Genomic DNA, 57,671 nt, shown 5'->3' on the forward strand with positions numbered 1-57,671 from the left:
ATCTGGCTGACCCGCCCGTCCTTGACGAACACCCGCTGACCACACCCCACAGCGCAGTACGGGCAGACAGACCGGGCCATCGAATCGGCGTCATCCGTGCGGGCGGTCAGCGCGCGGGACCCGTCGGACTTCGCCGCGGCACCCCGGCCCAGCGGGTCCGTGCCGGCGAGCTGGCGATAGACCGGCCAGCCCTCGAACCAGCTGCGCACCCCCATCGCCGCACCTTCCCGACCAATCCCGCCAAATATGAACACTCTGACGTTAGTTGAGGTGCCGGCCCGGCCGCAGCGAGATCACCAACAGACATGCCTCCCCCAGCCCTTCGGTACGGGCCGGGAGAGGCATGGGGTACGGCGTTGGTCAGTGCGGCTGTAGCTGGCCGACGTGTTGATCGCTGAAGGTCCGGTAGCGGCGCAGCTCCCAGAACAACCAGCCGATGCTGATGATCGCCAACACGACGAAGACCAGCGAACCGGAGAACGTGTCCCAGAGGGTGTGCAGGACGACGACACCCAGGAACGTGCCGATGAACCCGAAGAGCCGGGCGACGCTCGGGCTCGCCAGCAACGCCCAGAGCGCGCCTGCGGTCAGCCCGGTCCAGGCGGTGTGACCGGCGGGCGCCGTCAGACCCCGGATGAAGAGCGTCTGCTCCACCGCGCCGATGTTGCCCTGCGAACTCAGCAGCGCGCTGAACGCGTAGCCCATCGTCTCCAGCGCGGCGAACCCCATGCCGGCGGCGATGCCGATGATCAGCCCGTCGGAGGGCACTCGGCGACGACGCTGGGCCACCACCGTGAACAGCAGCACCACCGGGACGATCAGCTTCGCCGACTCCTCGATCAACGCGACGAACAGCATCGGCAGGGTGCCGAGGCCGCGCAGGGTGTCGTACTCCAGGGTGCCGGCGACCACAGTGCCGATCACACCGCCGAAGAACGCCGACGTCACCAACACCGAAGCCGGCACCTGCCAGCGCCCGGTCCGGGCCTGCGCGAACGTCAGGAACGTCAACGGCACCAACGTCGCCCCGAGCAGGATCAACGCCGGTACGAAGTTCGGATTCTTGGTGCTGACCAGGGTCCGCAGCACCGCCAGATAAAGGATCAGCCCGATGACGAGCACCCCGACCCACGCCCACCGGCGCCAACGATCACCCATACCGCGCAGTCTGGCGGACCAAGGTTACGAAGACCAGCTCCGGCCCCGAGATCCTGACGACTCCCCAGCGGCGGCGAAGTCCGCTGTTCAGGGGCGGCGATGCGCGCGAGTGATCGTTACGACGGCATACCCCTGGCCCCTCTGGCGATGCTGTAGCGCGCCGCTGTAGAGCTGTGGATCAGGGGCTGCCCGGTTGCGGTCGGCGATCCCACAGCACCAGGCCGGTGAGCAGCATCGCGACGCCCAGACCGACCATCGCCAACCCGACCGCCGTGTGCGCGCTGCCGCTCAGGTGACCGGCCACGATCCACCCGCTGTCGATTCCGAACGCCAGCGGCATCAGCCCCTGCGGGATCACCGGGATCCACCCGACCGTCAGCAACCCCAGCGCCCACGCTGTCGACGTGTTCTCCCGATACCACTGCACGTCCCAGGTCAGCGGGAGCGCCGCCTCCGGGGGCCGGCTCCGCTGACCTGCCGCGGCGAGCACCGTCGTGCCGCGCTGGGCGAGCCGCTCGTCGGCCAACCACAAGCCACCCCACCAGGTCGCCACGCCGGACAGCAGCCCGACCACCGGTAGCAGCGGTGCCGCCTCCGGCGGACCCCAGATCATCAGGGCGAGCACCGGCGCGGCGGCGAGCAGCCCGGCAGCGGTGGCGACCAGCACGCTGACGATGTCGGTCGGGTTGTCAGCCGCAGTGGGGTGCCGCGGGTCGGCCACCGGGCGTACGCGCAGCAGCGACACCCACACCGGCACCGACGCGCCCGCGCCGAGCAGGGCCGGCAGGGTGGAGAGCGCGGCCAGCGGGTCGACGTCGGGGGCGAGGATGATGCCGACGACGGTGAGCAGCACGCCGATCGGAGTGACCAGCACCAGCCAGGCCAGGGCACGTCCCCGGACCTCGGCCCGTTCACCGCCCGGTGTGGTGAACGGCAGCCACAACGCGGTGCCGTCCAGCCCGACCAGCCCGGCCGACATCGCCGCCGCGCCGAGCACGGCGAGCGTTCCGGCCCACGGCAACAGCAGGTCCACGTCCGACAGCAGCGGCAGCCCGGCGAGCAACGCCCCGTACACCACAGCGAACGCCAGATACTGCAACCGCAGCGGGTGCCGCATCCAGGACCGCAACTCGCGGCCGACGACCGCCCGCGTCGCGGCCGGCACCCACCCCGACCACTCCCGCTCTGCCGTGGCCGGTGACGCCGCCGTGGTCCGGCGCGGCCGGAACGGCACGCCGGTGGCGATCACCCTTCGGACGAGCATGATGTACGCGGCGGCGCAGAGCGCGACGATGCCCATCAGGGCCGCCATCAGGCGCACCCCTTGCCCGGTTGGTCCGGTCACGGCGGTGACCGGCCAGCCGCTCGGCACGTACGCCATGGCCCTGACCACGTTCTGCGGCGCTGCCACGAGCAGTACCGACACCCATGGGAAGACGGCCCAGAGCGACCCGGCGACACCCATCGCCGTACCGGTGAAGACGCCGGTGAGCAGCGCCCCGGCGGGACCACCGGCGTGGCCGACGACCTCCAGCGCGATGGCCGAGCCGATCAGCCCGAGCAGCCAGAGCAGCACAGCGCCGACGGCGGTGACGAGGACCGCGACGGTGCCGTACCGGGCGGCGTGCACCGGCAGCGCGGCGAGTGCGATCAGCGAGACGGCCGGGCCGACCCCGATCGCCGACGCGGCGAGCAGGCCGATCGCGGCCGGGACACCGCCGATCGGCTCCAACCGCAGGTGGGCCGGGCGGACCCGGCCACGCCCGCCGCCGAGCAGCAGCGGCAGGACGATCCAGCCGAGAACCCACGCCCCGGCGAGCAGGCCGAGAGTGTGCTGGTCACCGTTGAGCGCGTACCGGATCAACCAGGCGGCGGCGAGCAGACCGACCAGGCCGGCCACCGCGGGGCCAGGGTGTTCGCGCAGCGAGCGACGGAACATCGTCGCGCGCATCCGGGCCGGTACCGTGATCGCGCCGAGGGTGCCGCCCCGCCCTGCGGGGACGGTGGATTGCGCGCTCATCGTGCCCCGGTCAGCCAGTCCAGACCGGCGCTGCCGGAGGCTTCGGCGCCGACCAACTCGACGAACCGGTCCTCCAGGCTGCTGCCGGCGGCGACCTCAGCGACCGACCCGGCGGCGACCACCCGGCCCTGGTGGATCACGGTGACCTCGTCGCACATCTGCTCGACGAGCAGCATCGAGTGGGTGGACAGCACGCAGGTGCCGCCACCGGCCACGAACCGGCGCAGCACCCGGCGAATGGTGGCCGCGGAGACCGGGTCGACCGCCTCGAACGGTTCGTCGAGCACGAGCAGTCGCGGCGCGTGCAGCAGCGCCTGGGCGAGGCCGAGCTTCTTGCGGGTGCCGGTTGAGCAGTCGGCCAACGGGGTGCCGGCGCCCTTGACCAGGCCGAGCACGTCGATCAGTTCGGCTGCCCGCTCGGCGGCCTCCGCCCGGGGCAGCCCTCGCAGCCCGGCGCTGTAGCGCAGCAGTTCGGCGCCGGTGAGGCGCTCCGGGAAGTCGAGGCCGTCGGGCAGCACGCCGGTCAGCGCGCGGGTCAGGCCGCGCTCGCGCAGCGCGTCGTGGCCGAGGATCCGGATCTCCCCGGAGTCCGGGGTGACCAGGCCGACGGCCATTCCGATGGTGGTGGACTTGCCGGCGCCGTTGGGCCCGACGATGCCGTGGAAGGTGCCGGAACGCACGGTCAGATCGATGCCGTCCACCGCGCGATGCGCCGCGAAGGTCTTGACCAGGCCACGGATCTCGAGTGCCGGGGGGATCACGCGCCGAGCATAGGTGACCGTCGACGATCGCGCCGTCCGCTGATCAACAGTGCACAGTGGGCGTTGCAGGTCAGGCGATGTGCACCAGCCGGAAGCGCTCGGTCACCACCAGGGTGTCGTCGTCCACCGTGAAGTCGGGTTCGCCCAACTCGGCGCGTACCTCGGCGCTGTGCCAGAACGTCTCGTGCCCCGCACGCCACTGCGCCACCGACTCGTCGCCCTCCCCCTCGGCCAGGGCGTGTGGCAGGTCGACGTCGGCGAGCCGGACCACCCGTACGTCGGTCAGCTCGATGGCCGCGACCCGGCGGCCGGCGGAGTCCACCACGGCCGACAGTTGACCCACCTCGGGCAGTGGCTCGTTCGCACACTCGTACCCGATCAGCAGGCCCGTCGTCGAGGTCTTGGCCCCGGACAGGATCGCGCCCACGAGCTTGTCCCGCAGTGGCCCCGGAAACGCGAACTCGGCAAGCGGAAGATCATCGAGGTCCATCCGCGGAGCGTACGCGACCCGACGCGCCGGGCCGGACCGTCAACCTGCCCTGCCTCGACGATCATGCAGTTGTGGTGGGTGCCAAAGTAGCTTCTACAGGGCGAAGTTCGGCACCACAACTCCATGATCGACGGGACCGGACCGCGCCGACGAGGCGGCCCTCGGTCAGGTGTGGTGGATCGGGGTCGCCAGGTCGCTGAGCGGGCGTCCCGTGCCGCCCCAGGTCTGGGCCGTGATCTCGGCGGCGATCGCCACGGCCGTCTCCTCTGGTGTCCGCGCGCCCAGGTCCAGCCCGATCGGTGAGCGGAGTCGGGCCAGCGCGCTCTCCGGGACACCCGCCTCGCGCAACCGGCGTATCCGATCGTCGTGGGCACGTCGGCTGCCCATCGCGCCGATGTAACGGGCCGGTGTGGCGAAGGCGACCTGGAGCAGCGGCACGTCGAACTTGGGGTCGTGGGTCAGCACGCAGAGCACCGTGCGGTCGTCGACGGTCGTCGACTCCAGGTACGCGTGCGGCCAGCGGACGACGAGGTCGTCGACGTCCGGGAAGCGCGCACGGGTGGCGAACACCGGGCGGGCGTCGCAGACCGTCACGTGGTAGCCGAGGAACTTGCCGATCCGGGCCATCGCGGCGGCGAAGTCGATCGCGCCGAAGATGATCATCCGGGGTGGCGGCACGTACGACTGGACGAACACGGCCACCTCGTCGCCGCGCTGCTGCCCCTGTTGGCCCAGGTGGATCGTGCCGGTCACGCCGAGCGCGAGCATCCCGGTCGCCTGCCGGGCCGCCGCGTCGTCCAGATCGGGTGCGCCGAGGCTGCCCGCGACCCGATCCGGCCAGATCACCAGCTGGCCGTTCTCGACCGATGCGGTGGCGACCGGACGGCCGTCGCGGATCGCGGCGAGGACCTCGTCGAACTCGGCCATCGCCACGCTCGGTTGCACCAGGACCTGGATGGTGCCGCCGCAGGTCAGCCCGACGTCCAACGCGTCGTCGTCGCTGACGCCGAAGGTCTGGGTGTGCGCCGTGCCGGTCTGGATCGCGGCCCGGCAGAGTTCGTAGACGGCACCCTCGACGCAGCCGCCCGAGATGCTGCCCACCACGTCGCCGTTCGCCGAGACGGCCATCGCCGCGCCAGGTTGCCGGGGCGCGGACTGCCAGGTCCGCGCGACGGTCGCGACGGCGAACGCGACGCCCTCCGCACGCCAGCCGGCCAGCCCGTCGACGATGTCCCGCATGGCCGCACGATCCGCGAGCCCCGGCGGCACCGTCAACGGTGACCTAAGCAACTGCTTAGGTCACCGTTGACTTTGACCCCCGCCGGGCAGAGATTCTGCCGGACTACGGAGGTGCGACATGCAGGTGCCGGCACCGTTCGAGTACGAGCGAGCCACCAGTGTGGACCATGCGATCAGCCTGCTGGAGCGGTTGGGCGGGACGGCCCGCCTGATCGCCGGCGGGCACAGCCTGTTGCCGATGATGAAGCTCCGGCTGGCCAACTTCGACTATCTGATCGACATCAACGACCTGCACGGCGAGTTGGGCTACGTCGAGGCGGGCCCCGACGAGGTCCGCATCGGTGCGCTGACCCGGCATCGGGAGCTCCTCGAATCCCCCGTGCTGGCGACGGCGTTCCCGATCTTCGCCGACGCCGAACGGGTGATCGCCGACCCGGTGGTGCGCAACCGGGGCACGCTGGGCGGCTCGCTGTGCCAGGCCGACCCGTCCGAGGACCTGTCGGCGGTCTGCACGACGCTGGACGCGCGGTGCGTGATCCGTGGCCCGGGCGGCACGGAGCGGGTCGTGTCGATGGAGGAGTTCCACGTCGGGCCGTACGAGACGGCCGTCGCCGATGACGAGATCCTGGTCGAGATCCGGCTACCGGTACGGCCCGGCTGTGGCAGCGCGTACGCCAAGGTCGAGCGCCGGGCCGGCGACTGGGCCGTGGTGTCGGCCGGCGCGGCGGTGTGGCTCGACGGCGGCGCGATCGTCGACGCCCGGGTCGGGCTCGCGGCGGTCGGCCCCAACACCACCGGCATCCCGGCGATCTCGGCGTCGCTGCGCGGGCAGGAACCCTCGGAGAGCCTCTACGAGCAGGCCGGGGCGATCGCCGCGGACAGTTGCGACCCGGTGACCGACCAGCGCGGCAGCGCGGACTACAAGCGGCATCTGGCCGCCGAGCTGACCCGGCGGACCCTGCGCCGGGCCGTCGAACGGGCGAGGAGCTGAGCATGCAGGTCACCATGACCGTCAACGACGTCGAGGTCACCCGGGAGATCGAGGGCCGACTGCTGCTGGTGCACTTCCTGCGCGACGTGCTGGGTCTGACCGGCACGCACTGGGGCTGCGACACCAGCAACTGCGGCACCTGCGTGGTCTGGCTCGACGGCGAGCCGGTGAAGTCGTGCACGGTGCTCGCGGCGATGGCCGGCGGCCACCAGGTGCGTACCGTCGAGGGCCTCGCCAAGGGCGCCGAGCTGGACCCGATCCAGCAGGGGTTCATGCAGTGCCACGGTCTGCAGTGCGGTTTCTGCACCCCGGGGATGATGATGACCGCGCGGGCGCTGCTCGACCGCAACCCCGACCCGAGCGAGACGGAGATCCGGGAGGCGATCTCGGGTCAGATCTGTCGGTGCACCGGTTACGCCACCATCGTGCGCTCGGTCCGCTGGGCCGCCGTGGCCGAGGCGCAGGCCGCGGCCCAGGTCACCGAGACCACCGAATCGACCGAGGCTGGCGAGATCGACAACGCCGGCCAGCCCGCGGAGGCCGTCGCATGACCACTGTGCACGAGCGCGTGGACACGTTCCACGACAACGACCAGAAGCCCGTCGGGTACGGCCGGATGCTGCGCAAGGAGGACCCGCGCTTCCTGCGTGGTCGTGGTCGGTACGTCGACGACGTCCAACTGCCCGGCATGCTGCACCTCGCGATCCTCCGGTCGCCGGTGGCGCACGCCCGGATCGTCAGCATCGACACCAGTGCCGCCGAGGCGTCGCCCGGGGTGCGGGCGGTGGTGACCGGTGCGATGCTGGCGCAGCAGAACCTGGCCTGGATGCCGACGCTCTCCAACGACGTGCAGGCCGTGCTCGCCACCGACAAGGTGCGGTTCCAGGGCCAGGAGGTGGCGTTCGTCGTCGCCGACGACCGCTACGCGGCACGTGACGCACTGGAGCTGATCGACGTCGAGTACGACGTCCTCGACCCGGTGATCGATGCGCGCCGGGCGTTGGAGTCGGACGCACCGCTGATCCGCGACGATCTGGACGGCAAGACGAACAACCACTGCTTCGACTGGGAGACCGGCGACGAGGCGGCCACTGAGGCGGTCTTCGCCCGCGCGGACGTCGTGGTCAGCCAGGATCTCGTCTACCCCCGGGTGCACCCGGCGCCGATGGAGACGTGTGGGGCGGTCGCCGACTACGACGCGGTCGACGGCAAACTGCGACTCTGGTCGACCACCCAGGCCCCGCACGCGCACCGCACCCTCTACGCCATCGTGGCGGGCCTGCCCGAGCACAAGATCCAGGTGATCTCGCCGGACATCGGCGGCGGGTTCGGCAACAAGGTGCCGATCTACCCCGGGTACGTCTGCGCGATCGTCGCCTCGATCGTGACCGGCAAGCCGGTGAAGTGGATGGAGGACCGCTCGGAGAACCTGATCAGCACCGGTTTCGCCCGCGACTACATCATGCGCGGGGAGATCGCCGCTACCCGCGACGGCCGGATCCTCGGCATCCGCACCAACGTGCTGGCCGACCACGGCGCGTTCAACGGCACCGCCGCCCCGGTGAAGTACCCGGCGGGTTTCTTCGGGGTCTTCACCGGCAGCTACGACATCGAGGCCGCGTACTGCAAGATGACGGCGGTCTACACCAACAAGGCACCCGGTGGCGTCGCGTACGCCTGCTCGTTCCGCATCACCGAGGCGGTCTACCTGGTCGAGCGGATCGTCGACTGCCTCGCCGACGAACTCGGCATGGACCCGGCCGAGCTGCGGTTGAAGAACTTCATCCAGCCGGAGCAGTTCCCGTACACGACGAAGACCGGCTGGGTGTACGACTCGGGCAACTACGAGCCGACGATGCGGCTGGCGATGGAGATGGCCGGCTACGACGAGCTGCGCCGCGAGCAGGCCGAGAAACGGGCCCGGGGCGAGCTGATGGGCATCGGCATCGCGTTCTTCACCGAGGCCGTCGGCGCCGGGCCGCGCAAGGACATGGACATCCTCGGGCTGGGCATGGCCGACGGTTGCGAGCTGCGCGTCCACCCGACCGGGAAGGCAGTGGTACGCCTCAGCGTGCAGTCGCAGGGTCAGGGCCACGAGACGACGTTCGCGCAGATCGTCGCCGAGGAGATCGGGATCCCACCGGCGGACATCGAGGTGCTGCACGGCGACACCGACAACACGCCGTTCGGCCTCGGCACGTACGGCAGCCGTTCGACGCCCGTCTCGGGCGCGGCGGCGGCTCTGGTGGCCCGGAAGGTTCGCGACAAGGCCCGGATCATCGCCTCGGGGATGCTCGAGGTGTCGGTCGCCGACCTGGAGTGGGAGAAGGGCGCGTTCCACGTCGCCGGTGACCCGGGCAGGTCCGTCACGATCCAGGACATCGCCCTGCGCGCACACGGTGCGGGCGACCTGCCCGAGGGCATCGAGGGTGGCCTGGAGGCGCAGATCTGCTACAACCCGTCGAACCTGACCTATCCGCACGGCGCGTACATCTGCGTGGTCGACATCGACCCCGGCACCGCGCAGGTGAAGGTCCGACGGTTCATCGCGGTCGACGACTGCGGCACCCGGATCAACCCGATGATCATCGAGGGGCAGGTGCACGGCGGCCTGACCGACGGGGTCGGCATGGCGCTGATGGAGATGATCGCGTTCGACGAGGACGGCAACTGCCTCGGCGCGTCCCTGATGGACTACCTGATCCCGACGTCCCTCGAAGTGCCCGACTGGGAGACCGGGTTCACCGTCACGCCGTCGCCGCACCACCCGATCGGCGCGAAGGGCGTGGGCGAGTCCGCCACCGTGGGGTCGCCGCCCGCGATCGTCAACGCGGTCATCGACGCCCTGAAGCCCTTCGGCGTCCGCCACGCCGATATGCCGCTGACGCCGTCGCGGGTCTGGGATGCGATGCGCGGCCAGGCCCGGCCGCCGATCTGAGGAGCCGAGGATGACCACCATCGCCGAACGCGCCCGGGAGCTGACCGACACCCGGGAGCCGTTCGTCCACGCCACAGTGGTCCGCGCGCAGGATCCGACGTCGGCCCGACCGGGCGACGACGCGGTGATCCGGTCCGACGGCTCGATCGAGGGCTTCGTGGGCGGGGTGTGCGCGGAGAGTTCGGTGCGGGCGGCAGCCCTCGACGCTCTGCGCGACGGCACCGCCCTGCTGCTGCGGGTGCTGCCGGAAGGCGCGACCCCGTTCCCGGAGACGCCGGGGGCGCGGGTGGTGGTGAACCCGTGCCACTCCGGTGGGGCGATCGAGGTCTTCCTCCGGCCGATGCTGCCGGCGCCGGCGCTGCGCGTGGTCGGTGACACCCCGATCAGCGCCGCCGTGAAGACCCTGGCCGCGTTCCTCGACTTCGACGTCGTCATCGCCGACGACAGCACGGGCTGCACCGCCGTGGTGGTGGCCGGGTTGGGCAAGGGCGAGCCGGAGGCGATCCGGGCCGCGCTCGACGCCGGCGTCGGGTTCATCGCGGTCGTCGCCAGTGGCAGACGCGGCGTGGCCCTGCTCGACGAGCTGGGCCTCACCGACGCGGAACGTGCCCGCGTCCACACCCCGGCCGGGCTGGAGATCGGCGCGCGTACGCCGGCGGAGATCGCCCTGGCGATCATGGGTGAGGTGGTCCGGGCCATCCGGGTGGACGGGTTGGCCCCGGCCTCCGGCGCGCCGGCCGCCCGACCGCAGCAGGCCGTCGACCCGGTGTGTGGGATGACGGTGCTGGTCGGGGCAGAGACGCCGCACACGCGCGTCGACGGGCAGGACTTCTGGTTCTGCTGCGCCGGTTGCCTCGCGACTTTCACGGCGGCGTGACAGGTGTTCCTGACCGGCGTGGTGCTCGCCGCTGGAGCGTCGGTGCGGCTCGGCGAGGCCAAGCAACTGCTCCCGTACCGGGGGCGGACGCTGCTCGACGCCACCCTCGACCTGGCCCGCGCGTGCGGCTTCGACCAGTTGCTCGTCACAGTGGGCGGCGCGGCGGGCGACATCCGCGACCGGGTGGACCTGACCGGCTGCCAGGTCGTGCAGAACCCTGCGTTCAGCACCGGCTGCGGGTCGTCGGTGCGCACCGCCGCGCGTGCGGTGGACCCGCGCGCCGACGCCCTCGTGCTGCTCCTCGGTGACCAGCCCGGCGTCCGCGTCGCGGACGTCCGCGGGGTCGCCGCGGTGGACACCCCGCTGGCCGTGTGCCGGTACGCGGACGGCCTGGGCCATCCCTTCCGCTTCGGCCGTGAAGTCCTGCCCGAGCTGTACGACCTGCACGGCGACAAGGCCGTCTGGAAGCTCCTGCACTCCGGGCGTCACCCGGTGACCGAGGTGACAGTCGACGGGCCGGTGCCGATCGACGTGGACACCCGGGCCGACTACGAGCGCCTGCTGGCGGGCGAGGCATGAAGGACGCCCAGGCCGTCCGGCACCGCCTCGACGCCGTCGACTACCTGGTCGACGACGGCATGGCGATGGCCCTGTTCCTGGCCTTGCGCCTCGGTCGGCCGCTGCTGCTGGAGGGCGAGCCGGGGGTCGGCAAGACCACCGCCGCGAAGGCGTTGGCCCTCGCGTTGGAGACACCGCTGATCCGGTTGCAGTGCTACGAGGGGCTCACCGCCGGCGAGGCGCTCTACGAGTGGAACTACCAGCGGCAACTGTTGGCGATCCGGCTCGCCGAGGCGCACCACACCCGGCTCACCGACGCGGACCTGTTCAGCGCCGAGTACCTTCAGGAACGGCCGATCCTGCGGGCTGTACGCCACAGTGGGCCGGTCCCGCCGGTGCTGCTGATCGACGAGATCGACCGGGCCGACGACGAGTTCGAGGCGCTGCTGTTCGAGTTCCTCGGCGAGGCCGGCATCACGATCCCCGAACTCGGCACCTTCACCGCCCGCACGCCACCGGTCGTGGTGCTCACCTCCAACCGCAGCCGGGAGTTGCACGACGCGCTGCGCCGCCGCTGCCTCTACCACTGGATCGAGTACCCCGAACCGGCCCGCGCCGTGGAGATCGTCCGCCGGGCCGTACCGGGCGCGGCCGGGCCGCTGATCCAGACGGCAGTGCAGTTCGTCGGCGGCGTACGCCACCGGGAGTTGGAGAAGGCGCCCGGCCTGGCGGAGACCATCGACTGGGTGGGCGCGCTGTCCGTGCTGGCCGTCACCGACCTGGCCGCCGACGGTGTCGCGCAGACCATCGGCACCATCGCCAAGACCCCCGACGACCGCGCCGTGGTCGCCGCCGCACTCGGCGCCTACCAGGAGAGTCCACCATGAAGATCACCAACGAGTTCGCGGTCACCGTTCCGATCGACCGGGCCTGGGCGGTGCTCACCGACCTGGAAGGGCTCGCGCCGTGCCTGCCGGGCGCCCAGCTGACCGACGTCGACGGCGACATCTACCAGGGCCGGGTGCGGGTCAAGGTCGGACCGGTCGTCTCGGAGTTCGCGGGCACCGCCCGCTTCGTCGAGAAGGACGACGCCGCCTACCGCGGGGTGATCGACGCGAAGGGCCGTGACGCCCGCTCGACCGGCACCGCATCCGCTCTGGTCACCGCCCATTTGCGGCCGGACGGCGACCGGACGCTGGTCAGTGTGGACACCGACCTGAAGATCTCCGGCAAGCTGGCCCAGTTCGGCAGCGGCATGATCAAGGAGGTGTCGGGCAAGCTGCTGGCCCAGTTCGTAGCGAACCTGGAGGCCAAGCTCGCCGCCGAACCGCCGGCCCCGCATCCGCACGCCCAACCCGTGGCGGACACGCCCGCCGCGCCGCCCGTGCCCACCCCGGCGGCGTCCGAGTCAACCCCGGCGGCGTCCACCGCGCCGATCGAGCCGACTCCGGCCGCGTCCGCCACGGCGGTCGCCACCACGCCCAGCACCGCCGCCGTGGCACCCTCACCCGTCGAGCCGTCACCGGTCGCGCCGTCACCCGCCGGCTCGTCGCCGTTCTCGTCACGGCCAGGTCCGCCGCCGCCGGACGCGTCGTCGCCGGTCGCGCCGTCGGGAATCGCGTCGTCGGCCGTCGGGCCGTCGGGTGATGCCGTACGTGTCGCGCCAACCGCCGAGCCGGAGGCGCTCGACCTGCTCAGCATCGCCGGCGGGTCGGTCACCAAGCGCCTCGTACCGGTGGTCGTCGGTCTGGTCGCGGTCGGCGCGGTGATCGCCTGGCTGGTCGCGCGCCGGTGAGCCAGGGCGTGCTGCGCGGCGTCGACCGGGCCGCGTTCGCGGTGGCGCTCGCCAGCCGGCTGCGTCGGGCCGGGGTTCCGGCCGGGCTGACCGCCGTCGACGACTTCGTCCGTGCGCTCGCCGCCAGCCCGCCCGACTCGATGTCGTCGCTCTACTGGACCGCTCGGATCAGCCTGGTGCGACGGCACACCGACGTGCCCACGTTCGACCGGGTCTTCGCGGCGGTCTTCGCGGACCCACCACCGTTGCCCCGACCGCAGCGGTCCGCGCCCCCGGCCGACAGTTCCGACGACGTGTACGTCCGGGTGCCGGCCGACACCGACGACGCGGGGCCGGGCGGCGGCCTGCCCTGGGCGACACTGCCGCCGGTGGTCGCCGAGACCCCCGAACACGACACCCCGCTGCGACTACCCGAGCGGCGCCCGAGCGCCCACACCGGGCTCGCCGACCGTCCGTTCGACGAACTCGACGCCGCTCAGGTCACGCAACTCGGCGACGCCCTGCGCGCGGCCGTCGCCGGCTGGCCGACACGACGCACCCGGCGGCACACCGTCGGCCCGGCCGGTGCCCGGATCGCGTTGCGGGCCACCATCGCCCGGTCCCGGCGTACCGGCTGGGAGCCGATAGAGGTCGTCCGCGCGCGCCCGGTACGGCGGCCACGCCGGGTCGTGCTGCTCTGTGACGTCAGCGAGTCGATGCGGGCGCAGGCCACCGCGTACCTGCATCTGATGCGGGCGTTCGCGGTAGTCGCCGACGCGGAGGTGTTCGCGTTCGCCACGACGCTGACCCGGCTCACAGTGGTGCTCCGGCACACCTCGGCGGCAGAGGCGGTCGCACAGGCCAGCGCCGCCGTGACCGACCGGTACGGGGGCACCCGGATCGCCACGAACCTGCGCGCCCTGCTCACCTCCCACCACGCGGAGGCCGTACGCGGGGCAGTGGTGGTGGTCGGGTCGGACGGGTGGGACAGCGATCCGCCCGCCGACCTGGCAGCGGTGATGGCCCGGCTGAGCCGCCGCGCGTACCGGATCCTCTGGTTGAATCCCCGAGCCGGCGCGCCCGGCTTCGCCCCTCGCGTCGGCGGGATGGCCGCCGCACTCCCCTACTGCGACCGGATGCTGCCGGCCGGCACCTTCCAGGACCTGCTTGTCGTCGCCCGTCAGCTCCAGAGCGTCACGTGCACCGACGGCCGGAAATGGCCGACGCTGACACCCGCGCCGCGCATCATCGCCTGAATCGCCCTCGGCGTCGACGAGAAGCGCGACAGCTCCTCGGCTGCCGACATCGAACCGGGGGTGGCGAGCACCTGGGCATGCCACACCGCCTCCATCGTCGCGTGCGGCCCCAGCACCTGCCCGAGCTGGCCCTGACGGATGTCCGGCGCGACGGTGAACGCGAGGGCCGGCGCCACCCCCCTGCCCCGCTTGGCCTCCCCCAGCGCGGCCGCGTGGCTCTGGAACAACTGCTGCCGCTCGTCCGGCACGGCGAGGCGGCGCAGCAGCGCCGGGACCGCGCCCCACTCGGTGGCGGCCGACGGCCCGAGCAGCCAGGTCTGCTCCCGCAGCTGCCCCGGTGACGCCGCCATGCCGGCCAGTGGATGCTCCGGACCGACGGCGATCACGAGCCGGTAGTTCATCACCGGCCGGCAGTCGATCGCGCTGTCGACGACCGATGGTTGCGGCCCGATCGCGATGTCCGCGGCGCGGGTCAACAGCAGCGACTCGAACGCCCCCGGGTTGCGCACGCTCAACTCGACGTCGAGGTCGGCGGCGCGCTTCGCGAAGAGTTCGATCAGGCCCGGCGCGGCGAACTCCGCGAACAGGCTCGACGCCGCGACCCGCAGCATCCGTCGGCCGCGCGTCGCGGCGCTGACCTCCAGGATGGTGCGGTCCTGCAGGCCCAGCAGTTCCGCCGCCCGACTGGCCAGCCGCAGCCCACCCGCTGTGAACGCGAGGCCCGCCGCCGTCCGGGCGAAGAGCTTGTCGCCGAACTCCTTGCGCAGTTGGGCGATGTGCAGCGACACCGCCGACTCGGAGACCTGAAGCTCCGCGGCGGCCTGTTTGACCGAGCCCAGCCGGACCACGGCGACGTACGCGCGCAGCTGTGTCGGGGTCATCGGCCCTCTTCCCCGCGATCGCGTGGCGCGGCTCGACGTCGAGACGAACGTCGATCATCCCGCGCTGGTCCGCGCCACCGCCAGCGCCCGATCAGTCGGTGGTGACCGCCTGGTTTCCGGACACGCAGTACACGTCGCCGGAGTTCGCGGCGTGCGGCAGGTCGTGCAGGTGCGTCGCCAGGTCGGTCGCGGACATCCACCGTTGGAAGGTCATCGACTTGTCGTCGCCCACCGCGACGTCGAAGCCGTCGAAACCCAGCGCGGTCAGGCGATCGAGACACCGGTCGGCGACCGCACGCGCGATGGTGGTGAACTCGAACGACAGCGCGGGCAGCGGGCGACTCAGGCCGGCCAGCACCTCGTCCTCGAAGCCCTCAACGTCGATCTTGGTGAAGGCCGGCACGCCGTACGTCTCGATCAGCGCGTCGACGGTGACCACCGCCACCTCGATGTCGGTGTCCCACACCTGGCCCTCCCACCCGCCCGCGCCCTCCGCCGCGAGGACGAAATCCGGTGAGGCGGTGGACACTGTGGGGTTGGCGGAGTTGACGTGCAACCGGGTACGCCCGGGGAGCGCGCCACACGCCGCGTCGACCACTGTCACCCGGTCGTCGTCGGCGTAGATCGCCCGCAGGGCGCGCAGACACAACGGCTGCGGTTCCACAGCGACGACCCGGGCACCGAGGCGACGGAAGCTGGCGATGTGATCGCCCACGTGGGAGCCGATGTCGAAGACGAGGTCCCCGCCGTTGACGAAACGGGAGTAGAAGGCGTCCATCCTCGCGTCCCGCTCGGGATCGCCGTAGTAGACGTCCAGCGACCGGTGCAGCAGGGACAGGGCCGGGTCGCTCCGGAGGGCGGCGATCCTGGTGTCGGTGCTAGCCGTCATCTGTCTGGGTCCAGTCCGTGGGAGAGGTGGCCGGGTCACGGTCCGAAGGCGGTCAGGAACCGGTCCCGGAAGGCGTCCATCCGCCAGACCGGCGCCTGCGGCCCGGGCTTCAGGCCGTCCTGCCAGCCCCACCCGGAGATCCGGTCCAGCACGGCCCGGTCCCGGGTGATGATCGAGATCGGCACGTCGTGGCTGGCGTTCTCGCCGGTGACGACCGCGGCGGGCTGGTGGTCACCGAGGACGATGAACACGAGGTCGTCGTCACCGTAGGTCCGCACGTAGGAGATAAGCGCGCCGAGGGTGTACTCGATGGACTTTCGGTAGTCCGCCCGGATCTGGGCGGTGTTGCGGCGCTTGTCGTCGGACCTGCCCGCGCCGGCCCCACGGTAGACCGCGCCGTCGCCGACGTCGGCCCAGTCGAGCAGCGGCGGGACGGGCGTCCAGGGCGCGTGACTCGACACCAGCGCCAGCTCGGTCATCACGTTGCCGTCGCGCTTCGCCTGCTCCAGGCGCTGCCAGCTGGCCAGGGTGTACTGGTCGGGCGGGGTGCCGAAGCTGAACTTCGGGCCTCGGTACGCGAGCGTCCTGGCGTCGTAGAACCGGTCGTAGCCGAAGAAGGAGCCCTCCGGCCACGGCTTGGTGACGGCGGGCATGACGCCCACGGTCTGCCAGTTCGCGCGTTGGAAGGCGCGATTGAGGGTCATCCGGTCACTGGCCAGCAGGGTGCGGTGGCGCTGGTCGTTGTCGATCCAGAGGCCGGAGAGCAGTGTGTCGTGCGCGAGCCAACTGCCGCCACCGAAGGTCGGCGAGGTGAGGAAGCCGCTCTGCGCGGCGAAACCCGCCGCGCTCAGCTGACTGGTGCCGCCGTCGAGGACCGCACCTACCCACGGCGCGAACTCCGGGTCCTCGACGGCGTCCCGGCCGTAGCTCTCCACGAAGGCGACGACCACGTTCTTGCCGCGCAGCGCGGTCAGTAGCTGGTCGCCCGGGGTGTCGCCGAACGTGTCGGCCTCGATCAGGGCGCCGAACGTCTCGCGGTCGTCGAGGCGCAGGCGCACCTGGAAGCCGTGACCGTTGGCCAGGGTGGTCGCGGACGTGTCGGCGACCGGTACGCCCTCGACTACCCGCACGTTGAACGCGGCGCAGGCTACCCAGACGACCACCAGCGCGGCAACGACCCGGGTGGTCCCGGTGCGGTGCCGGACCACCACCCCCCGCAGTCGCCGCATCGACAGCGTGACGAGTATCGGCAGGACCACGACCACCACCGCCAGGGTGACCGCGGCGCCGATGGCGGCGGGCCGGCCGTACGACTCGCTGAGGAAGGCGAACCCCTCGTCGAGGAGAGCCCAGTCGAGCACCGGGTCGAACGCCCGGCTCAGCGACGCGGTGAATCCCAGGTCGAGCAGCTTCAACAGGCCGAGCAGGCCGAGAGCCACGCCGGCGAGCGTCGCGACCATCCGGCTGCCACGAGACGGCAGGGCGAGCAGGAGGGCCACGACCAGTAGCGCCTCCAGGGGGATCCGCGCGAACGCCGCCGGGCTGAGCCGGCCGTAGTCGTACGGCACGGTGAGGACGAGCAGCACGAGCAGCGCGGCCAGCACGGTCGTCAGCCGGGCGGCGATGGAGCGTTTCGGCCGCTCCTCGAACTCCGTGCCGTCGGCGGTGCCGTCCGAGACCTCGACGTCCATAGCCCTCCGTCCCTGGCTCGGCAGCTGACGTACGCGCGTCAAGAGCGACAACCCGGGCATCCTTCCATGATCTTTGTTGGTCGCGGCATCCGGGAGGCTCAGACGCGGGCGGTCCCGCGTCGGGCAACGGCAACCGTGGGACGGTCCGACCAGGGCAGCCCGTCCGGCCGGCCCGAGCCCAGCGCCGTCGCGGCGCTCGGGGCACTGTGGCTCGCCGAGCTGCCCGCGTGGACCGTCGCGGCCGGGGTGGCGTGGGTGACGGCGCGGCGGCGGTGCCGGGTCGTCCAGAGCCAGGTCACGTCCCGCCCGAACGACTCGACCAGCAGCGCCACCGACACCACCAGCACCATTGTCGTCAGCGGCGCGGGCAGCACGTCGGCCATCGCCACCGTCAACACGACGCCCTGGATCGCGGCGACGACCTTGCTCCAGTAACGCGGCGGCGCGGATCCCCGCATCCACTCCAACACCCAGGTCGCGGCGCCGTAGAGGTAGCGCATCGCGCCGATCACGAGCACCCAGCCACCCACCGCGGGGGCCACGTGCAGGCAGAGCACCAGGACCAGAACGGAGTCGATCTCCATGTCGAAGCGCGCGCCGAGCTCGCTGGTGGTTCCGGTACGGCGGGCCGTGTACCCGTCGACGGCGTCGAGGGCCAACGCCACGCTGGTGAGGACGACCATCAGGGTGACCGGCGCCGACCGGCCGAACGAGTCGGCGGCCAGGGCCGTCACGCCGCCGACGAGGATCGCCCGGCTCAGTGTCACCCGGTCGGCCGGGCTGAGCGCACCCGCGCCCGAGCGGGACATCCCCCGGCTCAGCAGGGCGCACAGGACCACCCCGTACGCCAGCCCCGCCAACCAGCCCGCCGCGCCCAGACCGACCGTCTCCGCCAGCAGGGCCAGCAGGCCGATCTGCACGAGCAGTCCGATGACCGGACCAGTTCGAACCGTTGACATCGTGCCTCCGCGACTCTGGTGGGTGACCCTGACCGTCATCACGGAAAATATGACCGATCGGTTCATTCTGAACGCGACCCGCAGGGGTGCCACACAGAGACCTGCCCCTCGGCCGGCCAGTTAATCGTCCACCGTGGGTGCGGGTCGGCCGCCGGGCCGTCGGTCAGGGCGCCGGCAGGGTCAGCACCTCGGCACCGTCGTCGGTGATCGCGATGGTGTGCTCGCTGTGCGCCGTCCGGCAACCCGTCGCGCTACGGAGGGTCCAGCCGTCGGCATCGGTGACCAGCGTGGCGGTGTCCGCCATCACCCAGGGCTCCAGCGCCAGCAGCAGCCCCGGGCGTAGCCGGTAGCCGCGACCGGGGCGCCCGGTGTTGGAGACGTGCGGATCCTGGTGCATCGTCGATCCGACGCCGTGGCCGCCGAACTCCGTGTTGACCGAGTATCCCGCCGCCGTGAGAACCGAGCCGATCGCGTGGGAGATGTCACCGATGGGAACGCCGGGGCCGGCGGCGGCGATCCCCGCCTGCAACGCGCGCTCAGTCGCGTCGATCAACGCGACGCTCTCCGGGGGCCGCACGTCGCCCACGATGAAGCTGATGGCCGAGTCCGCGACGACTCCACGGTGGGAGACGGCGAGGTCGAGCGAGAGCAGGTCCCCGTCGGCGAGTGGGTAGTCGTACGGCAACCCGTGCAGTACGGCGTCATTCACCGACGTGCAGATGTAGTGGCCGAACGGCCCACGCCCGAAGGACGGCTCATAGTCGACGTAGCAGGACTGCGCCCCGGCCTCGGTGATCATGGCCTGCGCCCACCGGTCGATGTCCAGGAGGTTGGTGCCGACCACGCAGCGACTCTTCAGCGTCCGCAGGATGCTGGCGACCAACGCGCCGGTGTCCTTCGCTCGCAGCACGTCGGTGGGGCTCAGGATCTCGATCATGCAGCGCCTTCCTCTGGCGACCAATAAGTATCCCGGCCATATTATCCCGGTACTAGAATCGGGGCATGGTCAGGTTGCCGCTCACTCCCGAAGAGCTCGAACGCGGACAGCGCCTCGGCGCGCTCCTGCGTCGGGCCCGTGGAGAGCGTTCGATGCTCCTCACCGCGCTGGACGCGGGCGTCTCGCCAGAGACCCTTCGAAAGATCGAGTCCGGCCGGATAGCCACCCCCGCCTTCCCGACCATCGCGGCGATCGCCGACGTCCTCGGGCTCTCCCTCGACGCCGTCTGGTCGGAGATCAACACGTCGGCCGGCAGCGCCGAACTCCCCCGGCCGACGCGCACCGCGCGCGAGCGGTTGGCCTCCTAGTCTCGACCCGCTGGCAGGGCACGACGAGGCGTTGGCCGGCGACCCACCAAGACGACGCTGGTCCCGGTCGACGAACGACCGGGACCAGCGGGTGGTGCGCTCAGGAGGCGGCGATGCCCTCCATGCCGATGCCGTCGGTGAACTTCGGCAGACCCTCCACAGTGGTGACGAGATTCAGGGACCCGTCGTCGTGCACCTTGTAGCCCTGCACGTTGCCGGCGGTGGCGTTCTGCACGTACAGGAAGCCGTCGCTGGTGGTCATGTCGATCGACCCGCCGTTGGTGTCGGCGGCGACGTTCTTGACGAGTTCGAGCTTGCCGTCGTCGTCGACCCGGTAGGAACTGATGGTGGAGCTGCCGGCGTTGGCGACGAAGAAGTAGTCGCCGACACGCTGGATCCAGCACGTCGCCTGCTGCCCGTTGGGCACCGACGGGCCGACCTGGTCGAGCGCGCCGTCGTCCTCCAGCTCGAACCGGCTGACCGCGTTCGCGCCCGACTCGGTGACCAGCAACGAGTCATCGGTGTCGAAGGTGAAGCCGAACGGGGCGTTGCCCGCGTCGCTGACGACGGGGTTGCGGGACAGCTTGCCGTTGCGACCGATCTCGTAGCTGAACATGACGTTGGCGGCCTTCGTCGACACCAGCACGAACTCGCTGTCCGGGTCGATCTTGACCTGGGCCGGGGCGGAAGCGAACGCGGGCGGGTTGCCGTTGTGCAGCCCGAGCGACCGGTTGGCGTCCTCGATCCGCGACAGACGCCCCTGGTGCAGCTCGAAGCCCTGCACCGAGCCCTCGCCGCCGGCGTTGAGGACGTAGACGAGGTCGCCACGGGCCGCGACGCTGACCGGCAGCAGACCGCCGGACCAGATGACCTGGAGCTTGTGCAGCCTGGTGCCCTCGACGCCGAAGACCGTCACTGTGTTGCTGCCGGCGTTCACGGCGAACAGCAGTCCGCGGTGGTAGGTCAGGGAGCCCTGCGAGGCCAGCGCGTCGAGCGGCGCGCCGATGGTGAAGCCGCCCAGCCCTCCGGTCTCGTACTCGCCCGCCTTGGTGAGACGGCCGTCCTCGTCGCGGTCGTACACCTTGATGGTGTTGCCCTCGGCCTTGTTGGTCTGGACGAAGACAGCGCCCTCGTCGCCGTCGTGGTGATCACCCCCCTTGCGGTCGTCGTGGTACCCGGGGCCACCGCCATCGGCGAAGGCGGCCCCGGGGATCGATCCGATGCTGGTCAGACCTGCGAGGAGGGCTGCCGCGAGCGCGACACTGCGCTTCATCACTGACTCCTTATGCACCCGAAGGGAGGAATACGAGTTTTCCTCTCCTTAGAAAGCTATCGGAGCAGCTAGGCGGGTTGTTCGTAGTTACCCTAAAGCGGTAATTCCATGTCGATTTGCGAAATGACGAGACGAACGGGCGACTGTGGCGCTCTTCCGCCACAGCGCACCCGGCGCTCGGTCCGCAAACCGACGGTGATGGCGTGTCAGAACCACCGGATGGGATGCTGCACTGGTGATTCGCCACCACGCCGTCCGGGTCGGTCTGGCGATCGGGCTGCTCACCGGCTGTTCCGAGCCGCCGTACCCGCTCCCCGACCGGGACGCGACTGAGGTGCAGGCCGAGGAGGCGCGTCTCGCGACGCTCCTCCCCGCCGAGTTGCTGGGCGGACCAGGCACCTGCGAGGTTCGGCTGCTGGGGCGAGACGGTTCCTCGTCGTTCGCCTGGGCGCACTGCGAAGCAGCACCGGGGGTCGGGATCGTCTCCGGAGTCTCCGTACCTGTGCGGGTGGACGGCGATCGCGTCACGCAGCCCGGCGATGGGAGCGAATACTCCGCGAGCGTGCGGCGCATGTTCCCGGAGCGGCTGGCGGACAAGGTCCTCGACGACGACACCGATGTGCGGCCCTGACTGATTCAGGCGACAACACCATCGCTGGGGCCGGACGCGGCGAGGTCCAGGGTCAGCGCGGGTCGGGCCACCACGGTTCGAGGAGGGTGGGGTCGGCCACGTACTGCCCCGCCTGTGTCCGCTGCTCCGGAGTCAGCGACAGCGCCTGGAGTCGGGCGCCCCACTCGGGCACCCGGTCGGCCTTGTCCAACGCGGTGGCCAACTCGATCAGGCCGGCCAGCGCCATCGCCTGCTCGACCACCGGGGTGTCCTCGGCGCGACGGCGCATCCCCGAGTCGAGGGCCCGGTAGGCCGCCCGGTCGTCCATCTTGAACTCGCGCAGGATCCGCGCGTTGTCGAGCACCCGGGCCAGCCCGTCGAGTTCCTTCGACCCGCCGTACTCCACGTCGTCCGGTTCGTCGCGCTGAATGAAGACGATCGAGTTGCCCGACGGGTCGACGATGCTGAACCGCGACGACCCGGCGCGGTAGCGGGTCATCCGAGGCAGGCCCTTGACCAGCACCTTGCCGTAGCTGCGGCGCATCGCCTCGGCGAACGCCGCGTGGTACGGCCCCACCGCGTCCACCATCACCAGGCACCCGCCGGACTGCTCCTTCGCCGGGTCGAGATCCTTCGGCGCCGGCCCGTAGTGCAGGTCGAACCCGCTCCACCGAAACGCCAGGTACACGTACGGCCTGGTCTGCTCGTAGGTCACCTCGAACCCGAGCGCCCGCCAGAAGGCCAGGGTCTCCTCCGGGGCGGGGCAGTGCAGCAGCGGCACCGTGGTCTCGTTCGGTTGGACACGGTCCTCGTTGGTCGTCATCGTCACTCCCGGTCCGGTCGGCAGGCCGGCCATTGTGCCAGCACCACCGAGCGGCTTCGACGGGTTTCGTCTCCTACCAGGGGAGGAGGACCGCTCCGACCACCGGCCGCAACCGGGGCTCGAGGTCGGACGCGATCGACGTACGCGGCCACGAACATCTACAGACATGACAACAGTTCTGCGCCGGGCGACGCGCTGGAACCGCCCACTGATGTTCCTGGTATCCGTGATGGCGGTGCTCGGCGTCGTCGCCGTCGTCGGCATCCTCGTCGACCCGCGCGTCCTCACCGGGGCGCCGATCTGGCTCAAGCCGTTCAAGTTCGCGCTGTCGTTCGTGCTGTACGGCGCGACGCTCGCCTGGATGCTCTCCCTGCTGCCACGACGCAGCCGGGCCGTCGAGACGGCGGTCGTCATCATCGTCGCGGTGGCGGTCGTCGAAAACGCGTGGATAGTCGGTCAGGTGATACGCGGGCAGGCCAGCCACTTCAACGACAGCACCCCCCTGAACACCGCGCTGTTCGCGGTGATGGGCGCGGCCATCATGGTGCTGTTCTTCGCGCACCTCGTCATCGGGATCGTGGTCCTGATCCAGCGGATTCCCGATCGGGTGGCCGCGACCGCCGTCGGCTGGGGGCTCGGCCTGTCCCTGCTGGGCATGCTCGCGGCGGTGCCGATGGCGCTGCCGATGCAGGACCCGGGGATCGAGGGGATCGGTGGGGCGCACAGCGTCGGCGTGCCCGACGGCGGGCCGGGGTTGCCGATCGTGGGCTGGAGCACCACCGGCGGCGACCTGCGGATCGGGCACTTCGTGGGGCTGCACGCCCTCCAGGCGTTGCCGATCCTGGCGATCCTGCTGAGCCGGTTCGCGACGCGATTGGACGAGCGCACCCGCGTCCGGCTGCTGGTCGTCGCGGGTGGCGCGTACGGCGTACTCACTGTGTTGTTGACGTGGCAGGCGCTGCGCGGACAGCCGCTGCTGCGGCCGGACGCCGGCACGCTCGCCGCGGTCGCGGCACTGGTGGTCGCGACCGCGGCGAGCGTGACCGGCGTGGTGCTGGCCCGCCGACGTCGCCCGGAACTGGCGCTGGCCGCGTGACCGGGACGCTGTTCTCCCTGACGTTCGCGGTGGCCGCGCCGTTCTGGGCGCTGATGATCCTGCTGCCGCGCTGGTCGTGGACCGCTCGGATCATCGCCTCGCCGCTGATCGTGCTGCCGGTCGTGGTGATCTACGCGCTGCTGGTGCTCCCGGCGTTCGGCGAGGTGCTGCCGGCCGTGGCGTCGCCGACCCTGGCCGGGGTGCGGGACCTGCTCGGCACCTCCGACGGTGCGGCGGCGGGTTGGGCGCACATGATCGCGTTCGATCTGTTCGTCGGGCGGTGGGCGTGGTTGGACAGCCGGGAACGGGGGGTGCCGGCGCTGGTGATGGCTCCGGTGCTGGTGCTGACCGTCCTGCTCGGGCCGCTCGGCCTGGCCGCGTACCTCGCGGTCCGGACCCGGTGGCGGCGGTCGGCGGCCGCCGCCACCGGCCCACAGCACCTAGGCTGACGACCGTGAGCTGGCCGGGGCGACTGTTCGACATGCGGGACGCGCTCGTGCGAATGGTGCTGCTCGACCTCGCCGGGGTGTGTTACCTGTTCTTCGTCCCGCACTCCAACAGCACGCCCACCACGGCACAGTGGATCCTCGCACTGCTCGCGTTCGCCGTGGCGCTGGTGGCGCACCGGTTGCCGGTGCTGAACCTGGTGGCACAGGCCGCCCTGCTGGCGGTCGCGATCAGCCTGGTCGACGACTTCACCATCAACCAGGTTGGTGCCAGCTGGGCGCTGCTCGAGGTCACCATGCGTGCGCGCCACGCGCGGCCCATCTGGCTGGCCGCCGTGCTGCTTGCCGTGGTCGACCTGACCGACTCGATCGGCGACCCGCCGCGCCGGTTCGCCTCCGGGGTCGTCGGGCTCGCCGTGGAGGTCGGCGTGCCGGTCCTGCTCGGCCTGGTCATCCGCACCAACCGGGAGTTGGGTCGGCAGGCCGTGGAGCGGGCCCTGGCCGAGCAACGCCAGCACGAGTCGGAGAGCCGCGCGGCTCGCGCCGATGAACGCAGCGCCATCGCCCGCGAGCTGCACGACGTCGTGGCGCACCATGTGGCGTCGATGGTCCTGCGGGTCGGCGTGGCCCGGCACGTGCTCACCGACCTGGACCCCCGGGTGGGCGAGGTCTTCGACGACGTGCACGGCACCGGCACCTCGGCCCTCGCGGAGCTGCGCCGGCTGGTCGCGGTGCTGCGCAACCCCGACGGGGTACGCGGCGACGCGGCGCTGACCGCTATCGAACCGTCAGCGCTGCCGGCGGCGATCGGCGCGTCCATGGATCGGGCCCGGCAGGCGGGTGTCATTGTGGAGGCCGACCTCGACCCGGCGATCGGTTCACTCGACGCGGTACGCGGCATGGCGGTGCTGCGACTCACGCAGGAGGCGCTGACGAACGTGGCCAAACACGCGGGGGCGTCAGCGATCGCGCATCTCGTGGTCGCCGTCCGGGACGGCTCCGTGCACTGGGAGGTCACCGACAACGGGCGCGGCGGGGGGCCGGCGGGCGTGCCGGCCGGTGGCGGGCACGGCATTACCGGGATGCGCGAACGTGTCGAGGTCCTCGGTGGCCGGTTGGAGGCGGGCCGGACCGGCACCGGGTGGCGGGTGCGTACCGTCCTTCCGCCAGTGACCGCCGCGTCCACCGACGCGCCGGTCGGGTCGGTGCCCCGCGAGCGCAAGGCCCCGGCCGGGTCGCCCGCGCCGGAGCCGGCGTGATCCGGGTGCTGCTGGTCGACGACCAGCACCTCATCCGGGCCGGGCTGCGCATGCTCTGCGATGCTCAACCCGACATCGAGGTCGTCGGGGAGGCCGACAACGGCCGCGAGGCGATCCCGCTGGCCGGGCGGCTCCTCCCCGACGTCGTCGTGATGGACCTGCGGATGCCCGGCGTCGACGGGATCACCGCGACCAGCCGGATCCTCGCCGAACGCCCCGCCACCCGCATCCTGGTGCTGACCACGTTCGGCGACGACGAGCACCTCTACCCCGCGCTGACCGCCGGAGCGTGCGGGTTCCTACTCAAGGACGCGCCCCCGACCGAGTTGCTGGACGGCATCCGCCGGGCCGCCGTCGGTGACAGCCCGTTCAGCTCTGAGGTGCTGCGCCGCCTCGTGCAGCGCGCGGTGCACGCCCGCCCGGGGTCACCACCGGCTCTGCCGGGCCTGACCGCCCGGGAACGGGACGTGCTCGACCTGGTCGCCGAGGGACTGTCCAACACCGAGATCGCCGACCAGCTCCACATCGGTGTCACCACGGTCAAGACCCACATCACCAGCCTGATGACCAAGACCGACAGCCCCAACCGGGTACGCCTGGCCCTGTTCGCTCGCGGCGTCTGACGCTCAGGCCCGCACTCACGGCGTCTGCGGCTCAGGCCCGCATCCGCGCGGACACGGCGATGACGAGCACCAGCGGCACGATCAGCAGGGCCGGGGCGACGACCGGCAGGTGCAGGGCGACAAGGGCGCCGACGGCCGCGCCGACCATGAGGGCCAACAGCACCTGGGCCTTGGGACGCAGGCTGGTCCACGGGCTGCGCGCGGCGACCCCGGCGATCAAGCTGGTGAGCGTGCCGGTCAGGTACGTGGAGGACAGGCCGGACACCCCGAAGCGTTGGATCGCACTGCTCTGCACGCCCAGCGCGACAGCGGACAGCATCAGCAGCGCCAGGTGGACACCCGCGTCGGGAGTGTGCAGGGTGACCTCCCAGACGACGGCGAACACCACGAACACCGACAGCTCCAGGACCAGCGCCCAGGTGACCCGCCGAGGCCAGACCGGATCGTCGGGCTGCGCCGAGCCGACGACGCGGGCGCCGGCGAGGACACCGACGATGAAGCTGACGATGGCGCAGCCCGACGTCAGAGCCAGGTCGGCTTCACCTCGGCCGGCCGAGAGCCCGAGCAGGACCATGTTGCCTGTCATCACGCTGGCGAAGGCGCCGCCGAGGGCGAGGAAGCCGAGAGCGTCGGCGCTCCCGGTGAGGAAGGTGAGGACGACGACGAGCGCGTGCCGTCGCCGCAGCAGGCGCTCGTCCCGGGGCGGGGTGATGTGAGGGCGGGTGACGCGGGGCGCTGTGCTCGACACTGTCGGCCGCCTTCCGGTAATTGTTCTTCGTATACACTTTGTGCGGACACGTTCACGGAGAGGCGACCAGGTGGCTGAAGACCTACGGGACAAGCTCGGCGCGCAACACCTGCCGCTCCGCGATCAGGTCCTCGCCGCGCTGCGGACCGCCATCATCGACGGCGACTACCTGCCCGGGGAACGGCTGACCGAGGACCGGCTCGCCGAGGACTTCGGCGTCTCCCGCAACCCCGTCCGGGAGGCGCTGCGCGTCGCCGAGGCGGAGGGATTCGTCGTGATCCTCCCCCGCCGGGGAGCGGTCGTCGCCTCACCGAGCAGCGGGACCATCACCGACATGTTCGCCGTGCGCGAGCGACTGGAGGCGCTGGCCGCCCGGCTGGCCGCCGAGCGGGCCACCGCGGCCGACGTGGCGTCCCTGCGCGCCCTGCTCGACCAGGGCCGCGAGGCGACCCAGCGCCACGACCTGGCCCGGGTCGCCGAGCTGAACAGCACGCTGCACCTGCGCATCCTCCAGATCAGCGGAAACCCCTGGCTGTCGTCGATCGCCAAGTCGCTCTACCTCCATGTCCAGTGGGTCTTCCGGCTCGGAGCGGCCGAACGCGCGCCACACTCGTGGGCCGAGCACATCCAACTCGTCGACGCCATCGAGTCGGGCGACGGTGACCGCGCCGAGCGGGCCGCGCTCGACCACCTCGAAGCGGCATCCGCCGCCGCGTACGAGAACGCCGAAGGCGGCTACGGCGCCCGCTGACGGGCACGCGGCTGCGGCGCCCGCTACCGGCCGCACGCGTAGCCCTGCATCCCCCGCGGGTTCGCACCGGCCGCCAGCACTCCCGTCGCCGGGTCACGGGTCACCGCGCAGAGCCGACCGAGGCTCCACCCGTCGGTGACCCGCACCTCGTGCCCGTACGCCCGCAGCGCCGCCAGCACACCCTCGTCGAGCCGGTCCTCCACCACCAGGACACCGGGCTCCATGTCGCGGGGATAGAACGAGCCGGGCAGGCCGACGGTGTGCCACGCCGGCGCGTCGATGGCCTCCTGAAGGCTCTGCCCACCGACGAGGTGCCGCACCAGGAACGGCAACTGCCACTGGTCCTGCTGGTCGCCACCGGGGGTGCCGCAGGCCAGCACCGGCTCACCGTCGCGGTGCACCATCGTCGGGCTCAACGTCGTACGCGGGCGGCGGCCCGGCGCCAGCGAGGAGGCGAGCCCCTCCTCCAGCCAGAACATCTGCAACCTGCTGCCCAGCGGAAAGCCCAGCTCCGGAATCGTCGGCGAACTCTGCAACCAGCCGCCACTGGGGGTAGCGGAGATCATGTTGCCCCACCTGTCGACCACGTCCACGTGACAGGTGTCGCCCCGGGTCACCCCGTCCGACTGCACTGTCGGCTCTCCCGTCGTGGCATCGGTCGGCCCGGCAGGTCGAGCGGCACCGGGTCGGACGTGGGCGGGCAGGCGCGGCTGCGCCCCGTCCGGGCGGCCCGGCCGCAACTCCGCCGACGCGCGATCGCCGATCAGGGCGGCCCGCTCCCGCGCGTACTGCGGTGAGAGCAATGCCTTGGCGGGCACGTCGGCCCCGTCGCCGTACCAGGCCTCCCGGTCGGCGAAGGCGAGCTTGAGCGCCTCGACCTGGGCGTGCACACCCGCGGCGGTCGCCGAGTCGTACGCGCCCGGGTCGTCGAGCGCGTCAAGGGTGGCCAGCGACTCCAGCAGCACCGGGCCCTGGCCCCAGAAGCCGGTTTTCGCCACCGAGTAGCCCTGCCAGTCGAGGGTGGCGGGCGGCTCCCAGCTCGCCGAGTACGCGGCCAGGTCGTCACCGGTGACCAGCCCGGCGTGCGGGCGTCCGCTGGAGTCCTGGAACGGTCGCCGGCTGAACGCGTCGATCGCCTCGGCGACGAAACCCGTGCTCCAGGCCCGGCGGGCGGCCTCGATCTGGGCCTCCCGGTCGGCACCGGCCGCCCGTCCCGCCTCGACGAGTCGGCGCAGGGTGTCCGCGTACGCCGGGTTGGTGACCAACTCCCCCGCGGCGGGCGGTCGGCCGCCGCGCAGCCAGAGCGCGGCGGAGGTGGGCCAGTGTTCCTCGAACAACGACCGGACGGCGGCCACCGTGTCACCGACCCGGCCCACCAGCGGGTGCCCGGCGCCGGCGTAGCCGATCGCCGGCTCCAGCACCTCGGCGAGGGTGAGCGTGCCGTGCTCGCGCAGCAGCAGGAGCCAGGCGTCCACCGCACCGGGTACTGCCGCCGCCAGCGGCCCGGCACCCGGGATGAGATCCATGCCGAGGGACCGGAAGTGCGCGATGGTGGCGCCGGCCGGGGCTGGCCCCTGCCCGCACAGCACCTTCGGTCGGGGGTCCCGTGCGGTAGCCACGATGGCCGGCACCTCGCCGCCCGGCCCGTTCAGGTGCGGCTCGACCACGTGCAGGACGAACCCGGCGGTGACCGCCGCGTCGAAGGCGTTGCCCCCGCGTTCCAGGATGCCCATCGCCGACTGGCTGGCGAGCCAGTGGGTGGAGGACACCATGCCGAAGGTGCCCTGCAACGTGGGTCGGGTGGTGAACGTCATGACAGCACCTCACTGGGATCTGCGGTACGAACGTCGGGACCGGTGCCGTCCGGCCGGACCAGGTGGCAGGCGGCCATCCCGTCGCCGATGGCGGTCTGCGCCGGCACCTCCGTCGCGCACCTGTCGAAGGCGAGCGGGCACCGGGTCCGGAACCGGCAGCCGGACGGCGGGTCGAGCGCGGACGGCAGGTCGTCGCCGAGCAGCACCGGCTGACGGTGGCGCTGACGCACCGGGTCGGCCACCGGCGCGGCGGAGAGCAACGCCTGCGTGTACGGGTGTGCGGGCCGGGCGAAGATCCGCTCGCGGCTGCCGGTCTCGACGAGTTGACCCAGGTACATGACAGCGATGTCGTCGGCCAGGTATTCCACAGCGGAGAGGTCGTGGGTGATGAAGAGGCAGGCGAACCCGATGTCGCGTTGCAGGTCGGCGAGGAGGTTGAGCACCGACGCCTGCACTGACACGTCGAGCGCGCTGGTGGGTTCGTCCGCGATGAGCAGCATGGGCTCGGAGATCAGGGCCCGCGCGATGCTGACCCGTTGGCGTTGCCCGCCGGACAGTTCGTGGGGATAGCGACGGGCCACCTCGGCGCGCAGGCCCACCCGTTCGAGTTGGGGGGCGACGCGGGCGTCCCGGTCGCGCCGCGAGATCCGCTTGCCGGCCAGCCGCAGCGGTTCGGCCACGATCTCGCCCACCAGCATGCGCGGGTCCAGTGACGCGGCCGGGTCCTGGAAGACGATCGACACCGCGCCGCGATGGGGACGCAGTCTCCGTCGGGACAGGTGGGTGACGTCGGTGCCCGCGATCCGGACCGTTCCCGCTGTCGGTTCGACGAGCCGCACCACGCATCGGCCCACTGTCGACTTTCCGGAGCCGCTCTCCCCCACCAGGGCCGTGACCCGGCCCCGCGGGATGGTCAGGGACACCCCGTCCACGGCACGCACCGGGCCGAAGTGCATCACCAGGTCCGCTATCTCCAGGGCGTTCGGCTGCGGCGTCATCGGTTCGCCTCCTGAGGGGCCATCTCGCAGGGGTGCCAGCAGGCCGCGACATGGTCGGTGTCACCGACATCCTCCAACGGCGGGGCTGCCGCCCGGCACCGCTCGTCGGCGGCCGGGCAGCGATCCGCGAAGGTGCAGGCGTCGGGTTGGCTGGCCAGCACGGGCACCAGCCCGGGGATCTCGGTCAACCGGTCGGTGCCGGCGTGCCGGCCCGGCTGCGGTGACGCCGACAGGAGCCCGGCCGTGTACCGGTGCCGGGGGTGGGCGAACAGGTCGTCCACCGACGCCCGTTCCACCACCCGGCCCGCGTACATGACGACGACGCGGTCCGCGATGTCGGCGATCACGCCGAGGTCGTGGGTGATGATGAGGACGCTCGTGCCGAGCCGGTCGCGCAGGTCCCGCAGCACCTGGAGGATGCCGGCCTGGACGGTGACGTCCAGCGCTGTGGTCGGCTCGTCGGCCACCAGCACCTTCGGGCCGCAGGCCACCGCCATCGCGATCATCACGCGCTGCCGCATGCCGCCGGAGAGTTGGTGCGGGTAGCTGTCGACCCGCTGGGCGGCGGACGGGATACCGACGAGCGTCAACAGCTCGACGGCGCGGGCCCGCGCCGCCCGTCGGGACATCCGCTCGTGGACCTGGAGCACCTCCCCGATCTGCCGCCCCACGGTGAGCACCGGGTTCAACGACGTCATCGGTTCCTGGAAGATGTAGGCGATCTCCCGGCCACGGACCCGACGCAGGGCGGACTCGCGGGCGCCGACCAGCTGGGTGCCGTCCAGGCGCACCGACCCGGTGACCCGGGCGCTGCCCGGGAGCAGCCCGGCGAGGCTCATCGCGGTGACGCTCTTTCCGCACCCCGACTCGCCCACCATCCCGACGATCTCCCCGGCTGCGAGGTCCAGGCTGACCCCGTCGACCGCCGAGACGGTGCCGGTCTCGGTCGGGAACGACACCGACAGGTCGCGGATCTCCAGCACGGGCGCGGGGGCGGTGGTCATCGCCGGTCTCCCTTCGGGTCGAGGGCGTCGCGCAGGGCGTCACCGAAGACGTTGAACGCCAGCGCCAGACCCATGATCACCACGCCGGGGAAGACGGCGGCCCACGGTGCGCGGGCGGCGAACTGCTGGGCGGTGGCGAGCATGGTGCCGAGGCTGGGCGCCGGGGGTTGGATGCCGAGACCGAGGAAGGACAGCACCGCCTCGCCGAGGATCGCGGCCGGGATGGCGACGGTGGCCTGCACCAGGATCACCGAGGTCGCGTTCGGCAGGATGTGCCGGGCCAGCACCCACAGGTCGCTCGCGCCGTCCACGACGGCCGCCGCGACGAAGTCCAGCGACTTGAGGCGCAGCGTGTCCGAGCGGACGACCCGGATCACGCCGGGGATCTGAGCGATGCCGATGGCCACCGCCGCGTTGCCGAGGCTGGCGCCCCGGATGGCCGCCAACCCCACCGCCATGATCAGAAACGGGAACGCCAGCAGCAGGTCGGTGAAGCGCGAGATGACCGCGTCCCAGGCCCGAAAGTAGCCGGCGGCGAGCCCGAGCGGCACCCCGATGACCAGCGACGTGGCCACCGCCAGGAGCCCGACCTGCAACGACGCCCGCGCACCGAGCATGATGCGGGAGAGGACGTCCCGACCCAGGTCGTCGGTGCCCAGCAGGTGCCCGGCGGTGCCGGGAGGCGCGAACGTACGGGCGAAGTCGGTCTGGTCGACCGAGTAGGGCGCGAGCCAGGGCGAGAGCAGCGCGATGACGCCCGCCAGCGCGAGCACGACGAAGCTCACCACGGCGAGCGGGTTGCGCCGCAGCCGCCGCAGCACCCGCGTACGCCGGGTGATGCTGACGGTGCCGGTCTCCGCGATCGGTACGGTGAGGACGGTCATGCCGGATCTCCCGTCACCCGGATGCGTGGATCGATGACCGAGTAGAGCAGGTCCACGAAAAAGTTGATCACGATGTAGGCCGCCGCGGTGAGCAGGACGACGGCCTGGATCACCGGGTAGTCCCGTTGGAACACCGCGTCGATGGTCATCTTGCCGAAGCCCGGCAGCCCGAAGATCTGTTCGGTGACGACCGCGCCCGAGATCAGCCCGCCGAGTTGGAGACCCACGACTGTCACCACCACGATGAGGCTGTTCCGCAGGGCGTGCCGGGTGATGACGGCGCGAGGTCGCAGGCCCTTCGCCTTGGCCGTGCGTACGTAGTCGGAGGAGAGCGAGTCGAGCATCGCCGACCGGGTCTGCCGCATGATGATGGCGGCCAAGCCGGTGCCGAGGATCACGGCCGGCAGGACGATGTGGTGCAGGTTGTCCACGGGGTCCTCCAGGATCGGCACGAAGCCGGAGGCGGGGAAGAGCCCGGTCGCCACGGACAGGTAGAGGATCGCCAGCAGGCCCAGCCAGAAGTGCGGCACCGACAGGCCGATCAGGGCCAGGCCGTTGGCAAGCCACTCCGCCGGGCGTCCACGACGGACCGCCGCGAGCACCCCGGCGCCGACGCCGAGCGCCGCCGCGATGAGGATCGCCAGGACGGACAGCTCGACGGTCACCGGCAGGGCGGTCGTGAGCATCGAGGAGACCGGCGTGCCGGTGCGGATCGACACCCCGAAGTCGCCCTGCGCCATGCGCTCCACGTATTGGGCGAACTGCACGGGCAGCGGCTGGTCCAGCCCGTAGTGCCGACGGATGGCCTCCAGGGCCTCCGGCGACCGGTCCTCGCCGGCCAGGGCGAGGGCCGGGTCGCCGGGCAGCGCCCGTACGCCGACGAAGACAACGATCGTCGACAACAGCAGTGTCAGCGCCGACTGCCAGGCGCGGGTGAGCAGATATCGGGCCACGACGGCCTACTTGCCGAAGCCGGCGAAGGCCGCCCGGATCACGCCGTCGGGGTAGACCTGGAGGCCCTGGATCTGCTTGCTGACGGCGGTCAGGTTGCGCTGCCGGTAGAGGTAGATCAGGGCGTCGTCCTGCTGGAGCAACGTGACCGCCTGCCCGTACAGCTTCCTGCGCTCCTCGACGTCACCGGCCTGGCGGGCCTGGGTCAGCAGGGTGTCGAGCTGCGGGTTGCTGTAGCCGGCGACGTTCTGGCTGGCGCCGGTGCCGACGAAGTTCGTGATGTTGGCGTCCGGGTCGATCCGGCCGCTCCACCCCAGTTGCAGCAGCTCGAAGTTGCCGCGGTCCTGCTCGTCGAGGAGCGACGAGTACTCCACCGGGTTGATCTTCAGGTCGAATCCGCCGTCCTTGACCATGGACTGCAACGCCTGCGCGAGACGCAGCGTGTCGGGCGTGTTCGAGGCGAGCATCGTGACCGCGTACGGCGTCTGCACGCCGGCCTCGGCCAGCAACTGCTTGGCCTTGGCGGGGTCGTGCGCCGGGCAGGTCTGCGCCTCGGGGGACGAGAACGTGCTCGCGGGCGAGATCGGGGAGCAGGCGGCGGCGTGCAGACCGTTGAAGACCGCGTCGACCAGGGCCTTGCGGTCGATGGCGTGCTCGAAGGCCTGCCGCACCTTGGCGTTCTGGGCGAGGGGGCGGTTGATGGGCTTCGCCGCGGTGCCGACGCCGTCGACGTTGCCGACGTTGATGGTCAGGCCCTGGTAGCCGAGGGACTGCGACTGGAGGACGGAGACCGCCGCGTCCTGCCGGAGCGAAGCGACGTCCTGGGTGGAGACCGAGTCGGCGACCTGCGCGTCGCCGGAGCGCAGGTTGGCGGCGCGGATGCTGGCGTCGGTGAGGATCCGCCACGAGATGGTGTCCAGGTGCACCTTGCTCGCGTCGTAGTAGTTCGGGTCCCGCACCACCTCGATGGAGTTCTGCGGCACCCGCTTGGCGAACTTGAAGGGGCCGACGCAGACCGGCGCGGAGGCGAAGTCGTCGCCCTTGGTCCGCAGCGCCTGGGCACTCATGATCATGCCGGCCCGGTCGGCGAGGGCCCCGAGCAGCGGCGCGAACGGCTGCTTCAGCCGCAGAACGACGGTCTGCGCGTCCGGGGTGTCGACGCCGTCGATGGGGCCGAGTTCGCTCTTGCGCGCCGACCGGGCGTTGGTGAGGTGGCGTTGCAGGGTGGCCTTCACCGCGGCCGAGTCGAACGCCGTGCCGTCCGCGAAGCGCACGCCGGGCCGCAGCGGAATGGTCACCGTCCGGCCGTCGCCGCTCGTGGTGGGCAGTGCCGTCGCGAGCTGCGGTACGACCTGCGCCTGCTCGTTGACGTCGTAGAGCTTCTGGCACATGGCTTGGAAGACGTAGCGGGAGTAGAGGCTTCTCGACAGCGTCGGGTCCAGCGCGTCGGGCTCGGCGGAGAGGGCGATGACCAGGTTCCCGCCCTGCTTCACGGCGGCGGGGTCGGCGGGCGTACCGAAGGAATCCCGGCCTGCCGACTGGTCGCCGCCGGACGTCCCGCCTTCGTTGTTCGACACCGGCGAGCAGGCGACGACGGTGCAGACGACGACGGCCGCCGCCACGGCGGCCCGGAGTACCCGGCTGGTTTCGCGGACGGAGAGGTTCGTCATGGAGAGCTCCTCAAGTGGGCGATTCGGGGAGCGTATGTTGTATACGATGACCGCCGCAAGACCTCAGTGAATGGCTGACGAGGCACCCCTGGCACCCGGAACAAACCGGCCGGCGATCAGCTCGCGGGCTGTGCCCGGCCGCCCCTGACCAGGCTGAGCAGGACGACCAGCGCGAGCACCGCCACCACCGCGCTGAAGACCTCGCCGGCCGGGCGCAGGCCGATCGTCTGGATCAGCAGACCGACCGCGACCGCCGGCACACCGAGCATGGCGAACAGGATGGCGAAGAAGGTCGACACCGCCTCGGCCCGGTGCTGCGGCTCGGTCTTCATCGTGATCGTCGCGATGCCGTCGCCGACCGCCACCCCGGACGCGACCCCGATGATCGCCGCGCAGATGAGCAGCGTCGTCAGCAACGCCATCCACATGCTGAACGCCAGCAGGCCCGCCCCCACCACCAGGCCGGCGCAGGCGCTGGCCAGTGCGGCACGCGAGGACAGCACGCGGGTCAGCAGTTGGCCGAACGCCGCACCGGTGAACGCCACGAAGACCACCAGCGCGGCCAGGGTGTGTGAGGTCTCGTGCAGGACCATGCCGAGGAACAGCCCGCTCACCGACGTGAGCACCCCGAGGGCGGCGAAGCCCGCGCCGGCGGTGATCGCCGAGCGGATGAAGGCACCGCGGATGGTGGCCGGCACGTGCAACCGCTGCACCCGCAGGGTCACCGGCGAACGTTCCCGGACCGTCTCCGGCACCCCACGCAGCGCGATGATCGCGACCACCGCCAGGACCAGCACGATCACCCAGGGCAACCGGAGCGGTTCGGGTGCCACGTCCGACACGATCCCGGACAGCAGGGTGCCGGTGGCCAGGCCACCCAGGTTCGCGAAGATCGACACGGTGGCGGCACGCTTCGGGTGCCGAGGGTCGATCAGCTCAGCCAACGCCGCTGTCGCCGTACCGATGATCAGCGCGGCGGACAACCCCGCGAGGATCCGGCCCACGATGATCATCGCCAGGTCCACGGCGGCGAGGAAGACGGCGTCGGCGGCGACCGAGAGCAGCAACGCGATGAGGATGACCGGACGTCGGCCGATCTGGTCGGAGAGCCGACCGAAGACCAGCAACCCGACCACGACTCCGAGCGCGTACAGGGCGTAGACCACTGTCACTGTCAACGACGAGAACCCGAACTCCAACTCGTAGAGCGGGTAGAGCGGCGTCGGCACCGTGGTGCCCACGAGCGTGATCCAGAACGCGAACGCGACCCGTAGCGCGCCGGACGTGGAACCGGACCGTGTCACCCGTCCAGCATGAATCTCGGTCCCGAGTCGAGGTGCGGCAACGGACCTAAACACCCGCATCAGGTGGCGGCGCGCGGGCCGACGGTGGGAAGCGGGGCCGCACGGCACCGCTTCCCACCGCGTACCCCTAGGAGTTGTAGGCCTGCGCGGTCACAGTGACCTGGCGGGCGAGGCCCGACCGGGCCGGCCAGGAGATCCGCACCTCACGGGTCTCCCCCGGCAGGAGCCAGAAGTAGTTGTCGTCGTAGCGGGCCGGCAGGACCCGCTCACCGCTCCTGTCGCGCACGGCGAGCCGCACCAGGGCGGCGACCGTACGACCCTGGTTGCGGACCGTCGTGGTCACGGTGTTGCGCCCGTCCACGACGCGTACGGTGCTCGACGACGTCGACAGGCGGGTGCTCGGCAGGTCGTTGAGCGCCCGCAACTGCTCGGCCTTGTCGTAGCGCCAGTAGGTGTTCTCCGCGAGCAGCCGGTCCCGGCTGTCCCGCAGCTCCAGTCGCACCAGGTGCAGCCCGCCGCCGTTCGGCGCGGCGAGCGCGAAGGCCGCTGTGGTGTCCGAGCGGGCCACGTCCACCCGCTGACGTTGGGGCGAACCCAACGAACGGCCGCCCAGGTCGTAGCGTCGGGCGCTCACCGTGACCCCGCTCAGCGGGGCGGCGGTGTGGTTGACCACCCGGACCTGCCAGGTGCCCGGGTCGGCCTGGACGTGCACCGGCTCGCACCCCTTGCGGGCGCCGTAGTAGGCGCCGTTCACGTCGAGGTCGTAGTCGTAGGTCTGCCAGACCGTGCTGTGCCACGCCGGGTGCGACATCCACAGCAGAAGACCGGTGGCGTCCTGCCACAGGTTGGCGTTCCACGCCTCGAACATGGCGCGGTGGCTCTCGTAGTTGACGAACTGCGCCCGGGTGGCGAACTCGTCGAGCGAGGCGGACTCACCGAGCCGCGCGTCGATCGCCGCCTGGTACGTACCGACACGCTGGTTACCGATGGTCGACCAGTCGTGGTAGTTCCACACCTCGCCGATCGGCCACTCCGGCGCGTCACCGACGAGGTTGCGCATGCTCTCGACCACCGACACCACCGGCATGCCGATCTCGGTGTGGAAGCCGAACGAGTCCGCCTCGTAGATCGTCTTGTCGGTGTATGTCGTCGGGTCGACCCAGCCGTACGGCCCACGCCCGCTCACAATGCCGCTGGCGGAGTTGGGGATGTAGAGGATCTCGGGGTGCTCGGTGGCGACGGCCTGCTTGAGCCCGGCGTCGACGATCGGCGGCGGGTCTCCCTCGTTCGCGCCGCACCAGACGACGATGCTCGGGTGGTGGCGGAACCGCCGGATGGTGTCGGCGGCGATGTCCACGTAGCCGGGTGGGTTGGGCAGGAACCCGCCCGCCTGCCAGAAGTCGTTCCACACCAGGATGCCCTGCTCGTCGCAGGCCTGGTACAGCTCCTCACGGTTGCTGCTGCCGAGCCAGTTGCGGATCATCGTGAAGTTCATGTCGCGGTGCATCTCGACCGTGTCGGCCAGCCGGTCGGGCAGCACCCGCCGCAGCAGTTCGTCCCAGCCCCAGTTGCCGCCCCGGGCGAACACCGGCACGCCGTTCACCGTGATCTTCAGCTCGGTGATCTTGTTGCTGACCGCCTTGACGTCGGTCCAGCGCTGCCCGTCGTCGGAGACCTGGATGACGAAGTCGCGGGCGTACGCCTGCTCCCAGACGATGGTGACCTGGTCGAAGCTGACCGGAGCGCCGAGGTCGACCTGGATCCACTGGTTGTCCTCGAACTGTGACGACCAGCGGGTCCGGGGGTTGCCGTCGACGGCCCGGTCCGGGCCGTTGGAGTCGCCGTCGGACGACGACGCGGTGGCGGTCCGGCGCAGCGCCAGGTCGACGTCCGGCTCGGCCTGCCGCTGCACCGACAGCGCCCACATGGACACGCCCCACGAGGTGACCCGCGCGCCGGTCTGGATGCGCAGGTGCTGCGCGGTCTGGCTGGCGAACGTCTCGACCTGGGTGGCGCGGCTGCCCAGCGGGGTGTCGTTGCTGACCGACGTCACGTCGCTCCAGGCGTCCCCGTCGGAGGAGACCTGGACGCGGTAGTCCAGCGCGTACGCCTGCTCCCACACGATGGTGACCCGGTCGAAGTCGACCGCCGCGCCGAGGTCGACCTGGATCCACTGGTCGTCCTCGGCCTGCGAGGCCCAGCGGGTCGCCGCGTCGCCGTCGACGGCCTTGCCGGGACCGTTGCCGTCGTTCTCCGAGGACGACGCGGTGGCGTCGCGGCGCAGGGCGAGATCCGGGCCGGTGCCGTCGGCCACCGACAGCGAGAACATCGAGATGCCCCAGCCGGTGGCGCGCTGGCCGGCCTGGATACGCACGTGCCGAGCGTGCTGCCGGTCGAACGTGACCATCTGGGTCGCCGCGCCGTCGACGAACTCCAGGGCGGGCTTGCCGGGCGGCGAGATGACGATCGGCTGGTGCCAGTCGTAGGCGAACTCGCGGACACCGAAGCGGAGCGCACGCCGGTCGCTGACCGAGCGCTTCACGGTGGCGGTGAGCGTGAGGTCGTACAGGTGGGGGTCGCCGTAGCCGTTGGGCCACCAGAGTCGGGGCTTGTGCAGCCGCAGCGCGCGGAAGCGCTCCGGCGCGAAGGTGACTGTGGTGCTCCCGCCGGCGGGGACGGTCACCGTGGACTCGACGCGTACCTTGTCGAACTCGGCGCGGACGGTGACGGTGGTGGCGCTGGTCGCCGCGTTGCGGACCGGCACCCGGATGGTGACCTCGGCGGTGTCGGTCTTCGGCAGGCCCGGCAGTGTGGTCTGCACGTGCGGGTCACCGATGACCACCGCACCGGTGCTGCGCAGGCGGACGTGGTCCCAGAGGCCGGTGACCCGGTCGCGCACGGCCGGCATCCAGTCCCACCCGGACACCGCCAGGTAGGTCGGCGCGTCAAGGTAGTGGTGGGCCGACTGGAGGAAGGTACGACCGTCGGTGCCCTTGTCGCCGGGGGTGCCCGGGTGCGGCATCGGGGTGACCCGGACGGCGAGGACGTGCTCGCCACGCTGACCGGCCAACGCGTCGGTGATGTCGAAGGCGGCCCGCGCGAACGGGTGCTTGACGCTGCCGACCTGGACGCCGTTGACCCAGGCGGTCGCCTCGTGGTTGATCCCGTCGAACTCCAGCCAGATCCGTCGGCCGGCCGAGGTGTCCAGGTCGCGCGGCAGCCGCAGCGCGCGCCGGTACCACCACGTATGCCTGGACAGCGCCTCCGGGATGCGCATGTTGTTGAAGCCAGCCACCGGGTCGGGCAGGTGGCCCTGCTCGACCAGGGTGCCCAGCACGGTGCCGGGCACCGTCGCCGGCAGCCAGGACCGGACGTCCACGCCGACGCGGGAGAGCTCAGCGCCGTCGGCGGTGCCGGCGAAGTCGTCCATCGTCAACGACCAGCCCGACTCCAACGGCACCGTGCCGTCGGCGGCGACCGTCAGTTCGGGTGCCGGGCCGGTGTTGCCGCCCTCCCAACTGGTCCAGCCCTCGGCCTTCGGCCGGCCGGCCAGCGGTACGCCGTAGACCTGGAAGCCGTTGAGGCCCACCGGGTTGCTGTTCGAGCGCTTCGTGGCGGTCATCCGGATCCACCTGGCGGTGACCGGCTCGGACAGCTTGATGGTCTGCGCGCCGCCCCGGCCCTCGCTGGTCTCGTACACCGACCGCCAGGCACGGCCGTCGGTGGAGACCTCGATCCGGTACGCGGTCGCGGCGCTGGAGAGGATCTCGTCACCGTCGGTGTCGGTGTAGTTGCCGTCGAACGGCCCGTCGTCGAGCGTGGCCTCGAAGACCAGGGAGACCGCCTCGATCCGGCACAGCGCCTGGAGGTCCACCGAGATCCACTGTGGATCGCCGCTGGCGGCGCGCCATCCACTCCCCCGGACGCCGACCTGCGGCAGGCCGTCCACCGCGAAGGTGGCCGGCGTCGGCGCGTAGTCGGTCGAGGAGACCGCCACCGGGCGGTACCGGGCCAGGTCGGTGGCAGCGGGGGTGGCGGTCGGCGGCGGTGCGGCGGCGGCGGACGCGGGGGCGTTCGGGAAAGCCGCGGTCACCCCGACCGACGCCAGCAGCGTCGCGCCGGCGGAGAGGAAGGTACGCCGGGAAATCGGCGATGGCTCGGACATCTTGCCTCCAGACATGACAACGTCGTCAGATGGCGAGGGGGGCCTGTGACAACGTTGTCAGATGGTGGCCCGTTGTTTCCCCGGAGTCAAGGGTCCGAGTCGATCGTGATTCCCGAACACGTTCCGCAGCTGTTCCAGTTCGGACATCGACAGGCGGCTGCTGACCCTCCTGGTGGTCGGAATCGGCCAGGCGTCGCGTCCGGTCTCGTCAACGTCGCCCCCACAACTCGGCACGGGGGGTGCGGGCTATATGGGCGCTGCCTTTGGAGCTGATGCCGCAAACGATTCAGATCCTGGGTGCCACGGTGATGCCGCAAACGATCAGACCCCTGGGTGCCACGGTGATGCCACAAACGATTCAGCTCCAAAGGCGCCGACCAACACCTCTCCACCCCGCGACGCGGAGGCGGATCGGAGGTCACGGCGGCAGCGCGCCCGACCTACTACTTCATGGGCAAGGACAACATCGTCGGTCAGCTCGCCGGGCCGGTCTCCCGGCGGCCGGGGTCCCGCGGGTGGTACTCGGGGCGGAGCTTCGCGCTCGCGAACGCCGACTTCACCGCCGCCGAGAGCGCGGCCATGTCGTACGCGCCGTGGTGCCGCCGGCCGTTGATGAAGAAGGTCGGGGTGCCGGTGACACCGCTGAGGTCGGCCGAGTCGACGTCCTCGGCGATCCGGTCCACTCCCATCCGCTTCACCATGTGCTCCCGGAACCCGTCCAGGTCCAGGCCGAGCTGTTCGGCGTAGCCGAGCACGTCGGCGGGGTTGAGAGCGTCCTGGTGGGCGAGCAGCAGGTCGTGCATCTCCCAGAACGCGCCCTGCTCCCCCGCCGCCTCGGCGGCCTCGGCGGCGAGTTGGGCATGCGGGTGGACGTCCGTGAGCGGCAGGTGCCGCCAGACGTACCGGACGTTGGCGAAGTCCGCCAACAGCTCCCGGACCACCGGCTCGGCCTGCCCGCAGTAGGGGCACTCGAAGTCGCCGTACTCCACCACAGTCACCGGCGCGTCGAGCGCCCCCCGCATGTGGTCGCGGTCCCCATCGACCGGCAGCATCAGGTCGATGATCCCCTCGGTGACGCCCAGCAGCGCGCGGGTCCGCCGCGCCGGCGAGAGTCGACCGACGGACCGGAACACCAGCCAGGTGACGACTGACGCGCCGAGCGTCGCCACGAGGATGCCGAACTTAGCCTCGTCCAGGGCCGGGCCGCTCAGGGCGTGGGTGGCGATCAGGAGGGCGACGGTGAACCCGATGCCGGAGATCGTGCCGACGCCCGCGACCGCGACCCACCCGACGGGTGGCCGGAACCGGTTGCCGCTGAGCCGGGTCACCAACCACGCGGTGGTCACGATCCCGGCCGGTTTGCCGACGACGTACGCGACCACGACCCCCAGCGTGACCGGGGAGGTCACCGCCCTGGCCAGCAGGTCGCCGTCGATCACGATGCCGGCGTTGGCGAGCGCGAACAATGGCACCACCAGGTAGCTCGCCAACGGGTGGTAGAGCGTCTGCAACCGCTCGTTTGGCGACAGCGCCGAGGTGAGCCCGGCTCGGGCCATCCGGGCCAGTTGCGGGGTGGGCTGTTCCCGGAAGAGGCGGAACTGGTCGCTGGCCCGCTGCAGGTCGCCGCGGCCGGGATCGTAGGCGTAGGTCAACAGCCCCATCACCAGGCCCACCGCGACCGGGTCGACACCGGACATCGAGACGGCGAGCCAGGCCGCCACCCCGAGCAGCGCGTAGACCGGCCCGAACCGCACCCCGCAGCCCCGGACGAGCAGCACCACGCCGAAGATCGCCGCGGCGACGACCAGCGCCGTCAGCGAGGGGTGATGCGGGTACGCGATGGCCAGCACCGCGATCGCCACCAGATCGTCGACGACGGAGACGGTCAGCAGGAAACCCCGCAGCCGTTCCGAGAAGCGTGGCCCGAAGACAGCGAGGGCGCCGAGCGCGAGCGCCGTGTCGGTGGCCATCACCGCACCCCAGCCCGCCGCGGTGGTGTGCCCGGCGTTGATGGCGAGGTAGATGGCGATCGGCACGAGCATGCCGCCGACCCCGGCCAGCATCGGCAACGCCAGGCGACGCCGTTCCCGCAGCTCACCGATGTCGAACTCACGGCGCAACTCCAGCCCCGCGACCAGGAAGAAGAACGTCATCAGGCCGCTGTTGATCCAGGTACGCACGTCATGCGCCACCTGCCAGTCGCCGAGCCGGACCGAGAAGGGAGTGTTCCAGACCGACTCGTACGACGATGCGCTGAGGTTCGCCCAGACGAGAGCCGCCACCGCGGCGATCAGCACCACCCGCGCGCCGCCGGTCTCGGTACGCAGAAACGAGCGCAGCGGAGCGTCGAACCGCCGGTCCCAGATGGTTCGGGCGGACCACCCGCGCTGCGTGTTGTCGCTCGTCACGGAAACAATCTTCGTCGCCCTGGACCGTCACGTGGTCCGGATTGCCACTCCTCCCCCGCGAACACGTCTCCTTGGCGGCACCCCCCTGCCGCGTCGATCTTGCAGTTTCGGTCGTCGAGATGCGGGTTTCTGCGTCATATGTCGCGCCAGAAACTGCAAGATCGCGCCCCGACTTGGTCGATCATGGAGTTGTGGTGCCTGATTTAGCGCCGTACCGGGCGCTTTGTTACCCACCACAAGTCCATGATCGACGGGGCGGGCGCGGCTTGACGGGCCGTTTGCTTCGCCTAGCGAAACTCCTTGGCGTTCGATCCTGTGGGCAGGCACGCAGTGCGACTGATTGGTAGCGTGCCGGTGATGTTGCCGGTTGTCGCCGGCAGCGGTCCCCTGGGGAGGGTCGACGTGTGGGCGGACGACGCTGCGCTCGACGCGGCGGAGCGCCGGCTCGACGAGTGGGAGACGTCGCTCGCCGAGCGGGCGACACGGGCCAAGACCCTGTCGGCGACGATGCGGGGTCTGACCGGCACCGCCCACAACACCGACCGGACTGTCGACGTCACGGTCGACTCAGCCGGCCTGCTGATCGACCTACGGCTCGACGAACGCGTCCGGCAACAACCCGCGGCGCACACCGCTCGGCAGATCCTGGAGACCACCGCTGCCGCGCGCGCCGACCTGCTTCGACAGGTCAGCGTCGCAGCCACGGAAGCATTTGGCGGCGACGCGAGCGCCCAGGCCATCATCGACTCGTACCGCAGCCGGCTCCTCCCCGACCAGGGATCGAACGATGCCCGCCGGTGACGGCATCCAGGTCGACCCGGACGACCTGACCGCCCACGCGGCCCACCTGGACCGCTGCGCCAGCAGCCTCGACACCGCCCAGCAGGCAGGCCAGCACGTCCGATTGGGCACCGACGCCTACGGGCAGCTTTGCGCGATGATGCCGGTGCTGCTCGACGGCCTCCAGCGCACCCTGGTAGACAGCATCGGCGCCGCCGCCGCATCGGTACGGGACACCGCCGGCAAGCTGCGCGTCGGAGCCGACCGCTACCGAAGCTCCGACGCCCACGCCAAGCAGCTACTCGACGGGGTGCGGCGACACAGGTGACGTCGAACCCGCTCGTCGCCGCCGCTGCGGACACCCCACCCAGCGCCTGGGCGGGCGTGTGGATCTGCGAGGACATCGAACTCATCGCCCAGGGCGTCCGCACCGGCAGTTGGGTCGACGGCAGCCTCGGCGTCGTGAGCGCCGGCCTGGACGCCCTCGCCCTCGTCTCCGACCCGGTCGGTGCCCTGCTCCAGTACGGGATCGCCTGGCTCATCGAACACGTCAAGCCACTCAGCGAGGCGCTGGACTGGCTCGCCGGCGACCCGGCGCAGATCACCGCACACGCGCAGACCTGGCGCAACGTCGCCGGGTCACTCCGCGACGACGCCGCCGAACTGGCACGCGCCGTGCGCACCGACGTCGCCGGCTGGGGCGGCAGCGCCGGCCCCGCCTACCGCGCCTGGACCGCCGAACAGCAGCAGGCCATCACCGGCCTCGTCCAGGGCGCCGACACCATGGCCGCGATCACCGAAGGGGCCGCCGGCCTGGTGGCCGCCGTCCGACTCCTCGTCCGCGACGCCATCGCCACCTGCGTGTCCCGCATCATCGTGTACGCGGGCGAACTCCTCATCACCGGTGGGCTGGCCGCGCCGCTGGTCGTGGAGCAGGTCACGACCTTGGTGGCGTCGTGGGGTGCGCGGATAGCGCGGTTGTTGCGCGGGTTGCTGGCCAGCCTGCGGCGGCTGATTCCGGAGATGCGTCGGCTCGGCGACCTCATCGAGAAACTCAAGCAGGCACTGGGACGGCTCCTGAAAGGTGAGGCGCCGCCGAGCCGAACCATGCCAGAGCCTGAGCCTCCTCGCGAGAGACCCGGCCATGGCGTGACGGAGCAGCAACGGGTCCACGATCTCGGCATGGATCCGGCCACCGGGCGATTTCGTCCGGGCGAGGCGGAGACAGCGGTCCGTTTGGAGCAGGAGTTGGGCGCGAAGCTGCAGCGCGCTCCGGCGGACTCCTCTGCCGACTGGGTCGACGAAGCCGGTCGGACCTACGATGCGGTAGGCAACTTCCCGGCCCAGTTCTTTGACCGGCAGTGGCCGCAACTGCAGTATCAGATCGAGCGACATTTAGACAAAGCAGACCTGGTGCCGGTGGACGTCGCGCAGTTCAACCCGGAACAGGTGGCCCGTATCGAGCAGTTCATTGCGGACCGGAGTCTCGGTCCGCGAGTATTCATCGTGGGGAAGTAATGGCTAGCCTCATCGTGCTGAAACCCGGCGTCGACTGGACCGCGACCGGGGGTTTGTTCGACTGGACGCTGGAGTTCCTGATCTCCCGCCTTTCGGACCGACAGACCGCCGACCGCCTGCAGGAGATCGTTGACAACAACCTCGGGTCGTTGTGGATCGACGACTTACCTGCCGCCGCACAGCAGGAGATTGTCAACCACTGGCGCAACGGGCTGGTGACGGCTGGCGAGCGACAACTGCCGGAGACCGAGCACAAGGTCGACGTCCTCCGTCGTCTACAGGAGTTGGTTGACGCCACCTATTCCGCAGGATTTTCCGAAACGCGAGAACCCGAGTAGCCAATGAGCCCTCGCGGCTCTGCCACCGGCCGCACGATTTCCAGTTAGCGCGCGAGAAAAGACGACAGGTCGACGTCATCCGCCGTGACCAACCCGGTACTCACCTCGGTCCTGTTGCCGATACGAGGTTGCCTGTCGTCAGCAGCTGGTGAGGCGACCCTCCTGGTCGTACCGGAGGCGACCGCTGGTCAGGGCGACGTGCAGCCCGTAACGGAGCAGCTTGTCGATCTTTTCGGTGCGTCGGCGGTAGCCGAGCCGTTCCAGGCCGGCGCGCAGCAGCCGCTCCTCGTCCATGCTCTCTACAGACTGCAGCGCGTGCACGAGGGCGTTGGCCACCTCCTCGGGTGGCACCTCCTCGAACGCGCGGTCGTTGCTCGCCTGCGTGACCCGGAACCCTCGGTAGGTCTGCGGGTCGACGCCATCGGGCCAGGCGTACCGACTCACGGTCGGGTGCGTGTAGAGGCGGCGGGAGTCGACGAGGGAAAGTACGGCGGTGCGTCGGTCTTCCCGGGTCCGGAGGAAGCCGAACCGGGCGAGAGCGAGGCGTGCCAGCCGGTGCTGCTCGATGGGCCCTTCCGCCTCGATGATGTCGCGGAGCGCGTTTCGCATCAGGTCACGTATCCGCTGGTCGGTGGCCAGGAGGTCGAGGTCCGCCTGGTCTCCGAGCGAGGTTGGGGCGTACGGGACGAAGGGGCTTGCCGTGATGGTGTCGGCGGTCGACGCCACCGTGACCGGCACGGCGGCGAGTGCGGTGTCGGGTGCCACCGACGCACCCCGAAGGGGCTCTTCGTCGACCGCGAGACGCGGCTGCGGCAACTCGGCGGCCGGTGCCGGGCGTGGCTGCTCCACGGCCGGTGCGGGGCGCGGCTGCGGCAAATCGACGCTCTCTGCGACCGCCGACAACTCGGATTCGGGTTCGGCGGTCGTGGAGGTCTCGGCTCGGGTGACCGCGTCGTCGACCCGGTCGAGTAGCGCCGACCGGTCGTGGATCCACGCCGGCAGCCAGAACCGCACGACCTCCGGCCAGCCCATGATCGAGCGGAGGAGCGTCGGTGCGGAGTCCCGGTCGGCCACCGTCGGGCGGGCGCTCCAGTCCGGGCCGTCGAGCATGACGGCCACCTGCCAACGGGAAGAGCCTGGTCTGCGTACGGCGATGTCGACTGTGAAGTCGGAGAGGCCGTGTGAGGTACGGACCTCGTGGCCGCGGTCGCGCAGCGCCGCGGCCACCTCTTCGCGGATCCGGCTGCGCCGCTCGGTGCGGTCGGTGGTGAGGTCGCCCAGACGGTCCGCGCCGGCGGCGGCCATCTCGCAGTACGCCCGCAGGTGCTGTGTGCCCAGCGCCGACGTACGGGACAGGTCGATGTCGGACGGGTCGAAGGACGAGTAGAGGATGACCTGGCGGCGGGCGCGGGTGATGGCCACGTTGAGCCGCCGCTCGCCGCCGGCCTGGCTGAGCGGGCCGAAGTTCAACGGGAGCTGACCTGTTTCCAGGTTGGTGGAGAAGGCCAGAGAGAACAGGACGACGTCCCGCTCGTCGCCCTGCACGTTCTCCAGGTTCTTCACGAAGATCGGCTCCGCGACCGCGCCGGAGAGGTGCTCGCGGATGATCGGATCGGTGCTCTCCTCCAGCAGGTTGAGGATGAGGTCCCGCTGCTGGATGTTGAAGGTGACCACGCCGACGGACTGGGTGGCGGTCGCCGGGTCGTGCAGCCGCCGGGTGATGTCCGCGAGGATCGCCCGTGCCTCGACCTCGTTGGTGCGGGATCCGCCCCGGTCGTACTGGCCCTCGACGCGCCGCCAGCTGACACCCGCCGAGCTGGCGGCACCGGGCGACGGGAGGCTGGAGAGTTTGTTGTCGTAGTAGTAGCGGTTGGAGAAGGCGATGAGGGATTCGTCGTGGCTGCGGTAGTGCCAGGACAGCCACCGTTGCGGCAGTCCCGACTCGACGGCCTCGCTGAGGATGCTTTCCAGGTCCTCCGGCACCGGGCCGTTGCCCTCGTCGACCTCGTCCACGCTGTGGCTGGCCTGCATGATGCTGCTCGGCGGCATCTGCCGGGAGTCGCCGACGACCACTACGGCGCTGCCCCGACCCATCGCGCCGATTGCCTCCGCGACGCGGATCTGCGAGGCCTCGTCGAAGATGACCAGGTCGAAACGTTGGCTCCCCGGTGCCAGGAAATTCGCCGCGGACGCGGGGCTGACCAGCACGCACGGGGTCAGTGCGAGCACCGCGTCCGGGTACTGCTCGAACAGTTCCCGGAAGGACCGTCCGCCCCGCTTCCGGCGCAGCTCCGCCGCGAAGTCGGCGAAGCGGCCACGCCGGTCGGTCGGGCTGAAGGGGCGGCGACGGACCAGCACCGACGGCAGCTGCGTCGGCAGCGCGGACCGAAGCTCACCGGCGGCTGCCTCGAACTGGCTGATCTCGTCGTCGTGCAGTTCCGGGTCGAAGTACTGAAGGCCGCCGGCCCGTACCCGCTCGGCGAGGGACGCCGTCGCGACTCCCCGCCGGTAGACCTCCTCGGCGAGATGCGCGGGCACCTCGGCGCGCAGCAGCTGGTCCCGATAGTCGCTGAGACCGGCCGAGGCGAGCACGTCGGCGTGGGCCAGGACGGTCGCCCATCGGCGCAGCGGGAACAACTCCTCGCTCTGCAGCTCGTGCAGCCAGGCCGCGCCGTCGCGCTGCCAGGCGTCGATCCAGTGCGAACCGCCCGCCCACAGGGTCAGCTCCGGCCCGCCCGAGCGCAACACCCCACGCCAGGCCCGCCATCGCGAGGCACATCGGTCGAGCATTGCCGCGTCGGCATCGGTGAACCCGCTCTGGAACAGCTCCCAGGCCTGCGGGTGCTGGCTCAGCAGCGTCCGGCCAACCCGGGTCGCCTCGACCGCTTCCGTCAGCCGCTCCTGCGCGTTCGGGTCCGTGGGCAACCACTGCGACAGCCGCAGCCCACCGAGCCCCAGCAGGTGTTGGTGGAGCGCGGCGGCCTGCGCGCGGGCAGCGACCAACCGGCCGGTGAGCACCTCCACCTGTTCCACGTCGAGCGTGGCGCCGGCGACCAGATGCACCGCCAACCGGTCCGCGATGGCCTGGCGGCGCTTGCCCTTGCCGAACAACCGCTTCGCCGCCTCCTGGGCCTCACCGTGCCAGGCCGTCAGCTCCGGTCGGGCGAACACGTCCGGCCGGAAGGTGGCCAGCTCACCGGCGAAGCCCTGCTGGAAGGCCGCCAGGTTCGCCTGGAAGCGGGCCACCGCCTCGTCCCACCGCCGGTCGCTGGCGTGCACTGTGGTCTGCCGGTCCGGCAGCAGTCCGCGTACGGCGAGCCAGGCGCCCGCCTGCAACTCGCTGACGGTCTCCGGGGCGGGCAGGGTCCGCAGCAACCCGACCAGACCGGGGTACGCGGCGAGGTCGGCGCGGAGGCGTTCCAGCTCACCGGCGATCTCGGTTACCGCCGCGCCGTGCAGCCCGTCGAGGGTGCGGCAACCGCTGAGCGCCCACGGGTGCGCCGCCCGGAGCCGGGCCGACCGGGCGGCGGCGGGGAACTCCCGCAGTGTCGTCTCGACCTGCGCGCGCGCCGGGGCGGGTGCGTGCAGATAGGCCACCGGGATCGGGGCGACCGGGCCGTCCCCGTACGCCAGGGTCTGCTCGTAGGCCGACCAGAGTGACATCCCGACGGGGTTGGTGGTGTGCACCTGGGCCGGGTACTCGGTCAGTGGGGCGAGCCGCGTCCGGTAGGCCGTCTCGACAGCCGTCCACGTGCCGTCGCCGCCCTGGTCGTACTGGTCGAGGGCGTCCCGCAGCTGCTGGCGGATCGCGTTGAGGGACTGCTTGCGCCCGTGCAGGTCCAGCGCGAACGGCCCGAGGCCGATCTGCTTGAGGCGGCGCTTGACCACCTCCAGGGCGGCCTGCTTCTCGGCGACGAACAGCACCGACCGGCCCGAGCTGACCGCGCGGGCGATCATGTTGGTGATGGTCTGGGACTTGCCGGTGCCCGGCGGGCCTTCAAGGACGAAGGAGTGTCCGCGCTCGGCGCGCACGATGGCCTGCATCTGCGACCCGTCGGCGGGGATCGGCAGGTGCAGATCCGCCTCATCGACCATGACCTCGGCGTCGTCGGGGCGGGCCGGATCGTCGAACGTGGCGCCGGAGGACTCGACCAGGTGCCGGACGACCGGGTTCTCCATGAACCGGGGCCAGTGGTCGGTGAGGTCACGCCACATCTGGAAGGTGGAGAACTGCAGCAGTCGAAGACTGGCGGTCTCGTCGATGCGGTAGTTGAGCCGGTTGTCGAGCAACCCCGTGTTGATCGCCGCGAGGGTCTTGGCGATGTCGATGCCGTGCTCGTCGAGGACCGGTCGCTCCAGCTCCGGGATCCGCACGCTGTGCTTGACCCGCAACCACTCGATCAGGCAGTAGTTCGGGCTGGCGACCTCGGTGCCGTCGATGACCATCGCGTACGGGCGACGGCCGCTGCCACCCTCGATGCGCACCGGTAGCAGGAACAGCGGCGCGTACGCCTCTCCCCCGGTCGCCTTCGTGTGGACCAGGGTGCCGATGGTCAGGTAGAGGTAGTTGCTGCCGGTCTCCTGCTCCATCGTGCGCGCCTCACGCTGCAGCGCGCGCATCGCCGCCTTGTAGCGGGCGTCGGTGACCGCGCCGTAGACCCGCCGGTCGGTACGCAGCTCCCGGGTCAGGATCTCGGCGTCGAGGTCCTGCGCCCGACGTGACCCGGCCAGCTCGTGGACCTGGCTGATGTCGTCCTGCGGGATGACCTGCACCTGACGGCCGTCGTGGATGAGGTCGTCGAGCAGGGCCAGCGCACCGGCCGGCACGTGCAGGTCCAGCCCACGGCCGCGCTTGGGCAGGTTGAGCAGCGGGTTACGCAGGCTCAAATCGAGCAGCGACTTCTTCCACTGCTGGACGCGCGCCGGTGACCCGTCGGACTGCTGCGGCGCCTCCTCGCCCTCGTCGGCGAACTGGCGCAGCTTCGCGGAGGCGACGCCGGGCGGAAGGTCAAGGGACGCTGTTGTCTCCGGCGTCGCCTCGGCCTCGACCGCGGCGGGCGTGACCAATTCGTCGGGCGACGGAAGCGGCTGAATGCCGGAGCGATGGGCCAGGTGGACGTCGACGACGCCCTGCATCCGCTCACCGTCACCGCGGAAGTGGCCGAGCCCGACGCGTACCGCCTCGGTGAAGGTCGCCGACTGCGCGCCCGGCCCGATGCGGGTCAGCTCGACCGGCACGGCCCGGCCGGAGTCCACCATCGAGATCAGCAGATTGGTCTCGGTCACGGCGGCCGATCCCAGCCGCTCCTCCTCCAGCAGGAAGCCACCGAAGGCGTGCCCCGCGCTGATGAAGACGAGCGGGTGCAGCCCCGCCGCCTCCAGACACGCGGCGTACGTGACGGACAGGTCGAGGCAGTTGCCGAGCCGCCCGTCGAGGACGGCCGCTGTCGTCCGTACCTTCTGGCCGGTGTTCTCGAACGACGCCGGCAGGGTCTGGTAGGTGATCTCGAGTTGGCGCAACGCCTCGTACACCGCGCCGGCGATCAGCGCCGCCCGCTCCGAACCCTCCTGATAGCCCTGCAACGAGCCGGAGCCGGTCCGCGCGAGCAGGAGCTGGGCGGCTGCCCGCAGGACCGCCTCCACCGCCCGGGTGTTCGGCTGCACGAAGGCCGCCAGGCTGTCGTACAGGGCGGGGCTGTTGAACCACTCGTTGTGCGCCAGCACTCGTGACGGAGCAACCAGCCGCAGAGTCTCCTCCTGAGCTTGCACCCGGAGGGTGTAGTCGACCGGGAACGCCTCGTCGGTGCGGTACAGCAGCTTGCGGTCGGGCGTGAGGTCGCGGAAGTCGTCCCAGCTCGTGCTCGCCCCCGGTCGCAACGGCGCGGTCAGGGTGCGCGTCCACGGCTCAGTCAGCGCCCCGTCTGGGCCTAGCAGTTCCAGCGTCAACGTGACATCCGTCAGCGGCACCGCACCCCGGTTGACCAGCGTGAGGTGACGCACCAACGGCACCCGGTTGTGCACCAGGGCGGCGTTGATCGCCGGCTGCACGATCAGCCCAACTTCGAGCTGGTCGTCGTCGGCGGTGAACTGCGCGAAGACGCTGTCGGACATGGGCGTTTCTCCAGGTGGCACGACCAGGGAGAGCCAGCCTACTGGTCAACCGACCGGTGGAGAGGGTCCCGCCCGCACGACGCCGCGCTGCCACCTGGAGCGTGCTACCCGGAGCGCCGCCGGCTATCGGCACCTACCGGTTCGATCACCTGCCGGAACTCCTTCGGAAGCTGGGCCACCGCATCGTTGAACTCGTCACGGGAAACAGCCTCACGCAACGTGGTGAGCACCGCGCGGACCCCGGCACCGGCGAGCGCACGGTCGACGGCGGGAGAATCCGCCACCCGGCGCACGAACTCGTCGAGCCCGTACGACTGGGCATGCTCCTGCCTCCTGTGCGGTGGCGGTTTGCGCAGGTGATTGTCGAGCCCGTCGGGAAGCTGGTAGGCAAGGTCCTCGGCCTGGCCGGCGCTGATCCGATCCGCCAATGTCTCCAACGTCGCGCTGGTGAGCGTCGCCGCCTGATCGGTCGACACCTTCGCCCGCGTGGCCACTTCGTTGATGAAATCGTCGTATTCCACCTGATTCTCCTCTCCGTCCCGATCGCCGTCGCACCGCCGGTTACGAGCCCTGTGCCGCTATCGCACACGTCACCTCTCGGGTGCCGGGCGAACTGGTACCTCGACAGCGTCCTGGGACAGGGGGTGACCCTGCCTCATCCCCATCGGGCGAATCACCAGGGCGCGACGTCCGATGCACACAGCTCAACGGTATTGACGCTGCTGGGCAGCAAGGGTCTCAGACCTCACCTCCGTTGGAAGCTCGACCACCTCGACTTCTAGCCCGAACCCGCGCAGCGCCGCGGCGGCCCAGGAGCGCGCGGTCGTGAAGTGGTGGGCCGCCTCCGGGTCGGAGAGGCAGAGCACCAGGCGCGGCGGGGTCGGCAGCGACGACGCCACGAACATCAGGCGGAACGCGTCGGCAAGCACCTTATGCTTCTGGGCGGACTTCGGCGGCCCCTGGTGTGCCCACGCCTCGACGAGGACGGTCAGGTTCTCGTCCGCCCCGTCGACCTCGACCCGGGACCCATCCTCCAGCACGAACCGCCGAGGGTTCAGCGCGCAGCCCAGGCGGACGCCAAGCAGCCCGAGCATCACGCTCTCGGCGTGCCGTTGCACCGCGCTGTCGCCGGCGGTCAGTGCCGGCCGAGTCTCCTGCCGCACGATCGGCGCCGACGTGCGGCCTCCCCCCGGAAGTTCGTTCACGATCTTGCCGGCAGGGCCGACGTATCTGCGGAGCCGACGGCTCTGCTCCAACCGGCGGCACACCTGGTTGATCGTCTGCCGCGGTTGCACGTCGAGCCGTCGGGCAAGTTCATCGTCGTCGAGCGGCGTCCTGGTGCGCAGCAACTCCTGCACCACCCGCTCCGCGATCGTTAGGCCCTTCATCGACATCTGTTTCCCTTCATTTGGCTCGTTCAGCTCGGAGCAAGCAGCGAATCACCATGGCGCACTGCGGCGACATCCTTGATCTCGATGGATCGGCACGGGCGGGCGAGCTGTTGGCGAAGCTGCACCAGAGCGGCTACGACGTCACCCGCATCGAAGCACTGGGGCGGTGAGAGTCCCGATCCCGAGACGGTACGACGGCTGCTCCGCAGGCACCCGCTACACCTGTTGACGTTTCGCCATGCGATCGGATGGGTGCATCGATGGAAAGCCGTCAGAACAATCTCGGGCTGCGCCTTTCGTCAACCGTGGTGAGCTTGGCGGCTCCCTGTATCGGCAGGACGCCACCGGCCGCCAGGTCTACGACAGAGATCAGCCGACCGGCGCAGATGCGATCCAGTAGTTCCAGCTGCCGCGGTTCGACAGCCACGCAACCGCCGAGCACCGCGAGGATCTCCAACAGCTCGTCAGTGAGGTCGCTACTCCACCGGTTCAGTTCCTCGTCATCCAACGGAGAGGATCGACGTCGGTGGCGTTGGTGTGCGCAACGATAGTTGAACCAGTGCCGGAGAACTCTCATCCCACCGACGTCGTACTCCCAGACTCGACGGTGAACGGGAACGATGCGCCCGCTGCCGACCAGCAACGTCTCGCTGTCCGCGTCCCAGGAGATGCTGTCGGGGAGGGCTCCCGGCTCGTCCAGTATCGCTGCCCGCACCTTCGGCGCCGCCCCATCAACAAAGTCGCGAAACGAGGTCGGGTGTGCTGCCAGGCTTATCTGCCCGAAGGTGTGCAGCCACAACACCTCACGACCGATCGACACCGCTGCGGCCCAGAGTTCGGCATCCGCGGTCAGCGGCACCCGAACGCCGGGATGCTGCAGTTCCTCCCGAAACCGCTCGGTGTAGCCGGGGTGGGCGGTGACTGCGGCGACGTAGGCCATCATGTCGGCCGCCGCCACCTCGGTACCGAACGTCTCGGTCAGCATTACGCACAACCCTGGGGCGATGTTGGGCCGCTCGGTCGAGGTATCGCAGTAGAGCGGGAAGACCCGCCCGCTGCGTCCGTTGTAGTGATCCAGGTCAGGTATCAGCTGGGTGAAGGTGACGCCCGGACCGCTGTCGATCGGGTGGCTGTTCTGCTCGGTCAGGTAGATCTGGTGTGGCGACCGGACTGCCCACAGCGGTGGTCGTGGCATCACCATTAGCCGGCTGTCCGCCAGCACCCACTGTCGATCGAAGGAGCGGTAGGCGACCCTCACGGCCGTCGGCGCCGGGCCCGTCTCCGCAGCGAGCGGCCCGGCCGATGCCGGCAGCCCGGGCAGCGGACGGACGACGCTGTCGAGCGTGCGGTCCCGGGACTCGGGCAGCATCCGCCGGCGCAGGCCCTCCCCCGCTTGGATGAACCTGCGCCAGCGGCGGCTAAGGGTGTCGGCGTCCGGGGAGTAGATCCAGGTCCGTCCTGCCGTCACGCCGCGGGACGACTCCGGAAAGAGCTGCTTCAGTCCTGGATAGCGGTCCCAGTCGGTGCCGGAATCCGGCAAGAACGGCGCCCGCCATTCCACACGGCATTGGTGCCACGTCGGGTCATTGAGGCACAGTTCCTGCAGCCGCCGTAGCTTGTTTTCCCTCGCGCCGGTCAGGGCGACCGTCCTGACCGTGGCCGGAGTTGTCCGGTCGCCCTGTCCGTAGCGGGCGAACACCGCAACGCACAGCTGCCGCCCGATCTCCGGCCCGAAGAGGCGGGTGTGCTGCTGCGGCCGGTTCCCCTCAGGGGAAAGCTCGATGATCCACCCTTCGTCGCAGGTCCGCCGGAGGTATTCCCGCATGCCCTCGAAGGACTTGCCCTTGACGAAGCTCGACGGCGTCACGAAGGCCACGATTCCCTGTGGCTCCCCAGGGTGGGCCTCGAAGGCCTTCCACAGCGCCCAGCGCCAAAAGCACCATGGCAGCCCGTAGAGATCCGACTCGTAACGGCCTCCGCCAGGCACTCGAAATTCGTCGAGCGAGGGCCGATCGGGACGGGTCCCCGGAAGAAGGGGCGTCTTCCGCCGCTCTTCGATCCATGGTGCCCGGCCCCGGGTGTTCTCCACGTGCGGAGGATTGCCCACCACGACCATGACCGGCACTTCACGTTTGATCCGGTTCGCCTCCGAGCGGGAGCGATCGATGACCCGGTACGCCGCCGTCCGCAGCCGGCCCTGCTGAGTATCGGGATCTTCCAATGCGTCGGTGAGGAACCGGTACTCGGACGGGGGAAGTTCGGTTTGGAATTGTGCCTTCATCGCCTGATGCAGCCGAAGTTCGGTGACGGCGTAGGGCGCGGCCTGGATCTCGAAGCCGACGAGGCGTTGTTGGAAGAACTGCCGCAGCCGTGGGCCCCGCGCACCCGCGCCCTGCTTGGCGTCGATCGTCGCCGATACCGCTCGTAACACCTCAACGAGGAAGGTTCCGGTACCCATGGCGGGATCCACGACAGTGACATCGTGGGCGGCGAACCCCCACGAGCGATCGAATCTGTCACGCAGAATCTCGTCAACGAAGTCGACGACAGCGCCCGCGACGGGCTGCGGGGTGTAGAAGGATCCGCTGCGCCGTCGCAGCGTGGGGTCGTAGGTGGACAGGAAACGCTCGTACAAGTCGGCGTGGATATCGCGCCGCCCATTGTCGATGCTGCTCCAGTCGACACAACCGATAACCCGCGACAAAGTGTCGATCATGCGAAGCTCGTAGGCTGCGTCGTTGTCGGTCAGCACCGCCAGTGCCCGGCCCATGAGCGAGTGCTTCTTGCCGAGCAGACGTGCGATCTCGTGGAGCGGGGTCTCGTCGAAGACGATGCCGTCGACGCGCGCGAGGAGGAGCGCGAATGTGACGGTCTGAGCGTAGGCGTCCGCGAATCCGGCGTCGTCCAGATCGGGAAAGAGCAGCTCGCGCCAGTCGTCTGCGAGCAGCGACAACTCCTCGTGGGCCACATCGCGGGTGGGGTCCGCGAGGATCGCGCCGACCTCGTCGCGCAGCAGCCGGCACAGCCCGGCGACGATTCGAATGAGCTGGGCTAGCGTTCGCGGCTGTTCGGGCTGCCACAGCAGAAACTCCTGGATGAGAGCTTCGAACTCCGGCCCGGTCGCCCGCAGCGGGCGCCGACCGCCGGAGAGGTCGCCTTCCAGGTGGACGACGGAGCCGGCCAGTTCTCCGTAGGTGTATCGCGCCCAGGCAATGCCGTCGGAATAAAGGACGTTCGGTAGGGCCTTCAGCTTCTCCCACTGCAGGCGCTCACGCTTTGTGGGGCGACGCCAGGTCGAGGGGACCCCATGCCCGTCGGCCTTCAGTTCGACGTACCCCACGCGAACTCCGCCGACGTCCACGGCGAAGTCGGGGCGCGCGCGCACCACGTCGAGGCGGACCTCTCCGTAGGGAACCGCGTCGACTCCCAGCTGCCGGCCCATGCGACGAAGCAACTCTTCCAGAGGACTGCGCAACTGATCCTCGGGATCGCCACCTCGACCGGTCTTCTCGGCGACTCGGGCACCGAAGGCAGCCACTGCCTCGGCGGTGGGATCGGGAACGAGGCGCAGCTGACGGGCACCGGAGGGCGTATGACGGCGACGTGCGGGACTACCCATGAATCCCCCTGCAGCCATGGGCTGGCCCTCCAGGATTGCCGACGCTTCACCCCGGACACATCCTGCAATCGCTCGATAGCCATACGTGATTTTGGCTCGTAGAATCGCTAACGCCTATGTCCGCACCAGTAGTGAAAGCACGCGCATCCGCGCCGCAGGCATCTCGGGTTGAACCGGCCGTCAATGGCGCCGGCGGCGGCAGCAGGGGCCGTCGTGGTCGTCCCGGAGCAGGCAGCGCCGGCCGCCAGGCATCAGCAGGTCGCAGAAGACCCGATGGCGTACGTTCTGGTGGTCCTCAGCGGAGACGGTGGTCTCCCCCAGTTCGGTCTGCGGCAACACCAGAAGCCAGCGGACGGTCACCCGGGCCAGGAGCTACTCGGCGGGGGGGGCAGCCTGTGCCTCACGCCCCGCCGGGCTCGCGGATCAGGCAGACCGGCGAGTGCTGCGGGCAGACCACCGGCGGTTTCGGCGACAGTCAGAGCCGGTGCCGCAGGGCCTATTCGGTCACCAGTCGCGGGCCCAGTCCGGTGGCGGTACGACGGTGAGTAGCGGCTCACCGTTGATCGGTTCGAGGGCGTGCATCACCCGGAGGTCCCCGTCGGCTGCGGCGTCCTCGTCGGTGACGACACGACCACTGCTGCCGTCGGTACTGACCAGCAACCAACGGTCAGGGTGGATGCTGCCGTCGTCGACCAGCGCCCGCACCCCGAAGGTTCGGGCGAGAGTGGCCGCCAGCTCACGCTCCCCCTGGCCGGTGGCATCGGCGAGTTCAGCGTCCCCAGTCAGGATCCAGCCGAATCCCTCGTCCTCGTCGGGGGGATTGAGCATGACGATCGGCCGCGGGTCATCCACCGCTCGGTCTTCGATTCGACCGATGTAGACCGCATCAGGTGAGATGCCGTAATCCTCGTTGAGGAACCGCTGAAGAGCAGCTGCGGGCAGTTCCTTCTCGAAGTGGATCTGATAGCGCAACACTTACCCCCGGTAGCTCTTGTGGTGGCGGAAGACATCCAGCGCCCGCTCCTGCGCGGCCTCGGTCAGGAACGGATTACGGGCCATCGCGGCTCTCGCCTTCTCGATGTCGCCGCCAGCGGCAATGTACTCCTTCAGCGCGCCGTACTCGGCGCGGTTCAATTGCGCCAGGCCGGGACCCGCCTCAGGAAAAACGGTGCCGCTCGGCTCGACCGCGTAGGTGCGACCGTTGACCTGATAGCGCTGTCGATCTGAGTCCCAGGTGGCGCGACCGGCTCCGATGTCGTCCAGGTCCTTGGCGACGTCCGTGCCGGGCAGGACGACAGTG

47 protein-coding genes and 2 pseudogenes (1 of these 49 running past the window's edge) are annotated in these 57,671 nt (G+C 70.7%); 19 read left to right on the forward strand and 30 right to left on the reverse strand.

Features of this window, described 5'->3' with window-relative positions; all coding sequences use genetic code 11:
• From AB0B68_RS22310 to AB0B68_RS22335, 6 genes are all read right to left on the reverse strand, one after another.
• Positions 1-215, reverse strand: a 215-nt coding sequence (locus AB0B68_RS22310; RefSeq protein ID WP_357262334.1) for a hypothetical protein, incomplete at its 3' end; no start/stop codon positions are given.
• Positions 216-360: 145 nt separating this feature from the next.
• Positions 361-1,158: a PrsW family intramembrane metalloprotease gene (locus tag AB0B68_RS22315; protein WP_357195932.1), complete on the reverse strand. Its 798-nt coding sequence runs from the start codon at positions 1,156-1,158 to the stop codon at positions 361-363.
• Between the two features lie 178 nt (positions 1,159-1,336).
• On the reverse strand, positions 1,337-3,178 hold the full coding sequence (locus AB0B68_RS22320; RefSeq protein WP_357262337.1) for a hypothetical protein: 1,842 nt from the start codon (positions 3,176-3,178) through the stop codon (positions 1,337-1,339).
• Positions 3,175-3,939 carry an ABC transporter ATP-binding protein gene (locus AB0B68_RS22325; protein WP_355006552.1) on the reverse strand — a complete coding sequence of 255 codons (765 nt, stop codon included), beginning with the start codon at positions 3,937-3,939 and terminating at the stop codon, positions 3,175-3,177. The genes AB0B68_RS22320 and AB0B68_RS22325 overlap by 4 nt, the downstream gene beginning before the upstream one ends.
• A gap of 70 nt (positions 3,940-4,009) precedes the next feature.
• Complete coding sequence (locus AB0B68_RS22330; RefSeq protein ID WP_357262340.1) at positions 4,010-4,429, reverse strand: ASCH domain-containing protein; 420 nt, start codon at positions 4,427-4,429, stop codon at positions 4,010-4,012.
• 165 nt (positions 4,430-4,594) lie between these two features.
• Entirely contained in the window at positions 4,595-5,668 is a 1,074-nt protein-coding gene (locus AB0B68_RS22335; RefSeq protein ID WP_357262343.1) for an XdhC family protein, read from the reverse strand.
• A 118-nt stretch (positions 5,669-5,786) separates the two neighbouring features.
• Between AB0B68_RS22335 and AB0B68_RS22340 the strand changes: the two genes are divergently transcribed.
• Genes AB0B68_RS22340 through AB0B68_RS22375 form a run of 8 tightly spaced genes read left to right on the forward strand, consistent with a single transcriptional unit; the run spans position 5,787 to position 14,062 of the window.
• Positions 5,787-6,659, forward strand: a complete 873-nt coding sequence (locus tag AB0B68_RS22340; protein WP_357262346.1) for a xanthine dehydrogenase family protein subunit M — start codon at positions 5,787-5,789, stop codon at positions 6,657-6,659.
• A 2-nt stretch (positions 6,660-6,661) separates the two neighbouring features.
• Positions 6,662-7,210 (forward strand): (2Fe-2S)-binding protein, encoded by a 549-nt coding sequence (locus tag AB0B68_RS22345; RefSeq protein WP_357195947.1) that lies wholly within the window; start codon positions 6,662-6,664, stop codon positions 7,208-7,210.
• The gene (locus tag AB0B68_RS22350; RefSeq protein WP_355006546.1) at positions 7,207-9,597 is read left to right on the forward strand and encodes an aerobic carbon-monoxide dehydrogenase large subunit; all 2,391 of its coding nucleotides are present in this window, start codon (positions 7,207-7,209) and stop codon (positions 9,595-9,597) included. Before AB0B68_RS22345 ends, AB0B68_RS22350 begins: the two co-directional genes overlap by 4 nt.
• Positions 9,598-9,607: 10 nt before the next feature.
• A complete protein-coding gene (locus AB0B68_RS22355; protein WP_357195952.1) occupies positions 9,608-10,474 on the forward strand; it encodes an XdhC family protein in 867 nt (288 codons plus the stop codon).
• A 3-nt stretch (positions 10,475-10,477) separates the two neighbouring features.
• Positions 10,478-11,053, forward strand: coding sequence for a nucleotidyltransferase family protein (locus AB0B68_RS22360; RefSeq protein ID WP_357195955.1), 576 nt, complete (start codon positions 10,478-10,480; stop codon positions 11,051-11,053).
• Positions 11,050-11,919, forward strand: coding sequence for a MoxR family ATPase (locus AB0B68_RS22365; RefSeq protein WP_357195958.1), 870 nt, complete (start codon positions 11,050-11,052; stop codon positions 11,917-11,919). Before AB0B68_RS22360 ends, AB0B68_RS22365 begins: the two co-directional genes overlap by 4 nt.
• Positions 11,916-12,827, forward strand: a complete 912-nt coding sequence (locus AB0B68_RS22370) for an SRPBCC domain-containing protein (RefSeq protein ID WP_357262349.1) — start codon at positions 11,916-11,918, stop codon at positions 12,825-12,827. The genes AB0B68_RS22365 and AB0B68_RS22370 overlap by 4 nt, the downstream gene beginning before the upstream one ends.
• Entirely contained in the window at positions 12,824-14,062 is a 1,239-nt protein-coding gene (locus tag AB0B68_RS22375) for a VWA domain-containing protein (RefSeq protein WP_357262352.1), read from the forward strand. The genes AB0B68_RS22370 and AB0B68_RS22375 overlap by 4 nt, the downstream gene beginning before the upstream one ends.
• On the opposite strand, the gene AB0B68_RS22380 is transcribed toward AB0B68_RS22375, so the two are convergent.
• The 5 genes and pseudogenes from AB0B68_RS22380 to map form a co-directional block, all read right to left on the reverse strand.
• On the reverse strand, positions 13,987-14,943 hold the full coding sequence (locus AB0B68_RS22380; protein ID WP_355006540.1) for a LysR family transcriptional regulator: 957 nt from the start codon (positions 14,941-14,943) through the stop codon (positions 13,987-13,989). The two genes, AB0B68_RS22375 and AB0B68_RS22380, sit on opposite strands and share 76 nt — an antisense overlap.
• 91 nt (positions 14,944-15,034) lie before the next feature.
• Positions 15,035-15,832, reverse strand: coding sequence for an FkbM family methyltransferase (locus AB0B68_RS22385; protein ID WP_357262355.1), 798 nt, complete (start codon positions 15,830-15,832; stop codon positions 15,035-15,037).
• A 35-nt stretch (positions 15,833-15,867) separates the two neighbouring features.
• Positions 15,868-17,523, reverse strand: coding sequence for a sulfatase-like hydrolase/transferase (locus AB0B68_RS22390; RefSeq protein WP_357195971.1), 1,656 nt, complete (start codon positions 17,521-17,523; stop codon positions 15,868-15,870).
• A 284-nt stretch (positions 17,524-17,807) separates the two neighbouring features.
• Positions 17,808-18,482: pseudogene (locus AB0B68_RS22395) on the reverse strand (CDP-alcohol phosphatidyltransferase family protein); the annotation flags it as partial.
• Between the two features lie 163 nt (positions 18,483-18,645).
• On the reverse strand, positions 18,646-19,419 hold the full coding sequence (gene map / locus AB0B68_RS22400; RefSeq protein ID WP_357195974.1) for a type I methionyl aminopeptidase: 774 nt from the start codon (positions 19,417-19,419) through the stop codon (positions 18,646-18,648).
• A gap of 65 nt (positions 19,420-19,484) precedes the next feature.
• Here map and AB0B68_RS22405 point away from each other — a divergent pair, with 65 nt between their 5' ends.
• The gene (locus AB0B68_RS22405) at positions 19,485-19,787 is read left to right on the forward strand and encodes a helix-turn-helix transcriptional regulator (RefSeq protein WP_357195977.1); all 303 of its coding nucleotides are present in this window, start codon (positions 19,485-19,487) and stop codon (positions 19,785-19,787) included.
• A 100-nt stretch (positions 19,788-19,887) separates the two neighbouring features.
• On the opposite strand, the gene AB0B68_RS22410 is transcribed toward AB0B68_RS22405, so the two are convergent.
• Entirely contained in the window at positions 19,888-21,060 is a 1,173-nt protein-coding gene (locus AB0B68_RS22410; protein ID WP_357208263.1) for a beta-propeller fold lactonase family protein, read from the reverse strand.
• A 235-nt stretch (positions 21,061-21,295) separates the two neighbouring features.
• On the opposite strand from AB0B68_RS22410, the gene AB0B68_RS22415 reads away from it, so the two are divergent.
• Positions 21,296-21,691, forward strand: a complete 396-nt coding sequence (locus tag AB0B68_RS22415) for a hypothetical protein (protein ID WP_357208260.1) — start codon at positions 21,296-21,298, stop codon at positions 21,689-21,691.
• A gap of 52 nt (positions 21,692-21,743) precedes the next feature.
• Here the strand turns inward: AB0B68_RS22415 and AB0B68_RS22420 are convergent, their stop codons facing one another.
• Complete coding sequence (locus AB0B68_RS22420) at positions 21,744-22,493, reverse strand: glyoxalase (RefSeq protein WP_357208257.1); 750 nt, start codon at positions 22,491-22,493, stop codon at positions 21,744-21,746.
• A gap of 166 nt (positions 22,494-22,659) precedes the next feature.
• On the opposite strand from AB0B68_RS22420, the gene AB0B68_RS22425 reads away from it, so the two are divergent.
• From AB0B68_RS22425 to AB0B68_RS22440, 4 genes are read left to right on the forward strand one after another with little or no spacing between them, the layout of a single operon-like run.
• Complete coding sequence (locus AB0B68_RS22425) at positions 22,660-23,589, forward strand: hypothetical protein (RefSeq protein WP_357262359.1); 930 nt, start codon at positions 22,660-22,662, stop codon at positions 23,587-23,589.
• A complete protein-coding gene (locus AB0B68_RS22430) occupies positions 23,586-24,038 on the forward strand; it encodes an ABA4-like family protein (RefSeq protein WP_357262362.1) in 453 nt (150 codons plus the stop codon). The genes AB0B68_RS22425 and AB0B68_RS22430 overlap by 4 nt, the downstream gene beginning before the upstream one ends.
• A gap of 5 nt (positions 24,039-24,043) precedes the next feature.
• On the forward strand, positions 24,044-25,294 hold the full coding sequence (locus AB0B68_RS22435) for a histidine kinase (protein WP_357262365.1): 1,251 nt from the start codon (positions 24,044-24,046) through the stop codon (positions 25,292-25,294).
• Entirely contained in the window at positions 25,291-25,917 is a 627-nt protein-coding gene (locus AB0B68_RS22440; RefSeq protein WP_357208279.1) for a response regulator transcription factor, read from the forward strand. Before AB0B68_RS22435 ends, AB0B68_RS22440 begins: the two co-directional genes overlap by 4 nt.
• Before the next feature lie 31 nt (positions 25,918-25,948).
• Here the strand turns inward: AB0B68_RS22440 and AB0B68_RS22445 are convergent, their stop codons facing one another.
• Positions 25,949-26,665, reverse strand: a complete 717-nt coding sequence (locus tag AB0B68_RS22445; RefSeq protein WP_357208276.1) for a YoaK family protein — start codon at positions 26,663-26,665, stop codon at positions 25,949-25,951.
• Positions 26,666-26,735: 70 nt separating this feature from the next.
• On the opposite strand from AB0B68_RS22445, the gene AB0B68_RS22450 reads away from it, so the two are divergent.
• Positions 26,736-27,416, forward strand: a complete 681-nt coding sequence (locus AB0B68_RS22450) for a GntR family transcriptional regulator (protein ID WP_357262368.1) — start codon at positions 26,736-26,738, stop codon at positions 27,414-27,416.
• 23 nt (positions 27,417-27,439) lie between these two features.
• On the opposite strand, the gene AB0B68_RS22455 is transcribed toward AB0B68_RS22450, so the two are convergent.
• The 9 genes from AB0B68_RS22455 to nhaA all read right to left on the reverse strand — a co-directional run bounded on the left by AB0B68_RS22455 (position 27,440) and on the right by nhaA (position 42,614).
• A complete protein-coding gene (locus AB0B68_RS22455) occupies positions 27,440-29,230 on the reverse strand; it encodes a gamma-glutamyltransferase family protein (RefSeq protein ID WP_357262371.1) in 1,791 nt (596 codons plus the stop codon).
• Complete coding sequence (locus tag AB0B68_RS22460; protein WP_112678145.1) at positions 29,227-30,228, reverse strand: oligopeptide/dipeptide ABC transporter ATP-binding protein; 1,002 nt, start codon at positions 30,226-30,228, stop codon at positions 29,227-29,229. The genes AB0B68_RS22455 and AB0B68_RS22460 overlap by 4 nt, the downstream gene beginning before the upstream one ends.
• Complete coding sequence (locus AB0B68_RS22465; protein WP_355006522.1) at positions 30,225-31,232, reverse strand: ABC transporter ATP-binding protein; 1,008 nt, start codon at positions 31,230-31,232, stop codon at positions 30,225-30,227. The genes AB0B68_RS22460 and AB0B68_RS22465 overlap by 4 nt, the downstream gene beginning before the upstream one ends.
• Complete coding sequence (locus tag AB0B68_RS22470) at positions 31,229-32,116, reverse strand: ABC transporter permease (protein ID WP_357207970.1); 888 nt, start codon at positions 32,114-32,116, stop codon at positions 31,229-31,231. The genes AB0B68_RS22465 and AB0B68_RS22470 overlap by 4 nt, the downstream gene beginning before the upstream one ends.
• Positions 32,113-33,069, reverse strand: coding sequence for an ABC transporter permease (locus tag AB0B68_RS22475; protein WP_091399352.1), 957 nt, complete (start codon positions 33,067-33,069; stop codon positions 32,113-32,115). Before AB0B68_RS22475 ends, AB0B68_RS22470 begins: the two co-directional genes overlap by 4 nt.
• Before the next feature lie 6 nt (positions 33,070-33,075).
• Entirely contained in the window at positions 33,076-34,737 is a 1,662-nt protein-coding gene (locus AB0B68_RS22480) for an ABC transporter substrate-binding protein (protein WP_357262374.1), read from the reverse strand.
• 116 nt (positions 34,738-34,853) lie between these two features.
• Positions 34,854-36,041, reverse strand: coding sequence for an MFS transporter (locus tag AB0B68_RS22485; protein WP_357262377.1), 1,188 nt, complete (start codon positions 36,039-36,041; stop codon positions 34,854-34,856).
• Between the two features lie 127 nt (positions 36,042-36,168).
• Positions 36,169-40,206 (reverse strand): discoidin domain-containing protein, encoded by a 4,038-nt coding sequence (locus AB0B68_RS22490; protein ID WP_357262380.1) that lies wholly within the window; start codon positions 40,204-40,206, stop codon positions 36,169-36,171.
• Between the two features lie 473 nt (positions 40,207-40,679).
• Positions 40,680-42,614: a Na+/H+ antiporter NhaA gene (nhaA, locus tag AB0B68_RS22495; RefSeq protein WP_357262383.1), complete on the reverse strand. Its 1,935-nt coding sequence runs from the start codon at positions 42,612-42,614 to the stop codon at positions 40,680-40,682.
• A 357-nt stretch (positions 42,615-42,971) separates the two neighbouring features.
• On the opposite strand from nhaA, the gene AB0B68_RS22500 reads away from it, so the two are divergent.
• The 4 genes from AB0B68_RS22500 (at position 42,972) to AB0B68_RS22515 (ending at position 45,250) form a co-directional block, all read left to right on the forward strand.
• Positions 42,972-43,415 carry a YbaB/EbfC family DNA-binding protein gene (locus AB0B68_RS22500; RefSeq protein WP_357262386.1) on the forward strand — a complete coding sequence of 148 codons (444 nt, stop codon included), beginning with the start codon at positions 42,972-42,974 and terminating at the stop codon, positions 43,413-43,415.
• On the forward strand, positions 43,402-43,722 hold the full coding sequence (locus AB0B68_RS22505) for a type VII secretion target (protein ID WP_355006515.1): 321 nt from the start codon (positions 43,402-43,404) through the stop codon (positions 43,720-43,722). The genes AB0B68_RS22500 and AB0B68_RS22505 overlap by 14 nt, the downstream gene beginning before the upstream one ends.
• Before the next feature lie 134 nt (positions 43,723-43,856).
• Complete coding sequence (locus tag AB0B68_RS22510) at positions 43,857-44,912, forward strand: WXG100 family type VII secretion target (RefSeq protein ID WP_357262390.1); 1,056 nt, start codon at positions 43,857-43,859, stop codon at positions 44,910-44,912.
• Positions 44,912-45,250, forward strand: a complete 339-nt coding sequence (locus tag AB0B68_RS22515; protein WP_357262393.1) for a hypothetical protein — start codon at positions 44,912-44,914, stop codon at positions 45,248-45,250. The genes AB0B68_RS22510 and AB0B68_RS22515 overlap by 1 nt, the downstream gene beginning before the upstream one ends.
• A 138-nt stretch (positions 45,251-45,388) precedes the next feature.
• Here AB0B68_RS22515 and AB0B68_RS22520 read toward each other — a convergent pair whose 3' ends face one another.
• The 7 genes and pseudogenes from AB0B68_RS22520 to AB0B68_RS22550 all read right to left on the reverse strand — a co-directional run.
• Positions 45,389-51,361, reverse strand: coding sequence for a DUF4011 domain-containing protein (locus AB0B68_RS22520; protein ID WP_357262397.1), 5,973 nt, complete (start codon positions 51,359-51,361; stop codon positions 45,389-45,391).
• Positions 51,362-51,465: 104 nt separating this feature from the next.
• Positions 51,466-51,882: a DUF2267 domain-containing protein gene (locus tag AB0B68_RS22525; RefSeq protein WP_357262400.1), complete on the reverse strand. Its 417-nt coding sequence runs from the start codon at positions 51,880-51,882 to the stop codon at positions 51,466-51,468.
• A 183-nt stretch (positions 51,883-52,065) separates the two neighbouring features.
• On the reverse strand, positions 52,066-52,749 hold the full coding sequence (locus AB0B68_RS22530) for a hypothetical protein (RefSeq protein WP_357262403.1): 684 nt from the start codon (positions 52,747-52,749) through the stop codon (positions 52,066-52,068).
• A gap of 274 nt (positions 52,750-53,023) precedes the next feature.
• Positions 53,024-56,371 (reverse strand): type ISP restriction/modification enzyme, encoded by a 3,348-nt coding sequence (locus AB0B68_RS22535; protein WP_357262406.1) that lies wholly within the window; start codon positions 56,369-56,371, stop codon positions 53,024-53,026.
• Between the two features lie 180 nt (positions 56,372-56,551).
• Positions 56,552-56,740: pseudogene (locus AB0B68_RS22540) on the reverse strand (hypothetical protein); the annotation flags it as partial.
• Positions 56,741-56,875: 135 nt separating this feature from the next.
• On the reverse strand, positions 56,876-57,346 hold the full coding sequence (locus AB0B68_RS22545; RefSeq protein WP_357262409.1) for a hypothetical protein: 471 nt from the start codon (positions 57,344-57,346) through the stop codon (positions 56,876-56,878).
• Positions 57,347-57,671 carry the 3' portion of a hypothetical protein gene (locus tag AB0B68_RS22550; RefSeq protein ID WP_357262412.1) on the reverse strand. 233 nt of this gene lie beyond the right edge of the window, so 325 of the gene's 558 nt are visible here — the last part of the coding sequence; its start codon lies beyond the right edge, outside the window — the gene reads right to left on this strand; the stop codon is at positions 57,347-57,349. It lies immediately after the preceding gene.

It is taken from the genome of Micromonospora sp. NPDC049049 (assembly GCF_040649115.1).
GTDB lineage: Bacteria > Actinomycetota > Actinomycetes > Mycobacteriales > Micromonosporaceae > Micromonospora.

Excerpts from the sequence above, each read along its gene's own strand:
- AB0B68_RS22470 (WP_357207970.1), bottom strand. The coding sequence starts at position 32,116 with ATGACCGTCCTCACCGTACCGATCGCGGAGACCGGCACCGTCAGCATC.
- AB0B68_RS22345 (WP_357195947.1), top strand. The coding sequence starts at position 6,662 with ATGCAGGTCACCATGACCGTCAACGACGTCGAGGTCACCCGGGAGATC.
- AB0B68_RS22355 (WP_357195952.1), top strand. The coding sequence starts at position 9,608 with ATGACCACCATCGCCGAACGCGCCCGGGAGCTGACCGACACCCGGGAG.
- AB0B68_RS22515 (WP_357262393.1), top strand. The coding sequence starts at position 44,912 with ATGGCTAGCCTCATCGTGCTGAAACCCGGCGTCGACTGGACCGCGACC.
- AB0B68_RS22330 (WP_357262340.1), bottom strand. The coding sequence starts at position 4,429 with ATGGACCTCGATGATCTTCCGCTTGCCGAGTTCGCGTTTCCGGGGCCA.
- AB0B68_RS22420 (WP_357208257.1), bottom strand. The coding sequence starts at position 22,493 with ATGACGACCAACGAGGACCGTGTCCAACCGAACGAGACCACGGTGCCG.
- AB0B68_RS22385 (WP_357262355.1), bottom strand. The coding sequence starts at position 15,832 with ATGACGGCTAGCACCGACACCAGGATCGCCGCCCTCCGGAGCGACCCG.
- AB0B68_RS22460 (WP_112678145.1), bottom strand. The coding sequence starts at position 30,228 with ATGACGCCGCAGCCGAACGCCCTGGAGATAGCGGACCTGGTGATGCAC.
- AB0B68_RS22320 (WP_357262337.1), bottom strand. The coding sequence starts at position 3,178 with ATGAGCGCGCAATCCACCGTCCCCGCAGGGCGGGGCGGCACCCTCGGC.
- map (WP_357195974.1), bottom strand. The coding sequence starts at position 19,419 with ATGATCGAGATCCTGAGCCCCACCGACGTGCTGCGAGCGAAGGACACC.
- AB0B68_RS22315 (WP_357195932.1), bottom strand. The coding sequence starts at position 1,158 with ATGGGTGATCGTTGGCGCCGGTGGGCGTGGGTCGGGGTGCTCGTCATC.
- AB0B68_RS22535 (WP_357262406.1), bottom strand. The coding sequence starts at position 56,371 with ATGGGTAGTCCCGCACGTCGCCGTCATACGCCCTCCGGTGCCCGTCAG.
- AB0B68_RS22390 (WP_357195971.1), bottom strand. The coding sequence starts at position 17,523 with ATGGACGTCGAGGTCTCGGACGGCACCGCCGACGGCACGGAGTTCGAG.
- AB0B68_RS22530 (WP_357262403.1), bottom strand. The coding sequence starts at position 52,749 with ATGAAGGGCCTAACGATCGCGGAGCGGGTGGTGCAGGAGTTGCTGCGC.
- AB0B68_RS22490 (WP_357262380.1), bottom strand. The coding sequence starts at position 40,206 with ATGTCCGAGCCATCGCCGATTTCCCGGCGTACCTTCCTCTCCGCCGGC.
- AB0B68_RS22405 (WP_357195977.1), top strand. The coding sequence starts at position 19,485 with ATGGTCAGGTTGCCGCTCACTCCCGAAGAGCTCGAACGCGGACAGCGC.
- AB0B68_RS22350 (WP_355006546.1), top strand. The coding sequence starts at position 7,207 with ATGACCACTGTGCACGAGCGCGTGGACACGTTCCACGACAACGACCAG.
- AB0B68_RS22520 (WP_357262397.1), bottom strand. The coding sequence starts at position 51,361 with ATGTCCGACAGCGTCTTCGCGCAGTTCACCGCCGACGACGACCAGCTC.
- AB0B68_RS22500 (WP_357262386.1), top strand. The coding sequence starts at position 42,972 with ATGTTGCCGGTTGTCGCCGGCAGCGGTCCCCTGGGGAGGGTCGACGTG.
- AB0B68_RS22425 (WP_357262359.1), top strand. The coding sequence starts at position 22,660 with ATGACAACAGTTCTGCGCCGGGCGACGCGCTGGAACCGCCCACTGATG.
- AB0B68_RS22365 (WP_357195958.1), top strand. The coding sequence starts at position 11,050 with ATGAAGGACGCCCAGGCCGTCCGGCACCGCCTCGACGCCGTCGACTAC.
- AB0B68_RS22370 (WP_357262349.1), top strand. The coding sequence starts at position 11,916 with ATGAAGATCACCAACGAGTTCGCGGTCACCGTTCCGATCGACCGGGCC.
- AB0B68_RS22380 (WP_355006540.1), bottom strand. The coding sequence starts at position 14,943 with ATGACCCCGACACAGCTGCGCGCGTACGTCGCCGTGGTCCGGCTGGGC.
- AB0B68_RS22335 (WP_357262343.1), bottom strand. The coding sequence starts at position 5,668 with ATGCGGGACATCGTCGACGGGCTGGCCGGCTGGCGTGCGGAGGGCGTC.
- AB0B68_RS22505 (WP_355006515.1), top strand. The coding sequence starts at position 43,402 with ATGCCCGCCGGTGACGGCATCCAGGTCGACCCGGACGACCTGACCGCC.
- AB0B68_RS22455 (WP_357262371.1), bottom strand. The coding sequence starts at position 29,230 with ATGACGTTCACCACCCGACCCACGTTGCAGGGCACCTTCGGCATGGTG.
- AB0B68_RS22465 (WP_355006522.1), bottom strand. The coding sequence starts at position 31,232 with ATGACCACCGCCCCCGCGCCCGTGCTGGAGATCCGCGACCTGTCGGTG.
- AB0B68_RS22340 (WP_357262346.1), top strand. The coding sequence starts at position 5,787 with ATGCAGGTGCCGGCACCGTTCGAGTACGAGCGAGCCACCAGTGTGGAC.
- AB0B68_RS22410 (WP_357208263.1), bottom strand. The coding sequence starts at position 21,060 with ATGAAGCGCAGTGTCGCGCTCGCGGCAGCCCTCCTCGCAGGTCTGACC.
- AB0B68_RS22480 (WP_357262374.1), bottom strand. The coding sequence starts at position 34,737 with ATGACGAACCTCTCCGTCCGCGAAACCAGCCGGGTACTCCGGGCCGCC.